The sequence below is a fragment of the Streptomyces sp. NPDC091292 genome, assembly GCF_044757265.1.
GTDB lineage: Bacteria > Actinomycetota > Actinomycetes > Streptomycetales > Streptomycetaceae > Streptomyces.
The window spans coordinates 168250-225245 of the sequence record NZ_JBIVUQ010000012.1; the positions used below are offsets into that span (position 1 = coordinate 168250).

A 56996-nucleotide genomic window follows, 5' to 3' on the forward strand; every position below is an offset into this window, starting at 1 on the left:
TCAAATCCGGCCAAAGAGCGCTCCTGCCCCAGGGGCACCAGCTTGTCCGTCCGGTCGAGAAACGCGATCAGTGGCGCGATCCCGGCCCGGAACACCGCCTGGTCGCTGCCCACCTGAAGCGTGATGAGGACCTCGCTGAGGAGGTCCTGGTCGCCGGGCGCGATGTGCACATCGCCGTCCCCGCAGGGTTCGGCGACCCCGTCGACCAGCAGTTCACGCCCGAACGTCCAGCTCACGGGCGCGTCTCCGGGCAGATGGAAGGTCAGCCGCACGGCATACGGATCGTCGCTCCTGTACCGCAGCTCGACGGGAATACGGAAGGTGAGTTCCTCGGAGACGAGAAAGCTCATCATGACCTCTGCGTGTACCGACTCACTCATCGCCTACCCCGTCGTGTGCTGTCGACTGGCCAGGAATCATCCCCCTGACGCTCATGGCATCTTGCTTAAAGTACACGACAGATCACAAGGAGTGAGTTTTCAGATGCTGATAGAGAAACCGAGTGTCTTTAGTAGCTTTCCCACCTCGACTTGGAGCAGGCCGATCGCCGGGAGCAACCGCTCCGCCTGATGTGCGGGCAGGGAGATCGCCATGGCCGCCACGGTGGAGCCCGCGGTGAGCGGAATCGCGGCACAGACCGTGCCGAGCGCGTACTCCTGATGCTCGACCACCGGCCGGGTCCGCTCCACCGCGGCGAGGCGCCGCAGCAGGGTCCGCTCGTCACGGACGGAGTACGGCGTGACATATCCCACGGGGTGCCGGTCGAGATGGTCGCGCCTGGCCTCTTCGTCGAGTTGGGACAGCAGACACTGCCCGATGGCGTGGGCATGCCCGGTTTCGCGGAAGTCGGCCCACTCCTGGACGGCCGGGTTGGCGGGGGTATCGGCGATCGCCACGACCTCGATCTCGCCCTCGCGGTAGACGGCGAAGTACACGGGCACACCGAGGGCGTCGCGCCAGTGCGCCAGCGCGTCGTTGATCATGCTGCGACGATTCTGCTGAGCGGCACCACCGCCCAGCCGCCGGGCCGCCTCGGCGAGCAGGAACACCCCTCGCTCACGGCGTACATAGCCTTCGTGGGCCAGGGTGCGCAGCAGGTGGTACGCGGTGGGGAGGGCGACCCCCGCCTCGCGCGCGAGTTGCTTCGCCGGCGCCCCGTCCGCGTGCGAGGCCGCGGCCTCCAGCAGGCGGAGGGCACGCTGCACCGACCCGATGAGGGTCGGGCGGCTGTCGTCGACCGTGGCCAAGGCGCACTCCGGAAGCGGGTGGGAATTCCGGACTGTAATGGTCCGCCCCGGACGATCAGGGCCGCCGGAGAAAACTTCCCCCGGGCGAGGGACTGTGCCTTGCGTCACGCGACGCCCGTGTCGTAGGGGCCCGTGGCGTGCGGTCCGTAGCATGCGGGCCGTGTCGGAGGCGTCGGCGAGCAGGGGCGTCGGCGGCTACCAGTCGCCGCGTGACGATGAACTCGACATGAACTTCCGTACCACGTAAACGAGTCCGGCGACCAGGGCCACGAACACCAGGACCTTGAAGAGCAGCCCCACCAGGAAGGAGAGGATGCCGACGATCAGCCCGCCGAACACGACCAGGGCGATGACCGGCACCGCGACCCACTTCACCCACCACGGCATGCCCGCGTAGATTTCTCGCACAGCCATCGTCCTGCCTCACTTCCGTACGTGCGCGGTGCCGCTTCCCACACCACCGCAGCCTTCGATTACCTGCCTTCGATGCTAGGTCGGCGCGGACGCCGGCGGATGCCGCCGATCCCTTGTCCTCCCCTGACCGTCCCCCTAGGGAACGCGGGAGCCGGCCCGGACGTTCCTGAACTGAGGGACGGTGGCTCGGTTGTCAGCCCTCGGGCGGCGAGAACATCACCAGGACCCGCAGATCCTCGGTGATGTGGTGGAACTTGTGCGCGACCCCCGCGGGCACATAGATCACACTGCCCCGCGCCACCTGGGTCGTCTCCATGCCGACCGTGATCGACGCCCGTCCGCTCACCACGAAGTACACCTCGTCCTGCGCGTGCGGCTGCTGGGGATCCTGGGTCCCGGCGTCCAGCGCGTACAGGCCGACCGACATGTTCCGTTCACGCAGAAACTGTAGGTACGCACCGTCGTTCGCGGCCCGTTCCGTCTCCAGCTCATCCAGTCGGAATGCCTTCATCGCCCTCTGTCCGCCCTTGTTCGCCGCGTTCAACATCCCGATCATGGGGCGTGCCACAGCCGCACGTCCAGGTACGGACGGTATCCATGGAGGAACCCTCATGCTGAACTTCGCAGTCAAGACGCTCGCCAACGCGGGCGCCCTGGCCGTCGCCATCTGGCTGCTCGACAAGATCACCCTCACCGGCGACAGCACCGGCAAGAAGGTGCTGACGCTGATCCTCGTGGCGCTGCTCTTCGGTCTGGTGAACTTCCTGGTCAAGCCGGTCGTCAAGGTGCTCACCTTCCCGCTGTTCATTCTGACCCTCGGGCTGATCACGCTCGTGGTCAACGCCCTGATGCTGCTGCTCACCTCCTGGCTCGCGGACAAGGTGAACCTCAGCTTCCATGTGGAGGGCTTCTGGACCGCGGTCCTCGGCGGCCTGATCATCTCCGTGGTGTCCTGGGCGCTGAACGTGGTCCTGCCCGACGACAAGGACTGAGCGCGTCCCATGACGTATCGCGTCTGCTTTGTCTGCACCGGCAACATCTGCCGGTCGCCCATGGCCGAGTCCGTGTTCCGCGCGCGGGTTGAGAAGGCCGGGCTCGGCGACCGTGTCGAGGTCGACAGCGCGGGCACCGACGGCTGGCACGAGGGCGACGGTGCCGACCCGCGCACGGTGTCCGTCCTGGAGGCCGCCGGGTACGGGAGCGACCACGAGGCCCGGCGGTTCCGGGCCTCGTGGTTCGACCGGCTCGACCTCGTGATCGCACTGGACGCCGGGCACCTGCGCGCGCTGCGCCGCCTCGCCCCCACTCCGGCCGACGCCGCGAAGGTCCGGTTGCTCCGCTCGTACGACCCCGACGCGGGCTCCGACCTGGACGTACCCGACCCTTACTACGGTGAGGTCGACGGGTTCGAGGAGTGCCTGGAGATGGTCGAGGCGACCAGTGAGGGCCTGCTCGACGCCGTACGCGAGGCAGTGGAAGGACAGGCGGCATGACGGACGTTCCGACGGGAGCGGGGGCAGTGGGGGCGGGCGGGCCGGGTGACGGTACGCGCGTGGTGCGGGCCGGGCTGCCCGAGCCGGTGAACCATGAACCGACCCTCCCCGGGCCTGTGTTCGCGGCACACTTCCACCTCTCGGGCGATGTCACGGGGCCCTACAAGTACGGGCGGGACGAGAACCCGACCTGGACCCATCTGGAACGGGCCATCAGCGAGTTGGAGGCACCGCACGGCCTGTCGGCCCCCGACGGCCAGGAGAGCGGCCCCGAAGGGAGCGCCGACAGCCACGGCGTCGAAACGCTCGTCTTCGCGTCCGGCATGGCCGCCATCTCCGCCGTCCTCTTCTCGCATCTCCGCGCGGGCGACACCGTGGTCCTCCCGAACGACGGCTACCAGGTCCTGCCCCTGGTCCGCGAGCAGCTCCAGGCGTACGGCATCGAGGTGCGTACCGCGCCCACCGGCGGCGACGGCCAGCTCGCTGTGCTCGACGGCGCCCGGCTGCTGTGGATCGAGACCCCGTCGAACCCCGGCCTCGACGTCTGCGACCTGCGCCGGCTCATCGACGCGGCGCACGCGCAGGGCACCCTCGTCGCCGTGGACAACACCCTCGCGACCCCGCTCGGCCAGCGCCCCCTGGACTTCGGCGCCGACTTCTCCGTGGCCAGCGGCACCAAGCAGCTGACCGGCCACGGCGACCTCCTCCTCGGCTACGTCACCTGCCGCGACGCCGAACGGGCCGCTGCCGTACGCCGCTGGCGGAAGATCGTCGGAGCGATCCCGGGCCCGATGGAGGCATGGCTCGCCCACCGCTCCCTGGCGACCCTGCACCTGCGCGCCGATCGGCAGAACGCCAACGCCCTCGCACTCGCCGAAGCCCTGCGCGACCGGCCCGAGGTGACGGACCTGCGCTACCCCGGACTCCCCGACGACCCCTCCCACCCGATCGCGTCACGCCAGATGCGGCGCTTCGGATGCGTGGTGTCGTTCACGCTCCCCACCCGCGCCCGCGCGGAACGCTTCCTGGAGGCCCTGACCCTCGTGGACGACGCCACGAGCTTCGGCGGCGTACGCTCCACGGCCGAGCGCCGCCGCCGCTGGGGCGGAGACAACGTACCGGAAGGCTTCATCCGCTTCTCAGCAGGCGCAGAGGACCCCCAGGACCTGATCCCGGACGTCCTGAACGCCTTGAATTCCACAGCGAACTGACCCAGCGGGCGAACGCCACCTCGGGCGGCTGTCTCGCGGACGGCCCGAACCTCCCCCCTCGTGGCTCGGGCCGTCCCGGTTCCTTTGGTGAAGAACCGCGCGAACAAGGCTAGTTGACTCTCTGTCAGTGTCCAATCACTCCAGCGACAGAGACCTATCGACATATTTATAGTTGGCGTGACAGGGGGAGGGTGGGGGTGAAGGCAAGGGCAGGGAGGAGGGGAGCGCCATGGATCTGGCCCTTCTGCGCACCTTTGTCACTGTGCACCGGGCCGGCTCCTTCACGCGGGCCGCCGCACTGCTCGGCCTCTCACAGCCCGCGGTGACGTCCCAGATCCGCACCCTGGAACGCCAGTTGGGCCGCCCCCTCTTCCTGCGCCAGGCCCGCGGGGTCACCCCCACGACGATCGGCGACGAACTCGCCCACAAGGCCGCGCCCCATCTCGACGCCCTCGTGGAGATCACGGAGACCGGTCTCGACGAGGACTCCTCGCTGCGCACCCTGCATCTCGCCGGTCCACCCGAGTTCACCGCCGAGCGCGCCCTACCCGCTCTCACCGCGCTGACCGGCCACGACGGCCAGGGCTTCGCGCTGCGCGCCTGGTTCGGCACCGCCGAGGAGACCTTGGAGGGGTTGGCCGCCGGACACCATGATCTGGCCATTTCCACGGCCCGGCCGCGTGGCGCCCTGCTCACCGCGACCCCCCTCTGCGACGAGGAGCACGTCCTGGTCGCCGCGCCCCACTGGGCGTCCCGGATCGGTCCGGGCAAGCTGCGCCGCAAGGGAGCGCCCGCGCTGGAGAACCTGCCGGTGGTCGAGGTGCATGAGTCGCTGCCGTTCGTGGCCCGCTACTGGGCGGCCGTCTTCGACTCCGTCCCCGCCGCGTCCGGCACGGTCGTCGTCCCCGATCTGCGCGCGGTCCTCTCCTGCGCCGTCGCGGGCGCCGGACTCGCCGTACTCCCGCACTATCTCTGTACGTCCGCCCTGGCGCGCGGCGATGTCGTCTCCCTGCTCGATCCCGCGGTGCCGCCCCTGCGGACGTACTTCCTCGTGGTCCGTACCGGGACGCTGGCGATGCCCCACATCGCACGAGCACATGAGTGGCTGCTGCGGGCCGGGGGCGCCTGGGGCTGAGGGAGGCCGCCGGACGTGCGGAATGTTTCACGTGGAACCAGCCGGGCCACATTTCTCCCATGACCGTTCGACCCGTGGTCAAACGCACCGCACGCGCCATCCTGCTCGACGGAGACGACCTGGTTCTGATCAAGCGGACCAAGCCCGGCGTAGATCCCTACTGGCTCACCCCGGGCGGTGGAGTGGAACCGGAGGACTCCACCGTCGTCGACGCCCTGCACCGCGAAGTCCACGAGGAACTCGGCGCCAAGATCACCGATGTGGTGCCCTGCTTCGTCGACACCGTCGAGCACATCGGCGAGGACAGCGCGTCGACCGGAGTGAAGGTCCAACACTTCTTCGTGTGCCGGCTGGAATCCCTGGACGAGACCCAACGGCACGGTCCCGAGATCGATGAACCCTGTGGCGAGTACGAGATCGTCCGGGTGCCCTTCACCCGGGTCGGTATCGCCTCGGTCCACCTGGTGCCGCTCTCCCTGCGCCACTACCTCGACGGCAACATCGAGGGCGTACGGGCGATGCACGCGCCGGATCTGGGCTGAGCCACCGAACCGCCCCCACCAAACCGCCCCCACCAAACCAGCGAGACACCGAGACATCGCCAGCAGCGCCCCCGTACTCCGACGCCAGTACGCGGGGTTACTCCCGCTGGCAGACGACCCCCCGGGCCGCGCACGGCACGGTGTTTCACGTGAAACTACGCCGCTCGGCCCGCAGGGCCTTCCTTGTCGCCCATGTGACCTTCTCCGTGAGCTGGCTCGGCCTCTCGCTGGGGCTGCTAGCGCTCGCCGTCACCGCGGCCACCACCGGATCGACGGGGGCCATGGAGGCCTCGTACCGCTCCATGAAGGTGTTCACCGACTGGCTGATCCTGCCGGTGGCGCTGATCACTCTGGGCACCGGGCTTGTCCTGTCGCTCGGTACCCGCTGGGGTCTGGCACAGCACCGCTGGGTCTACACCAAGTTCTGGCTCACCCTCGTCACCACCGCCGCGTCGGCCTTCGCCCTGCGGCCGGGCGTCAATGACGCAGCCGCGCAGGCCGTCGCCGGCGTACCGGTCGAGAGTGCGGCCCGTCTCATCGCGCCGCCCCTGGTCTCGCTCAGCGCCTACGCCTTCATGACGGCCGTCTCCGTCCTCAAGCCGTGGGGTCTCACTCGGCGTGGGCGAAAGGCACGGTCGAGTGCGCGCAAACCGGTGGACGCCGAGGGGCTGCGTCAGACAGCCTGACCAGCGTGTCGACACCTTCCCTCTCCGCACTGCCCATCCGCCGGCTGACCCCCCGCGACGTCACCGCCTGTACCGAACTCTCCCAGGATCGCGGCTGGCCCCCCGAGGACCACAAATGGGGTCTGCTGCTCGCCGCCGGTACGGGGTACGGCATCGACGCCCCCGACGGCCGGGGGCTGTTGAGCGCCACCGTAGTGACCGCCTATGGCCGACAGGACGACCCAGACCTTCTGGCGATCGGGATGGTGCTGGTCGCCCAGCGGTATGAGCGCCAGGGCGTCGGACGCCGGATGATGCGCCATGTTCTCGCGGAGGCGGGCACGACACCCCTCGCCCTCTATGCGACGCCGTACGGCCGCCCGCTCTATGAGGAGTTGGGCTTCAAGACCGTGGGCAGCGCCGAGATGGTGATCGGCACCTTCACCGCCGAGCCGACCGAAGCCGAGCCGACCGGAACCGGGGCATCGGCGTCGGCGTCGGTCGTGACGCGTCCCGCGACCGCCGAGGATCTGACCGCGATCCTCCGTCTGGACGGCGAGGTGTTCGGCCTCGACCGCACCCACATGATCACGCGCCTGCCGGCCTTCGCCGATCAGCTCCAGGTCGCCGTGGAGAACGGAGAGATCATCGGCTACGCCGCCGCCTGGCCCAACACGCACCACGAGGTCGTCGGACCCCTGGTCGCCCGGGACACGGAGACGGCCAAGGCACTCGTCACCTCGCTCGCCGCGCGGGCGGTACGACCGCTGCGCACGGACATCGACGTACGCCACGAGGAGCTGTTGACCTGGTTGAAGGAGCACGGTCTCGCGCCCGTCGCCTTCAACACGGTGATGGTGCACAGCGTCCCGGACCTGCCCGGCGACTGGAACCGGCGATTCGCCCCGATGACACTGGCGGCCAGCTGAGGAGCACCGGGCGCCGAGCGGGCGGGGTCAGTGGTGGTCGACCGTCGCCTGAGCGGCCTGGTCGGTGGCGGTCGCCTCTGCGGCCGTCGCCCCGCCGACTGCCACCCCTCCGGCGGCCTGGGCGCCCGTGACGATCCGGCCGACCCGCACGGAACGGCGTTCCAGGGTCGCCGACACCACGGCCAGTACGAGCGCTGCCGCCGCGAGCGCCGCGCCCACCCAGTTCGGCGCGGTGTAGCCGAGCCCGGCGGCGATGACGAGCCCTCCGAGCCAGGCCGACAGGGCGTTGCCGAGGTTGAAGGCGCCGATGTTCACGGCCGAGGCGAGCGTGGGCGCGCCCTTGGCCTGGTCGAGCACCCGCTTCTGGAGCGGCGGCACGGTCGCGAAGCCGAGGGCGCCGATGAGTGCGATGGTCACGGCTGCCGCGACCTTGTGGTGTGCGGTCACGGTGAACAGGGCGAGTACGACCGCGAGGGCGCCGAGGGCCACGTACAGCAGGGGCATCAGGGCGCGGTCGGCGAACTTACCGCCGACCAGGTTCCCGGCGACCATGCCGAGGCCGAACAGGACGAGAAGCCAGGTGACGGAGGTGTCGGCGAAGCCGGCGACGTGCGTCATCATCGGCGCGATGTAGGTGATGGCGGCGAAGACACCGCCGAAGCCCAGGACCGTCATCGCCATGGCGAGCAGGACCTGCACATTACGGAAGGCGGCCAGTTCATGGCGCAGCCGTACCCCTTCGGCCTTGGGCAGCTCCGGCACCAGTTTGGCGACACCGGCGAGGCCGATCACGCCGAGCGCTGCCACGGCGGCGAAGGTGATACGCCAGCCGGCGGTCTGCCCGAGCAACGTGCCCAGCGGTACGCCGACGACATTGGCGACGGTCAGACCGGTGAACATCATCGCGATGGCCCCGGCCTTCTTGTCCGGCGCCACCAGATCGGCCGCGACGACCGAGCCGATGCCGAAGAAGGCACCGTGCGCCAGTGAGGCGACGATGCGGCCGATGAGCATCACGCCGAAGGCAGGGGCGAGGGCGGACAGCAGGTTGCCGACGATGAACAGCCCCATCAGCACCATCAGCATCCGCTTGCGGGACACCTTGGTGCCGAGGGCGGTCATGATCGGCGCTCCGATCATGACCCCCAGGGCGTAGCCGGTCACGAGGAAGCCCGCGGTCGGGATCGACACGCCGAAGTCACCGGCGACCTCGGGCAGCAGACCCATGATCACGAACTCCGTGGTGCCGATGCCGAAGGCCCCGATCGCGAGGGCCAGAAGGGCGAGAGGCATGGGGAGAGACCTTCCCAGGTGATTGCAAGAGCGGTTAACTTGCGTACACAATAATTGCAGACGCTCGATACTTGCAAGCGCGGGCTATTGCGTTTGTGCCCTACTCTGGAGAAAGTCGCTCCGGGACGGAGGAACCACCGCCATGACAGCCACGGACCCCGCGCTCACCGCCCTTGCCCAGGGCTGGTGCGCCCTCTCCTCGCTCCACGGCAGGATCGAGACGCACATCGAGCGGGCCCTTCAGGCCGGCCACGATCTGAGCGTGCGGGAGTACTCCCTGCTGAACACCCTCAGCCGCCAGCACGACGGACCCGGCGGTCATCTCCAGATGAAGCAGGTCGCCGACGCGGTCGTGCTCAGTCAGAGCGCCACCACCCGGCTGGTGACACGGCTGGAGGACCGGGCCCTGCTCACGCGCTACCTCTGCCCCACGGACCGCCGCGGGATCTACACCAATGTCAGCGACGCCGGTCTGAAGCTCCTCGAAGAGGCGCGCCCCACCCATGACCGCGCCCTGCGCGAGGCTCTGGACGAGGGCGCGCGCGATCCGGAGCTGGCCCCCCTGGTCAGAGCGGTCGAAGCGGTACGAGTGCCTGCGTGAGGCGTTCGGCGTGAGGCGTTCCGGGTAAGGCGTTCGGGGTAAGGCGTTCACGCGGGCACTCGTAGGCTGCCCTCATGACAGATCTCGCCATGCGGCCGGCCACCGCCGAGGACATCCCGGCGATCGTGGCCATGCTGGCCGACGACCCGCTGGGCGCCCAGCGGGAGTCGCCCGACGACCTCACGCCGTACCGCACCGCGTACGAGCGGCTGGCCGACGACCCGCACCAGCATCTGGTCGTCGCCGTCCGCGACGAGCGTGTCGTCGGCACCCTGCAACTCACCGTCGTTCCGGGGCTGTCCCGCAAGGGCGCCACCCGCTCGATCATCGAGGGGGTCCGTATCCACGCCGACGAACGCGGCAGTGGACTGGGCACCCAGCTCATCGAGTGGGCGATCGACGTATCCCGGCGTGAGGGCTGCGAATTGGTGCAGCTCACGTCCGACACCTCACGGACCGACGCACACCGGTTCTACGAGCGACTTGGCTTCGAGGCGTCGCATGTGGGGTTCAAGCTGGCGCTTTGAAGGGCGAGAACGCGGAAGCGTCTTGTTTCACGTGAAACAAGACGCTTCGCCGCGCTGCCGGGACGGCGCTACCAGGGGCTGTGCCCGGAGGATTACCGAGGCAGTCCGCGCCAGCCTTCGGGGTCGACCCCGCCCGGTACCGCCGCCTCCGGGTCGTACGGCTGCCGTGTGAACACGAACGATCCCAGGTCGAGGTGGCTCACCGATCCGTCCGGGCGCCGCACGGCCCGCAGGGTCTCCCCCGCGTAATAGCCGTCGAGGCCGAGCCAGGTGCCGTCGCCCTGCGCCCGGAAACGGGAGGCGCGTCCCGCCCCGGACAGCGGTCCCAGCGTGACACCGCCGTCCGCGGTCAACCGCAGTGCGACCGCGCCCGTCCCCCAGTACCAGGGGCCCGCCAACTCCAGTACGGCCTGGTCGACCTCGGGCAGGGGCCGCCAGGGCTCCGGAATCGTCGGCTCGGCCTCGGCCACGATCTGTACGAGGTCACCCGCGAGGCCCCAGATGGGCAGTCCGGAGGTGCAGTTGGCGAGCGTGACGGCGGCGAGGCCGTCCTCCACGCTGATGGCGAGCCCCGCGAGGAATCCGGGCAGGGACCCCGAGTGGCCCACGATCATCCGCCCGCCCATGCGGTGGAGCTGCATCCCGAGCCCGTAGGCGGCCCCGTTGACCACGTCCGCGAGTTCGGACGGGGATGCGGGGGTGCGCATCTCCAGGACCGATGCGGCGCTGAGTACCCGGTCGTCGCCGTCGGCCAGGAAGACCGCGAAACGGGCCAAGTCGGCGGTGGTCGACCACAGTTGCCCGGCCGGGGCCATCCGGCCCAGGTCCTCGGCGGGTTCCGGAAGCAGCACATCGGCCCAGGGGTGCACCGCCCAGCCGCCCGCGTGGGGCGCCTGCGGCTGTCCGCTGGTCCGGTGCAGCCCGAGCGGCTCCAGGACTTCCTGGCGCAGCACGTCCTCCCAGGAGGCTCCGCGAAGCTCCTCCACGAGGGCGCCGAGGAGCGTGAAGCCCGGGTTGGAGTAGTGGTGCCGACGGCCGGTCGGATGCTTGAACGGCTGCTCGCCGAGCACGTCCGCGAGGTCGGGGCGCAGCGAGCCCGGGGTCCGCTCCCACCAGGGCGCGGGTGACTCGGCGGCCAGTCCGGCGCTGTGGGTGAGGAGTTCGGCGATGGTGACCTCGCCGACCCCGGTCCCCTTGAGGTGCTTCTCCAGGGGGTCTCCGAGGTCGAGCAGGCCCTCGTCGCGCAGCCGCATCACCAGTACGGCGGTGAAGGTCTTGGTGATGGAGCCGATGCGGTACTGCACGTCGTCGTCGGGTGCGTGTCCGGCCACGGAGGTCCTCGCCCCGTTCCAGACGACCTCTCCGTCCCGTACGACACAGGCGACCACCGAGGGCGCCCTTCCCTCCACCTGCGCCACGGCGATCCGCCGCACCAGGGCCCGCCGGGTGCTGTCCAACAAACCTTCAGAAGATGACGTCATCCCCACAGTCCACCCACTGCACCGCGAAACGTCGAGCGCATTTCCCCGAGCGTCGAGTGCATTTCCCTGGGCATCGAGCACTCCTCCCCGAGCGCCGAGTGCGCTTCCCCAAGCCGTGACGTGGCGAGCACGCTCCCGAACGTGTCCACGGCCGGCGTGGTGGCTCAGCGCACGGCGACCGCTTCGATTTCGACGAGAACGCCGGGCTGGGCCAGCCGCTCGACGCCGATCGCGGCACTGGTGGTCTTGATGCCGGCCGCGTCCAGGCGGTCGATGACCTTGTCGAAGTGCTTGAAGAACAGATCCTCGTCCGTCACCGAGTACCGCAGTTGTGTGATCTGGTTCGGCCGGTAGCCGGCGTCCTTGACGTACTTCTCCATCTGGTCGAAGACCCGGTCGATCTGCTTCCCCATGTCCCAGGGGTAGAGGTAGGTGTTGCCTTCCTTCGCCGTCTGACCGGCCACGAACAGGATGCCGCGCGGATCGCGCACCTCGTGGGTCTGGTAGAGCGCGGTTCTGCCGTTGTACTTCCACGGCTCGCCCAACTTCCGCCGCTTGTCCTGGACGTCCGCCGTGCTGGGGGACTTGGCCGGGTCTTGGGCGGTGCCGCTCGCGGACGTCTTTGTCTCGGGTATCGCGTGCTGTGCGTCCTCGGCGGCGCCCGCCTGGACGCCCGACGCCAGAGCGGCGAACGCCATCGCGCTGGCGAGGGCGACGGTCAGTGTCACCTTGCGGTTCGTCTCCATCACTTTGCCTCTTCCCGGCAGGTGCCGTCTCGTGGGTACGGATGCCAGTGAAGGCCACCACTCGCCCCGGAAGGCCCCGGCCGGGCTCCGGCGGCCCGGACGTGCAGGATTCCGCCGTCCAGGCCCTACGCGCCGTCGGATAATCGTCACCGCAGGCGCATCCGCCGCGAGCACGGGGACCCGGCCGGATCAGAGGCCGACCAGGTACCGATCAGGTGCGAACCAGGTGCCGACCAGGTGCCGACCAAGGGGCAATCCGGGGGGACGGAACGATGGATGAGACGGACCAGTTGGTGGTCTCGGCGCTTCTGGCCAATGGTCGCGCCTCCTGGACGACGATCGCCGAAGCCCTCGATCTCAGCGAAGGCACGGTCCGCAGACGAGGCAGCCGACTACTCGATTCCGGGCTCCTCGCGGTCACCGCCCTGGAAAACCCGTACCGCGCCTGGGGTGGCTGGCCGCTCGTCCTGATCCTGCGCACCCGCCCCGACCGGACCCTGCGCCTGGCCCACCATCTCGCCCGTATGTACGCGGTGAAGACCGTATGGGTGCTCGACACCAACGAGATCTTCGCCCTGGTCCACCCTCGCAACCGCGATGAGCGCAACGAACTGATGCTGAGCCACCTACCGCTCGCCGGTGACCTCCTCGATCTCCGGGCCCTGCCTGTTCTGCGCGCCTACACGCTGGCGGGACCGCCGCAGCCACCCCTGCTCACCGCCGCCCAGACCCGCGCCGTCCGTCACCCTTACGATGACCCGGGCCTTGAGCCGGGCCCGCGCCTCGACATGGACGAACACCACCTCGTCGAGGCCCTTGCCGTGGACGGCAGGATGAGCTTCGCCCGGCTGGCGGCGACCACGCACACCTCCGCCGCGACCGCCCAGCGTCGGCTTCACCGGCTGCGGCTCACCGGCGGGGCCGAGATCGCCACCGTCGTGGACCGCTGCCAGGTCGGCCTGGATGTCCAGGCGGTGTTCTTCCTCCAGACCGACCCCGCCGCCCTGCCCGACACCGTCAAACAGCTCACGGCCCGCACGCCGGTCCATCTCGCCGTCGCGGTGACCGGCCCGGACAGCCTCATCGCCGCCGTCGCCGTGTCGCACACCGACGACGTCTACCGGCTCCTGGCCGAGGAGTTCCCCTATCTCCCCGGCTACCGGCACGCCCGCGTCCACCTCGTCACCGCCTTCGTCAAGGAGAGCGGTATGAGCTTCCACGACGGCCGCTGGCAGCCCGTCGAACCCTGAATCCGGCGGTCGAACCCTGGATCCGGCGTAAGCCCGGTCCCCGCGCGGGCCCGCTCACCTTGAGATGCGGGCCTCGATGCCGTCGAGCAGGAAGTCGAGGCCGGTCCGGAAGGTCTGGTCGGCGTCCAGGTGGGCGGCATCACGTACCACCGTGGCCAGCGCGGGAAATCGGCCGGTGGCGAAACTCCGCTCCAGATAGGGCCCGAGCGCGGCCTGCCAACGCCGCTCGTCCATCCCGGTCGCCCGCTCGGCACGCCGCTCGGCGATCTCCCGACGCACCGCGCCGATCACATACGCGTCGACCGCGCCGACCACCGGCATGACGGCGTCCACATCCACACCGTCCAGCGCGGCCACCACGGCCTCCCCCCTGGCCAGCGCGTGCGGCCCGAGCTGCGGTCGTCCGCCGAGCAGATCGGCGAGCCATTCGTGCTGGTGGGCGGCGCTCCGGGTGGTTTCGGCAAGAGACCGCAGCACCTCCCGCCAGTTGTCTCCGACCGGCCGGATCTCGGCGTGGATCGCGTCGACCATCAGGTCGAGCAGCTCCTCCTTGCTGTCGATGTAGCCGTACAGCCGCATCGGCCCGACGCCCAGCGCGGTGGCCACCTTGCGCAGCGACACCGCCTCCAGGCCGTCCGCATCTGCCAACTGGATCGCCGCCCGCACGATCCGCTCCCGGTTCAACGAGGCCGGCACGGGTCGATTCGGTGGCTCCGGCCTCTCCCACACCAACATGACCGTAAAGATACATTGCATCGGCACGATACGGTGTATCGAGAGGTACGACGTATCGCGCCGGTACGCCGTAACGCTGTACCGCCGTACCGCCGTATCGAGCCCTGTTGAAGGAGAGGCATGACCATCGCCATCGTCGGAGCCGGCCTCGGCGGCCTGGCTCTCGCCCGTGTGCTGCACGTGAACGGCATGGATTCCGTCGTGTATGAACGTGAATCGTCACGCGGTGCGCGTGGCCAGGGCGGCATGCTCGACATCCACTCCGGCCAGCGGGCGCTGCGCGAGGCCGGTCTGATCGACCAGTTCCACGCGATTGCGCGGGGCGAGGGCCAGGACATGCGGCTTCTTGAGCCGGACGGCACCCTGCTGCTCCAGGAGGACACGCCCGACGACGCCCCGCTGGAGCGACCCGAGGTCGACCGCGCCGATCTGCGCGAGCTGCTGCTGGATTCCCTCCCCGAAGACACGGTGCGCTGGGGACACGTGTTCACATCCGCCGACAACGGCCTGCTGCACTTCGCCGACGGCAGCAGCGCGGCGTACGACCTACTGGTCGGCGCGGACGGCGCACGGTCCCGGGTCCGCGCGCTGCTCACCGACGCCCACCCGGCACATATCGGCCAGAACATCGTCGAGATCGGCATTCCCGACATCGACCGCACGCACCCCGACCTCGCGGCGATGGTCGGGCGCGGCACCTACTGGGTGCTCGGCAACGGCATATCCCTGGCGGCTCAGCGCAACGGCGACGGTCGCGTGCGCATCGGCGTGAGCTTCTACGACACCCCCGAGGACTGGTTCGCCACCAGCGGGATCCCGTTCGACGACCCGGCCGCCGTACGGGCGCGGCTGATCGACCTGCTCCCCGGCTGGGATCCACGGTTCACCGCGCTGATCGCGGCATGCGACGACATGGTCGTACCGCGGTCGATCACCACGTTGCCGACCGGCCTGACCTGGCCGTCGACGCCGGACGTCACGCTGCTCGGCGATGCCGCGCACCTGATGCCCCCGGTGGGAGAGGGCGCCAACATGGCGCTGCTCGACGGCGCCCTGCTCGCTCTCGCACTGGCCGCGCACTTGGACGACCTCCCCGCCGCCGTCAAGGAGTACGAACGCGAGATGTTCGAACGCACCAGCGCTGCCGCCCGCATGTCAGCCGACATGCACGAATTGCTGACATCGCCGGACGCCGCCCAGAAAATGCTCGCCTTCTTCCAACCCGGCTGAACGCGGCCGAAGATGACCGCACACCGAACACGAGGACTACAGGCGAACTCAGCTCGCACACCGATGAGTTTCCCGCGCCGCGCCGGTCTGTACGCGGGAGACCGACTCACAGAAGGCTGGTGCCATGCGGAAACTGATTTACGGCATGAACCTGACCCTGGACGGCTTCATCGCCGCGCCCGGCGACAACATCGGCTGGGGCGTGCCGAGCGACGAGCTGTTCCAGTTCTGGTCCGACCAGTTGCACGCGACCGATCTGTCGCTGTACGGGCGCAAGCTGTGGCAGACGATGAGTTCCCACTGGCCGACCGGCGACCAGCAGCCGGGCGCCACCCCGGCGGAGATCAAGTTCGCGCGCCGCTGGCGGGACATGTCGAAGGTGGTGTTCTCCTCGACGGTCGACAAGGTCGACTGGAACACCCGCCTGGTCACCGGCGACGCGATCGCCGAGATCACCCGGCTCAAGGCCGAGGACGGCGGCCCGATGGAGATCGGCGGCGCGACGCTCGCCGGAGCGGCCATGCGGGCCGGGCTGATCGACGAGTACGTGCTGGCCACCGCGCCGCTCCTGGTGGGCGGCGGCACACCGTTCTTCACCGCGCTGGACAACTGGGTGAACCTCAATCTGGTGGAGACGCGGACGTTTCCCGGCGGCGTGGTCCTGACCAGGTACGAGACGAGGCGCTGAGGAGTTTCCCAGGGAAGCCCACGTCGAAGCCTACGTCTGGGCCATGTCCACGAAGCGGGAGTAGTGGCCCTGGAACGCCACCGTGATCGTGGCCGTCGGACCGTTTCGGTGCTTGGCCACGATCAGGTCCGCCTCGCCCGCGCGGGGCGACTCCTTCTCGTACGCGTCCTCACGGTGCAGCAGGATCACCATGTCCGCGTCCTGCTCGATCGAGCCCGACTCACGCAGGTCCGACACCATCGGCTTCTTGTCGGTGCGCTGCTCGGGGCCACGGTTCAGCTGGGAGAGCGCAATGACCGGGAGTTCCAGCTCCTTGGCGAGGAGCTTGAGGTTACGGGACATGTCCGAGACCTCCTGCTGACGGCTCTCGGCCCGCTTGGAACCGCCGGACTGCATCAGCTGGAGGTAGTCGATGACGACCAGCTTCAGATCGTTGCGCTGCTTCAGCCGCCGGCACTTGGCGCGGATCTCCATCATCGACAGGTTGGGCGAGTCGTCGATGTAGAGCGGGGCGGCCGAGACATCGGGCATACGGCGGGCGAGCCGCGTCCAGTCCTCGTCCGTCATCGTCCCGGAGCGCATGTGGTGCAGCGCCACCCGGGCCTCGGCGGACAGCAGGCGCATCGCGATCTCGTTGCGCCCCATTTCCAGGGAGAAGATCACGCTGGGCAGATTGTTCTTGATCGAGGCGGCGCGCGCGAAGTCCAGGGCCAGCGTGGACTTACCCATGGCGGGCCGGGCCGCGATGACGATCATCTGGCCGGGGTGCAGACCGTTCGTCAGCGAGTCGAAGTCGGTGAACCCCGTGGGCACACCGGTCATCTCGCCGCTGCGCGACCCGATGGCCTCGATCTCGTCGAGCGCGCCCTCCATGATGTCACCGAGCGGCAGATAGTCCTCGCTGGTGCGCTGCTCGGTGACCGCGTAGATCTCGGCCTGGGCGCTGTTGACGATCTCGTCGACGTCGCCGTCCGCCGCGTATCCCATCTGGGTGATGCGGGTGCCGGCCTCGACCAGGCGGCGCAGGACGGCCCGCTCGTGGACGATCTCCGCGTAGTACTCGGCGTTCGCCGCCGTCGGGACCGTCTGCACCACGGTGTGCAGATACGACGCGCCGCCGACCTTGGTGATCTCGCCCCGCTTGGTCAGCTCCGCGGCGACCGTGATTGGGTCGGCGGGCTCACCCTTCGCATAGAGATCGAGGATCGCCTGATAGATCGTCTCGTGCGCGGGCCGGTAGAAGTCGTGGCCCTTGATGACCTCGACGACATCGGCGATGGCGTCCTTGGAGAGCAACATGCCGCCGAGTACGGACTGTTCGGCGTCGAGATCCTGCGGCGGCACCCGCTCGAACGAGGACGGGCCGCCGTCCCAGGAACCGCCCTCGCGACCCCGTTCGTGCTGCTCTTCACGGCCCCGGCCACCGTCGCCGCGCCGGCGGGAGGCGGGCAGACGGTCACTGGGACCGCTGTCGGCCCAGGGGTCGTCCAAGGGCTCGGAAATACTCACCGGGCCACCTCCTCCCGTCCGCCACGCGGACCTCGCCGTGCCCCTCATTCCTACGGCACGACACTGACAAATCAGGAACCCGACTCCGGTTGCGACGCGTCGGTTTTGTGAGGTTTCCGAGGCCGGGGGACAGGGCGGGCGGCGACCCACGTTAGGCCCGTGGGCACCGTCAGCCAATCTGGTTATCCACAGGCGTTGTGGACAACTCCCCCTACGCTGTGGAGAACCCCGCGAAACCTGTGCACGACACGGTGGACAGCGCTGTGAACAAGCCCTCGAACACCCCGACCAACCGGTTCTGACCTGCGCTTTTCCCATCCACCGGCTGTGCAGAAGAAAAACTTTCCCAGTCGGCGCAAGATCCCCCGGAGCCGCGCGGCACCCCGTGCCGAACCCCCACAAAAGTAAGGGTCCAAAGGGCATTGCATCTCTTACCTGTGGAAGATTAGATTGGCGCCCATGACCCAGGCTCCCGCAGCGACCAAGGCTGCCCGGCGCCGGCACGACCGAGAGATCGTCGCGCTGGCCGTCCCCGCCTTCGGCGCACTCGTCGCCGAGCCTCTTTTCGTGATGGCCGACAGCGCGATCGTCGGCCATCTGGGCACCGCCCAACTCGCCGGACTCGGCGTCGCCTCGGCCCTTCTGATGACGGCCGTGAGTGTCTTCGTCTTCCTCGCCTACGCCACCACGGCCGCCGTGTCCCGCCGGGTCGGCGCCGGTGACCTCCAGGCCGCCATCCGCCAGGGCATGGACGGCATCTGGCTCGCCCTGCTGCTCGGCGCCGCCGTGATCGCCGTCGCCCTGCCCACCGCCCCGGCCCTGGTGGACCTCTTCGGCGCCTCCGACACGGCCGCGCCCTACGCCCTCACCTATCTCCGGATCTCGTCCCTCGGCATCCCCGCCATGCTCGTCGTGCTCGCCGCCACCGGAGTGCTGCGCGGCCTCCAGGACACCCGCACCCCGCTGTACGTCGCCATCGGCGGCTTCGTCGCCAACGCCCTGCTCAATGTCGGCCTCGTCTACGGCGCCGGCCTCGGTATCGCGGGCTCCGCCTGGGGCACCGTCATCGCCCAGTGGGCCATGGCCGCGGTCTACCTCTTCGTCGTCGTACGCGGTGCCCGGCGGCACGGCGCATCGCTGCTCCCCGACCTCGCCGGGATAAGGGCCTCGGCCCAAGCGGGCGCACCCCTCCTGGTCCGCACGCTCTCCCTGCGCGCGATCCTCATGATCGCCACCGCGGTCGCCGCCCGCATGGGGGACGAGGACATCGCCGCCCACCAGATCATCCTGTCGCTGTGGAGTCTGCTGGCCTTCGCCCTCGACGCCATCGCCATAGCGGGACAGGCGATCATCGGGCGCTATCTCGGCGCGAACGACCCCGAGGGCGCCCGCGCCGCATGTCGGCGGATGGTGCAGTGGGGGATCGTCGCCGGAATCGTCCTCGGCCTGCTGGTCGTCCTCACCCGGCCTCTGTTCATCCCGCTGTTCACGGGCGACCAGCTCGTCCAGGACACCGCACTGCCCGCGCTGGTCGTGGTCGCGCTGTCCCAGCCGATCTGCGGCATCGTCTTCGTTCTCGACGGTGTGCTGATGGGAGCCGGGGACGGTCCCTATCTGGCCTGGGCGATGATCGCGACCCTGGCCGTCTTCACCCCCGTGGCCCTGCTCGTCCCCGCACTCGGCGGCGGCCTCACGGCACTGTGGGGCGCGATGACCCTGATGATGACGGTACGGATGCTGACCCTGTGGCTACGGTCCCGCTCGGGCCGCTGGATCGTCACGGGCGCCACGCGATAGGGCATGTTTCACGTGAAACACCCCCTTCACCCCGAGCACCCGGCAAGCGTGTGGGCCGCACCCCGAAGGATGCGGCCCCACAGTACTGAGTCAGCAGAGAACTGATTCAGCACAGAGCTGTGTCAGCTCGGCCCGGCGCGGAGCGCTCAGGCAGCGACGACCTCGATGTTGACCTTGGCGGCCACCTCGGGGTGCAGACGCACGGACGTCGCGTGGGCGCCCAGCGTCTTGATGGGCGTGCCCAGCTCGATACGGCGCTTGTCGACGTCGGGACCACCGGCGGCCTTGATCGCCGAGGCGATGTCGGCCGGGGTGACGGAACCGAAGAGCCGACCGGCGTCGCCGGAACGGACGGCCAGACGGACCCTGACGCCCTCAAGGCGCGCCTTGATCTCGTTGGCCTGCTCGATCGTCGCGATCTCGTGGATCTTGCGAGCGCGACGGATCTGCGCGACGTCCTTCTCGCCACCCTTGGTCCAACGGATCGCGAAGTTCCGCGGGATCAGGTAGTTGCGAGCGTAACCGTCCTTGACGTCGACGACGTCGCCCGCGGCACCGAGGCCGGAGACCTCGTGGGTGAGGATGATCTTCATATGTCGGTCACCCTTCCCTTATCGCGCGGTGGAGGTGTAGGGCAGCAGCGCCATCTCACGGCTGTTCTTGACAGCCGTGGCGACGTCACGCTGGTGCTGCGTGCAGTTGCCGGTCACGCGGCGGGCACGGATCTTGCCGCGGTCGGAAATGAACTTCCGCAGCATGTTCGTGTCCTTGTAGTCCACGTACGTGACCTTGTCCTTGCAGAATGCGCAGACCTTCTTCTTAGGCTTGCGCACAGGCGGCTTCGCCATGCTGTTTCTCCTGTGTGATCAAGAAGTGTGGGTACGGGCCCGCCCTAGAAGGGGGGCTCGTCCGAGTAGCCGCCACCATTGCCGCCGCCGGAGCCGCCGCCCCAGTTGCCGCCGCCGCCCTGCTGGCCACCGCCGGCCGGTGCGCTGGTCGCCCACGGGTCGTCGGCGGGAGCCCCGCCGCCACCCTGCTGGCCGCCACCGGGGCCGCCGCCCCAGCCGCCGCCCTGCTGGCCGCCACCGCCACCGCCGCCGTAACCACCCTGGCCGCTTCGGCCGCCACCGGAAGTCTTGGTGACCTTCGCCGTGGCACTGCGCAGACTCGCGCCGACCTCGTCGACATCGAGTTCGTAGACCGTGCGCTTGACGCCCTCACGGTCCTCGTAGGACCGCTGCTTCAGCCGGCCCTGCACGATCACGCGCATGCCTCGCTGGAGCGACTCGGCGACGTTCTCCGCCGCCTGACGCCAGACCGAGCAGGTCAGGAACAGGCTCTCGCCGTCCTTCCACTCATTGGTCTGACGGTCGAAGGTGCGGGGTGTGGACGCGACACGGAACTTCGCGACCGCCGCACCGGAAGGGGTGAAGCGCAGCTCGGGGTCGTCGACAAGATTGCCGACAACCGTGATGACGGTCTCGCCTGCCATTGGGGGAACCTCTCGGCGGGTTTGCTGCTGGCTGCTGGTGCTGCTACTCGAATCCCGGGATCAGCTGAGCGGGATGCTCAGTGGGTCTCGGGACGGAGGACCTTGGTCCGGAGGACCGACTCGTTCAGGTTCATCTGCCGGTCGAGCTCCTTGACGACCGCAGGCTCGGCCTGGAGGTCGATGACCGAGTAGATGCCCTCGGGCTTCTTCTTGATCTCGTACGAGAGACGACGACGGCCCCAGGTGTCGACCTTCTCGACCTTTCCGTTGCCCTCGCGGACGACGGAGAGGAAGTTCTCGATCAGCGGGGAGACAGCGCGCTCCTCAAGATCGGGGTCGAGGATGACCATCACCTCGTAATGACGCATGTGGAACCCACCTCCTTTGGACTCAGCGGCCACGGTCGATCCGTGGCAGGAGGGTTGTGATGCGTTGGTGCAACAGTGATGCCAGTAAAACAGCCGCCACTGACAATCGGGGCCCGTGAGGGTATTCCGGGTCGTGGCCTGGGCAGACACTGGTGCAGACGGTACAGACTACCCGCACAGCGGCTTCCGGTTGAAATCCGGTGGTCCTGGCCCGCAATCTGTACACATCGGGTGTCTATGGCGCTACGATGCGCCGCCCTTCCGCAGGAGGTGCCCCATGGCACAGGCAATGCGACCGAACTCCGCGACCTCCCTACTCGCCACGGACGGCAAGGCCCATCCCCTTCAGGACGCGCTGGTCGCGGTGACCCTGGTACTCGGGCTCACCGCCGCGATCTCCTCGATCTTCTCCGGACTCCACCTCCTCAGTTCCTGGACGGGTCTGGTGGGGATCCTCGCGGGCGGGTACGGGCAGTTCATCTCGGTGACGACGCGCGAGCGCTTCGGTCTGATCCTGGGCCTGGGGGCATCGGCTGTCGGCTTCTTCATCGGAATGGCCCATGGAGGGCTCTTCGGCGGCCTGATCGGCTGACGCCGCGACGGGACCTCCGGGACAACCCCCGGAACCCCCGGGGCGCCGGGGGTCCCGCACCGGTCACCGGGAGCAGAGTGACGTGCCGGCCGTGACCTGGCCGACGCGAAGGTGCCGCACGGCCAGCCGAGGGGAAGGCAGGGCGCAGTAGGCTTCGGCGCGAGAGCCGGAGCCCCTGTAACCATGGGGACACCCCAGCCCGAGGAGCGCCCCGAATGAGCCTGACCCTGAGGACCATCAGCCGCGAGCAGCATCTGGCGTACCTCCAGAGTCTGCCCGCCGCCAGTCACATGCAGGTCCCGGCGTGGGCCGATGTGAAGGCGGAGTGGCGCTCCGAGAACCTCGGGTGGTTCGACGACAGGTCGGGCGAGATCGTCGGGGCCGGTCTGGTGCTCTACCGCCAACTCCCCAAGATCAAGCGCTATCTCGCCTATATGCCCGAGGGCCCGGTCATCAACTGGTTCGCGCCGAACCTCGACGAGTGGATGCGGCCGATGCTGGCGCATCTGAAGCAGCAGGGCGCCTTCTCCGTGAAGATGGGCCCGCCGGTCATCATCCGCCGGTGGGAGGCCGCCTCCATCAAGCAGGGCATCCAGAACCCTGACGTGAAGCGGCTGCGCGACATCGAGGCGGACTTCATCGAGCCGCGCGCCTTCGAGGTCGCCGACAAGCTGCGCCGGATGGGCTGGCAGCAGGGCGAGGACGGCGGCGCGGGCTTCGGCGACGTCCAGCCGCGCTATGTCTTCCAGGTCCCGCTCGCCAACCGCTCCCTGGAGGACGTCCACAAGGGCTTCAACCAGCTGTGGCGGCGCAACATCAAGAAGGCCGAGAAGGCGGGCGTGGAGGTCGTCCAGGGCGGCTACGACGACCTGGCGGAGTGGCAGCGGCTGTACGAGATCACCGCGGTGCGCGACCACTTCCGGCCGCGCCCGCTGGCGTACTTCCAGCGCATGTGGACGGCCCTCAACACCGAGGACCCCAACCGGATGCGGCTCTACTTCGCGCGGCACAACGGCGTGAACCTGTCCGCCGCGACGATGCTCGTGGTGGGTGGGCACGTCTGGTACTCCTACGGCGCCTCGGACAACATCGGGCGTGAGTTCCGGCCGTCGAACGCGATGCAGTGGCGGATGCTCCGTGACTCCTACGCGCTCGGCGCCACGGTCTACGACCTGCGGGGCATCTCCGACTCGCTCGACGAGTCGGACCATCTCTTCGGGCTGATCCAGTTCAAGGTGGGCACCGGTGGGCAGGCGGCCGAATACCTCGGCGAGTGGGACTTCCCGCTCAACAAACTGCTCCACAAGGCGCTCGACATCTACATGTCGCGCCGCTGAGCCCGGATTGCCCGAACCCCGCGCGCACCGCTTCCGGTGCGTCGGTTGACTGGCGGACCCGGCAGAATTTCCGTACATATCTCTGATACACCGCAACCACGAGAAAGGTTCCGGGACCGGCCATGGCGCTCACGCTCTATGTCGACACCGCGCGCTGGCGGGCACATCACAAGCACGTGCTTGAGCAGTTTCCGGGCATAGTCCCGGTCTGCAAGGGCAACGGCTACGGCTTCGGTCATGAACGGCTCGCCGAGGAGGCCACGCGCTTCGGCTCCGACATCCTCGCCATCGGCACGACCTACGAGGCCGCCCGGATCAAGGACTGGTTCAGTGGTGACCTGCTCGTGCTGACGCCGTTCCGCCGGGGTGAGGAGCCCGTGCCCCTGCCCGACCGCGTCATCCGCTCCGTCTCCTCGATCGACGGGGTGCACGGCCTCGTCGGTGCCCGCGTCGTCATCGAGGTGATGTCCTCGATGAAGCGGCACGGGGTGAGCGAGCACGATCTGCCCCAGCTGCACGCGGCCATCGAGGACGTGCGGCTGGAAGGGTTCGCGATCCATCTGCCGCTGGATCGCACCGACGGCTCCGACGCCGTCGAGGAGGTCATCGGCTGGATGGACCGGCTGCGCGCGGCCCGGCTGCCGCTGCACACGATGTTCGTCAGCCATCTGAAGTCCGACGAACTCGTCCGGCTCCAGCAGCAGTTCCCGCAGACCCGCTTCCGCGCCCGTATCGGTACGCGGCTGTGGCTGGGGGACCACGAGGCGACCGAGTACCGCGGTGCCGTCCTCGACGTCACGCGTGTCTCCAAGGGCGACCGTTTCGGCTACCGGCAGCAGAAGGCGGCCTCGGACGGCTATCTGGTGGTCGTCGCGGGCGGTACGTCCCACGGGGTGGGCCTGGAGGCGCCCAAGGCGCTGCACGGCGTCATGCCGCGCGCCAAGGGCGTCGCCCGCGCGGGCCTGGCGACCGTGAACCGCAACCTCGCGCCGTTCGTGTGGTCGGGCAAGCAGCGCTGGTTCGCGGAGCCGCCGCACATGCAGGTGTCGATCCTCTTCGTCCCGTCGGACGCGCCCGAGCCGAAGGTCGGCGAGGAGCTGGTGGCCCATCTGCGGCACACCACCACCCAGTTCGACCGGATCGTCGACCGCTGACGGGCCACGAGGGACGGGCCACGAGGGACGGGCCACGACTGACGGGTCGCTGCTGACAGATCACGGCTGACGGTCACGCATGAGGGCGGTACACGGTCCGATCGACCATGTACCGCCCTCAGCCGTCTGCCCCGGAGCCCCTGTTCGCTCAGAGCGAACGCCCCTCCGGCCGGATTTCCTCGTGACCGTCGCCGGGGCCCCTGTTCCCGCTGACCTGGCTGCCGTCGACCTGATTCCTGTCGACCTGATCGCTGTCGAACCGGTCCGCGTCGACCTCGTACCGGCCCTCTGCGTGCTCGGTGCCCCACTTCACATACGGGCCCTCGAAGTACCCGGCGTGCTGTGGTGGGTAGGCCGCCCTGCCGAGCACGAAGACGTCCGGTGCGCCGTCCAGGACGCCGCCCGAGGGGTCGTCGTCCCCGGCCCGGCGTACCACGTCCCGCTCCGGCATCAGGATGTCGCGTACGACGACGGCGCACAGGTAGAGCGTGCCCAGCAGGTGCAGCACGATGGCGAGGTGGTAGCCGTCCGTCGGGAGGCCCTTGTGGGCGTCTCCGCTGGTCGTGTACGCGAGATACATCCAGATCCCCAGGAAGTACGCGACCTCGCAGGCCTGCCAGATCAGGAAGTCCCGCCAGCGCGGTCGGGCCAGCGCGGCGAGCGGGATCAGCCACAGCACGTACTGCGGTGAGTAGACCTTGTTGGTGAGGATGAACGCGGCGATGATCAGGAACGCCAGTTGCGCGAAGCGGGGGCGCCGGGGGGCGGTCAGGACCAGTACGGCCATGCCGCCGCAGACGAGCATCATCAGCAGCATCGCGTAGGTGTTGGCCTGCTCCGGCGTGATCTGGATGCTCGTGCGCTGCGTGATCATCAACCAGATGGAGCCGAAGTCGACTCCGCGCTCCTGGCTGAACGTGTAGAACTTCGCCCAGCCTTCCGGGGCGAGCAGCATCACGGGCAGGTTCACGGCGAGCCAGGCCGCGACCGCTCCGCCCAGTGCCCGGCCGAAGTCTCGCCAGCGGCCGGCCCGCCAGCACAGCAGGAGGAGCGGTCCGAGCAGCAGGAACGGGTAGAACTTGGCGGCCGTGGCGAGCCCCAGGAGCACACCGAAAGCGACGGCACGGCCCCGCGACCACATCAGCATGGCGGCGGCCAGCATGGCGACCGCGAGCAGATCCCAGTTGATGGTGGCGGTGAGCGCGAAAGCGGGCGCCAGAGCGACCAGAAGGCCGTCCCAGGGGCGCCGGCGGTGGGTGCGCGCGACACAGACCGCGATGATCGCCGCGCACACCATCAGCATGCCGGCGTTGACCATCCAGTAGATCTGCTCCTGGTGCTGGATGCTGCCGCTGCCCGGCGTGAGCCACGCGGCGACCTCCATGAACACACCGGTCAGCACCGGGTATTCGAGGTAGTCCATGTCGCCGGACAGCCGGTCGAAGTAGGGGACCAGCCCGTCGGCGAATCCGCGCCCCTGATAGAGGTGCGGGATGTCCGAGTAGCAGGCGTGGGTGTACTGCGAACTGGCGCCGAAGAACCAGGCACCGTCGTAGCAGGGGAACTTCTGCACCATGCCGAGCGCGAACATGCCGATCATCACCAGCGCGATGACCCGTACGGGGGTCCACCAGGACGTCCCGAGCAGGGCGCGGCGGCCGAGCGGCCCGCCGAACAGCTCACTGCCGGCAGCGGCGACCTTGTCCTCCTTGGTCGGCTGTACCGGTTCGGGCCTGGGCACATCGGTGCGCGTCGTCTCTGCACGGGGCATGCCGCACATCCTGCCGTACGCGGCTGAGAACGGGGCCAGGGCCGCCGCACCGGTGGGTGCGGCGGCCCTGGTTTCACGTGAAACATCGACCACGCTCAGTGACGAGGCGGCTCAGAACTTGGTGGAGCACTTCAGCGGATACTCATTACCCACGAACTTCACACACACCCGGTAGTAGTACGAAGTGCCACCGAGCATGTTCGACCAGTCGCTTCCACTGCTGGGAAAAGCGACCGAGAGAGATTTCAGGAGAGTTCCCGAGGAATTGTATTTCTCGATGTATCCGTAAGCGGGATACACGGGATTGCTGGAATTCTGGACGACCCGCACCCAGGCGGCCCCACAGCCGAAAGACCATCTGAGTTCGGCAACACGGTTTTCGTTGTTCACCGTGCGCTGCGTGGCCACGTCCGCGCTGTCACACCCCGTGGCCACGGGACCCTTGTTGTCGCACGCCGCCCCGGAGCACGTGGCCGCGTAGGACGTGCCGGCCAGCGGAATCAGTGTCATCGTCAGCGCTGCCGCGGAAATCGTGGCGGCGCGGGTAAGGACTTTCTTCATGGTTCCCCCCTGCACTCGGAATCTACGATTCAGATACCTCTTCCGACACCAGTCGACCTCAATCCCCGATGCTGGAGATTGAGGTCGAACGGCGCTTCAGGGACTGACCCTAACCCGGTGATCCACAGGGAACAATGATGCGATCAAGCCATCCCCGCGGCCGAAACGGCTATCCTGTGCCTCCGAATAGCCCGCCATTACCATTGCCGTTATTTCCACCGTTCGTGCCCGGTGACGCAGTGGAACTGTTCGTGGGCGAGGGTCCCCCGGTGGATCCCCCGTTGCCACTCCCGCCGTTGCCGGTCCCGCCGGTGTCCGTTCCACCGTTGCCGGTCCCGCCGTTGCCGCAGTTCCAGTCGAACGTGCCGCAGGAGTTGGTCGGCGTCGGCGAATTGGGCGGTTCGGGCGCGCTCGACGACTCGCTCGGCTCCTCCGACGGCTCCTCGCTCGGGGTCTCCGAGGGGGTCGGCGACGGCGACGGCTCGCCGTTGATGATCTCCCCCAGCTCCTCGGCCTTGGGGAAGGACCCGTGCTCCTCGCCCTTCAGCGCCTCGGACATGTAGTCCTTCCACACCTGCGCCGGGATGTCACCACCATGAATGGAGGAGACACCGCCGGTGCCGTTCATGGACAGCAGCTTCCCCTCCTTGGGGTCGGTCCGGAACAGCGTGACGGCCGTGGACAGCTCCGGGGTGTACCCGACGAACCAGGCGGACTTGTTCTTGTCGGTCGTACCGGTCTTGCCGGCCACCGGGAACCCGATGTCCTTGATCTTCTCGGCCGTACCGTTCTGGACCACGTTCTCCAGGACGTCCGTCACGTTGTTCGCGACATTCGCGTCCATCGCGTCCTGCTCCTTGGGAGCCACGAACTCGGGAAGCGGCTTGCTTTTCTTGACCACCTTGGTGACCGAGTAAGGCTCGTAGTGCTTGCCCGAGGCGGCGAAGGTCCCGTACGCGTCGGCCATGCGGATGGCGCTCGGCGTCGACGTGCCGAGGGAGAACGAGGCGTTTCGCAGGTTCCCCGTGTCGAAGCTGTCCTCAAGGATGCCGACGGACTTCGCCACATCCCGCGTCTTGTCCAGGCCCACATCGATGCCGAGCTGGACGAACGGGGTGTTGATGGACTGTTCCATGGCCTTCCTCAGCGTCACATCGCCCCAGGCCTTGGTGCCCTCGTTCTTCTGCCGGAACGGCTGCCCCTTGGCGTCCCGGATCGGCTCGCCGTTCTGGTCATTGATGACGATGAGGTCGTTGCCGTTGTACTTGCTCATCGGCGACAGCGGTTCGTGGTCACTCTTGGGAGTGCCGTACTCCATCGCCGCCGCCAGGACGAACGGCTTCCACGTCGATCCGACCGGCACACCGCGCGTGTTGGCGTTGTTCGTGTAGTGCCCCTCGTCGAAACCCTCGCCCCCGTAGAGGGCGACGATCGCGCCGCTCAGGGGATCCACCGACGCGGCGCCGAACTGGACGTACTTGTCCAGCTCGGGGCGCTCCTTGGTGTCGAGGAAGTCCTTCTGCGTGGCCTTGACCGCCTTCTCCATGGCCTGGACCTTCTTCTTGTCGAAGGTCGTGTAGACGCGGTAGCCGCCCTGCTCCAGGTCCTCGACCGTGAGGCCGGTCTTCTTGACCACGTAGTCCTTGGCGACGTCGACCAGATAGCCGGTCTGCCCGGAGAGGGACGAGGTCTGCTTCTTGAGCCTGGGGAACTCCTTCACCTCGCCCCGCTCGGCCTGGGTCATGTTGCCCAGCTCGACCTCACGGTTCAGGATCCAGTTCCACCGCGTCTTGGCCCGCTCGGTGTTGGCCTCGGGCGTGGCCGCGGCACCCACACCCCCGTCGGGGTTGAAGAGGTTCGGCCCCTTGAGTACGGAGGCCAGGAACACGCACTGCTCCGTGGTGAGCTTCTTGGAGTCGACCCCGAAGTACGCCTGTGCCGCCGCCTGGATGCCGTAGGCGTTGCGGCCGTAGTAGGCGGTGTTCAGGTACCCCTCAAGGATCTCGTCCTTGTCGTACTTCGCGTTGACCTTGATGGAGATGAACAGTTCCTTGACCTTGCGCGACAGCGTCTGGCTCTGGTCGAGGTAGTTGTTCTTCACGTACTGCTGGGTGATCGTGGAGCCGCCCTGGGTGTCCCCGCCCTTGGCCATGTTCACGAACGCCCGCCCGATACCGACGGGGTCGACACCCTTGTCCTTGTAGAACGAGGCGTTCTCGGCGGACACGACGGCGACCTGCATCGCCTTGGGGATCTCGTCGAGATTCACGTTCTGCCGGTTCGTCTCACCACCGGTGGACGCCATCTGCGTACCGTCGGCCCAGTAGAAGACATTGCTCTCGGCCTTGGCCGCCTTGTTCTGGTCCGGGACTCCCACCATGGCGTAGGCGATGCCCGCGGCCGTCATCATGCCGCCGAGGAATCCGACGAAGAGCCCCGTCACCAGGCGCCACGAGGGAACCCAACGGCGCCATCCGACCTTGCCGAAGCGCGGATAGTCGATCATCCGCCTCTTGGTGGGCACCCGGCCACGACCGCGTCCGGGCCCGTGCGGACCCCCCGGCCCGCCGGGCCCGCCGCCGCGGCGGCCACCGCCCCCACTGCCGCCGCCGCGGCCGTCGCCGTCCGCGGCTCTGCGGCGGCCACCGCCGCCCCGCTGGGCGGCGCGGCGGGCCTCGGCCCTGCCGCTGTACGGACGGTCGTCGGCGCCGGGATCAGGGCCGTGGGAAGCGGACGGAGACACAGTGGTCTCGCGCGGGGCGGCGCGGCGACCCGATGACGATCCGGACGTGCCACGTCGTGCCGCGGCACGTCCGCCACCCTGTGGCTGCGGCGTTTTGCGACGGTGCTCGCTCATCGAACGACTACTCCTAGGGCAGGCACTCTCGCGCCTGGAAACGGCGGCTGGTTTCCGGTTCCCCCCGATATACGGATGAGGCCCCTCCCGGGGTTCACCCGCAACGCAGCCGGGACCGCGACGCCGGCTCGCGTCACGCGGGTCACGTTGGTCTGCATGGCGCACAGACTACGCACCGTCAAAACCCGCCTAGGGCCGAAGTTCACCCCAAATCAGGCAACTTGCTTCCTACGAATCAGTGATGTGACGCCGTTCACCGTGCCCCCTCTTGTCCCATGCCTCAGCTCGTTCTATCGTCGTGATGTATCGAGTCGATACATCAGCTCGACATAAAGACCGTGACAGCGGACCAGGACAGGGAGGAGGCGACGATGAGCCGGAGATCCGGCATCCTTGAGTTCGCCGTACTCGGCCTGCTTCGCGAGTCCCCCATGCACGGCTATGAGCTGCGCAAACGCCTCAATACTTCACTTGGGGTGTTCCGCGCCTTCAGCTACGGGTCGCTCTACCCCTGCCTCAAGACTCTCGTCGCCAGCGGATGGTTGATCGAGGAGCCAGGGAGCACCCCGGAGGAAGCTCTCGCCGCACCACTGTCGGGACGCCGCGCCAAGATCGTCTATCGATTGACGGCAGAAGGTAAGGAACATTTCGAGGACCTGCTCTCACAGACCGGCCCGGACGCGTACGAGGACGAGCACTTCGCGGCTCGCTTCGCCTTCTTCGGGCAGACGTCGAGGGATGTGCGTATGCGCGTCCTCGAAGGGCGCCGCAGCCGGCTGGAGGAGCGTCTGGAGAAGATGCGCGCCTCCCTGGTCCGCACCCGGGAGCGCCTCGACGACTACACCCTCGAACTTCAGCGCCACGGAATGGAGTCCGTGGAGCGCGAAGTGCGCTGGCTGAACGAGCTGATCGAGAGCGAGCGGGCGGGCCGGGACCAGCGCCCCGCCGACCCGGCCTCTTCGGGGGACGCGGCTCGGCAGGACACACCAGGCCGGCAGGGAACAGATCAGCAGGACACATCAGGGAAGACGGGCGGCCTGCCCCGGCACCGGGACAACACCGGGCCGGATCCGTCCGACGACACCGCCACGTGAAGCCCACTCAGGGCTTCACCGAGTACACACAGGGAGCAACCGGAATGGGTTCGGTTCGCGTAGCCATCGTCGGCGTGGGCAACTGCGCCGCCTCGCTGGTGCAGGGCGTCGAGTACTACAAGGACGCCGACTCGGGAGCCAAGGTCCCGGGCCTCATGCACGTCCAGTTCGGCGATTACCACGTCCGTGACGTGGAATTCGTCGCCGCCTTCGACGTGGACCAGAAGAAGGTCGGCCTCGACCTCGCGGACGCCATCGGGGCCAGCGAGAACAACACCATCAAGATCTGCGACGTCCCGTCCAGCGGCGTGAAGGTCCAGCGCGGCCACACCCTCGACGGTCTCGGCAAGTACTACCGCGAGACCATCGAGGAGTCGCCCGAGGCCCCGGTCGACGTCGTCAAGGTCCTCAAGGACCAGCAGGTCGACGTCCTCGTCTGCTACCTGCCCGTGGGCTCCGAGGACGCGGCGAAGTTCTACGCCCAGTGCGCCATCGACGCCAAGGTCGCCTTCGTCAACGCCCTCCCGGTCTTCATCGCCGGCACCAAGGAGTGGGCCGACAAGTTCACCGAGGCCGGTGTCCCGATCGTCGGCGACGACATCAAGTCGCAGGTCGGCGCCACGATCACGCACCGCGTGATGGCGAAGCTCTTCGAGGACCGCGGTGTGCTCCTGGAGCGCACCATGCAGCTGAACGTCGGCGGCAACATGGACTTCAAGAACATGTTGGAGCGCGAGCGCCTGGAGTCCAAGAAGATCTCCAAGACGCAGGCCGTCACCTCGCAGATCCCCGACCGCGAGCTGGGCTCGAAGAACGTCCACATCGGCCCGTCGGACTACGTCCAGTGGCTCGACGACCGCAAGTGGGCGTACGTCCGCCTGGAGGGTCGCGCGTTCGGCGACGTCCCGCTGAACCTGGAGTACAAGCTGGAGGTCTGGGACTCCCCGAACTCCGCCGGTGTCATCATCGACGCCCTGCGCGCCGCGAAGATCGCCAAGGACCGCGGTATCGGCGGCCCGATCCTGTCCGCGTCGAGCTACTTCATGAAGTCGCCGCCGGTGCAGTACTTCGACGACGAGGCCCGTGCGAACGTCGAGAAGTTCATCCGCGGCGAGGTCGAGCGCTGACGAGCGGCGCACACGCGCCGAGGCCCTGATTCCACAGGGCTGTTGAGGGTCCCCGGGTCGCTCGCCCGGGGACCCCTCGCGTATGTGAGGCTGTGCCCATGGCTGTCGTACGTGACCTGCGGGTACTCCTGCGCTTCCAGGGGTTCCGCCGCCTGCTCGCCGTACGGCTGCTCTCACAGGGTGCCGACGGCGTGTACCAGGTCGCGCTCGCCACCTACGTCGTGTTCTCACCGGAGAAGCAGACGTCCCCGGCCGCCATCGCCTCCGCCATGGCGGTCCTGCTGCTTCCCTACTCGCTGGTCGGGCCGTTCGCGGGTGTCCTCCTCGACCGCTGGCCGCGGCGGCAGGTGTTCCTCTACGGCAATCTGCTGCGCGCCGTGCTCGCCACCGTGACGGCCGTCCTGATCCTGACCGATGTCCCGGACTGGCTGTTCTACGCCTCCGCCCTCTGCGTCACCGCCGTCAACCGCTTCGTCCTCGCCGGGCTCTCGGCCGCCCTGCCGCGCGTGGTCGACGCCGACCGGCTGGTGATGGCCAACTCCCTTTCCCCCACTGCCGGGACGCTCGCCGCCACCGCCGGCGGCGGGATCGCCTTCCTCGTCCGCCTGGTCGTCGCGGACTCCGACGCCGCCGTCGTCGTCGTGGGCGCCGCGCTCTACCTCTGCGCGGGGCTCGCGTCCCTGCGGATCGCCCGCAACACCCTCGGACCGGATCTGACCGCGCCCCGGCAGGGCCTCGGCGCCTATCTCACCGACACCGCACGCGGACTGGCCGCCGGGGTACGGCATCTGCTGGAGCCACCGCGCCGGAACGCGGCCTGGGCGCTGGGCGCGATGACCCTGATGCGCTTCTGCTACGGCGCCCTCACAGTCATGGTGCTGATGCTGTGCCGGTACGCCTGGTCGTCCGCGGGCACCTCCGGCACCGGACCGAACCGGGGGCTGGCGTTGCTCGGGCTCGCGGTGGCGATCTCGGGGGCCGGCTTCTTCGTCGCGGCCGTCGTGACACCCTCGGCCGTGGGGAAGCTCCGCCCCATCGGCTGGATCACCGCGTGCGCGGGGTCGGCGGCCCTGCTGACGCCGGCGCTCTGTCTGCCCTTCGCCCCGGCTCCGATTCTCGTCGCGGCCTTCGTCCTCGGCCTCATCACCCAGGGCGCGAAGATCGCCACGGACACGGTCGTGCAGTCCACGGTCGACGACGGCTTCCGGGGCCGGATCTTCTCCGTGTACGACGTCCTCTTCAACGTCGCGTTCGTCGGCGCCGCAGCCATGGCCGCCGTGATGCTGCCGGCAGACGGACGCTCCGTCTCCCTCATCGTCACCGTGGCCGCCATCTACGCGGCGATTGCTCTGGCTATGGCCCGATTTGGATCCCGCTCAGTGTCACATCAATGACACAGACCCCCTTGGGACTACTGCGTTGTCAGTCCCTGCGGATAACTTACGTGCGTCTTATTCCACCGATGTACCGGCGCCTATCCGCCATGTTCGAGGGGGACTCTCAGTGACCACGCCGCCGCCCCAGGGCCAGAACCCATTTGCCCAGGGCCAGCAGCCCCAGGGCCAGAACCCGTACGCCCAGGGCCAGCAGCCGACGATGCCGCAGCAGCCCGGTCAGCCCGGCCAGCCCGGCATTCCGCAGCAGCCTTCGCCCTACTTCAACCAGGGCGGCCCTGTTCCGCCGCAGCCGCAGCGCCGCAACTTCAAGACCTGGATCCGCGTCGGCGTGGTCGTCGTCGGCCTGGTCGTGGTCGCGGGCGCGTGGCTCGCCAGCCGGGATGACGCCAGCACCGCCAAGGTCGGCGACTGCATGAGCATCAGCAACCCGGACAGCTCCACCGACCCGGGGCTTGAGGTCGTGGAGTGCAGCAACTCCAAGGCCAAGTACAAGGTCGAGGAGAAGAAGGACGACAACTCCGGCTGCGACCGCACCAAGTACTCGGAGTACACGGAGACCGGCGGCAGCAAGGACTTCACGCTCTGCCTGTCGGACTACAAGCCGTAACCGGGGGCCAGACGCACGAGGGGCGGTGTTTCACGTGAAACATCGCCCCTCGGCGCATCCGGGGGCAGGAAGGGCGGGGCGGGAAGGACGGGTCGGGAACAGGTTCGGGGCGATGTTTCACGTGAAACATCGCCCCGAACTCACATCGGCTCACCCAGGAGGAGTCAGCCCTTCGACTCCTTGGCCCACCACTCCTTGAGCGCCGCCTCCGCGGCATCCCGCTCCATCGGGCCGTTCTCCAGCCGAAGCTCCAGCAGGAAGCTGTACGCCTCGCCGATCACCGGACCAGGACCGACACCGAGGACCTCCATGATCTCGTTGCCGTTGAGGTCCGGCCGGATCGCGTCCAGCTCCTCCTGCTCCTGGAGCTGGGAGATGCGCTCCTCCAGACCGTCGTACGCGCGGGACAGTGCCGTTGCCTTCCGCTTGTTCCGCGTGGTGCAGTCCGACCGGGTCAGCTTGTGCAGCCGGTCGAGCAGCGGACCCGCGTCCCGCACATAGCGGCGCACCGCGGAGTCCGTCCACTCGCCCGTGCCGTATCCGTGGAACCGCAGATGCAGCTCCACAAGGCGCGAGACGTCCTTCACGAGATCGTTCGGGTACTTCAGTGCCGTCAGCCGCTTCTTGGTCATCTTGGCGCCGACGACCTCGTGGTGATGGAAGGAGACCCGGCCGTCGCTCTCGAACCGCCGTGTCCGGGGCTTGCCGATGTCGTGCAGCAGCGCCGCGATCCGCAGCGTCAGATCGGGTCCGTCCGTCTCCAGGGCCATCGCCTGCTCCAGGACGATCAGCGAGTGCTCGTAGACGTCCTTGTGGCGGTGGTGCTCGTCCCGCTCCAGACGCAGCGCCGGCAGCTCGGGCAGCATCCGTTCGGCAAGCCCGGTGTCGACGAGCAGCGTCAGCCCCTTGCGCGGGTGAGCGGAGAGGATCAGCTTGGTCAGCTCGTCCCGTACCCGCTCGGCGGAGACGATGTCGATCCGCTCGGCCATCGCGTTCATCGCCGCGACGACGTCCGGCGCCACCTCGAAGTCGAGCTGCGCGGCGAAGCGCGCGGCCCGCATCATCCGCAGCGGATCGTCCGAGAAGGAGTCCTCCGGGGTACCCGGGGTGCGCAGGACGCGCTCCGCCAGATCACGGAGCCCGCCGTGCGGGTCGATGAACTCCTTCTCGGGCAGCGACACGGCCATCGCGTTCACCGTGAAGTCACGGCGCACGAGGTCTTCCTCGATCGAGTCGCCGTACGACACCTCCGGCTTACGGGATGTGCGGTCGTACGCCTCCGAGCGGTAGGTCGTGATCTCGATCTGGAAACGCTGCTCGACAGCGGGGCCGCCGGGCCGGTCGGGGTCCTCGATGCGCGCGTCCTTCTGGCAGCCGACGGTGCCGAAGGCGATGCCCACCTCCCAGACGGCGTCTGCCCACGGCCGGACGATCTTCAGTACGTCCTCGGGACGGGCGTCCGTCGTGAAGTCGAGGTCATTGCCGAGCCGGCCGAGGAGCGCGTCCCGGACCGAGCCGCCGACCAGGGCGAGAGAGAACCCGGCCTCCTGGAATCGGCGGGCAAGGTCGTCCGCGACAGGGGACACCCGCAGCAGTTCACTGACCGCGCGGCGCTGCACCTGACTCAGGGCACTGAGATTGTCTTCGTTGGCGTTCGGCACAACAGGAAAGGGTACGGGGCCCCGGACCGGGTCGGCGCCCGGATTATGGGCGGCCGGGAAGCGCCCTCAGCCATGAGGCAGGGGGAAGCACGGAGAAGGAGACGGGGAAGGACACCGGGAAGCAAAAGGGAAGCACCCCTATTAATAGGCGCATGGTCGGAAACAGGCGTTCTGCGGCGCTCCCTGATGTCGTTCGGCACACATTTCAGACTGTGATCAACGCCCGGAACCCTTGTCCCCCAAGGGTCGTCCCGTCATGTGGAGGACTCCGCGGCACTTAGACACAGTCCGCATCGTTACCATGCGTGGACGCACATCCGACGACCACTGACGACGAGGGACGGGCGAGCGCGTGGCCGAGGCGGCAGACTTCCAGGGGACCCTTCCCTCAGCTGCCCGCAGGTGGCTGAGGCGCACAGGGGCGCTTGTCGCGGCGGTCCCCCTGCTCGCCGGTGTCGTACAGCTCCCGGCCGGTCCCGCCGCCGCACAGACGGCCGCCCAGGCACCCGTACGGTCGCCCCAGGCCGACGCCACGGGTTCACGGACCGTGGATGTGTCCCTGGACTCCCTGAGCCCCGCAGCGCCCGTCGACGGGGACACCCTGACCGTCTCCGGCACGCTCACCAACGAGGGCAAGCAGGCGATCACGGACGCCCAGGTCGATCTGAGGGTCGGCCCCCGTCTGGACACCCGTAGCGCCATCGACGCCGCCGCGCAGCGCAGCGGCTATCAGCAGGGCGCCGACGGACTCACGGTGGGCGGCAAGTACGTCCAGAAGTTCGCCAAGATCGCCCCCGGCCTCACCCAGAGCTTCAGCATCTCGGTGCCGATGAAGGACCTGAACCTCACGTCCGACGGGATCTATCAGCTCGGGGTCTCCCTCACAGGCGACACGGCCGCACAGCCGTACCCGAGCGTCCTCGGCATAGAGCGGACCTTCCTCCCCTGGCAGACCGAGACATCGGACGCCAGGACGAAGACGACGTTCCTGTGGCCGCTGATCTCCACCACGCATCTGACGGCGGAGACCGGCTCGGACGAGCAGCAGACCCGCGTCTTCGAGGACGACGAGCTGGCCAAGGAGATCGGCCCCGGCGGCCGGCTCCAGCAGATGCTGTCCCTGGGTTCGTCGCTCGACGTCACCTGGGTCGTCGACCCGGATCTGCTGGCGTCCGTCGACGCCATGACGAGGAACTACTGGATCAAGAGCAAGGACACCCTGGTCGCCGGCAGGAACCAGGCGGTCGCCAACCAGTGGCTGAACGAGCTGGAGAAGGCCGTCCAGGGCAAGAAGGTCGTGGCCCTGCCGTTCGCCGACCCGGACCTGGCGTCCCTCGCGCACAACGGCAAGAACGTCTCCGGCTCGCTCAGCCACCTCAAGGCCGCCACCGACGTGGCCACCGACACCGTCGAGACGGTCCTCCATGTGACGCCGACCACCGAGTTCGCGTGGCCGGTGAACGGCGCGATCGACCCGTCCGTCGTGGACGTCGCCACCTCCGCGGGCGCCGACACCGTCATCGCCCGCAGCGACAGCATGCGCGAGTCCTCGGCCCTGCCCTACACGCCCAGCGCCGCCCGGCCCATCGGCGGCGGCACCCGCGCCGTCGTCGCCGACGCGCGGCTGTCCACCGCCTTCCAGGGCGACATGACCCGCGCCGAGGACTCCACGCTCGCCGTACAGGAGTTCCTCGCCCAGAGCCTGATGATCACGCTCCAGGACCCGGGCGAGCAGCGGAGCGTCGTCGTCGCCCCGCAGCGCATGCCCACGGCGAGCCAGGCCCAGGCCATGGCACAGGCGATCAGGACCCTCTCGGACGGGCGCTGGACCCAGGCCCAGGACCTCACGGCCGCCGCCAGGACGAAACCGGACTCCCAGGCCACCACGCAGGTGCCGTCCGCCCGCTCCTACCCGGCGTCGCTGCGCAAGCAGGAGCTGACCGTCGCCGCGTTCGAGAAGGTCAAGGAGACCCAGGCCAAGCTCGACAGCTTCAAGGTGATCCTGACCCTCCCGGACCGTGTGGTGACGCCGTTCGGCCGGGCGATCGACCGCAGCATGTCCACGTCCTGGCGCGGCCACGCGGCCGAGGGCTACGCCTTCCGGACGAGCGTCACGACCCACCTCACGAGCCTCACGCAGAGCGTCCAGCTCATCGACAAGTCCGACGCCCAGCTCTCCGGGCGCAGCGCGGTCATCCCGGTGACCGTGAAGAACGGCCTGCTCCAGGGCGTCGACCATCTGACCCTGCGGCTCACCTCGAAGAAGCCCAGCCGCTTCAAGATCGGCGACGGCGTCTACCAGGAGCTGCCGGTCAAGGTCTCGGGCGGACACAGCCAGTCCTTCAAGTTCGAGACGACGGCCAACGTCAACGGCCTCGCCGACGTCGTCGCCCAGCTCTACACGGAGGACGGCACGCCGTACGGCCGCGAAATGCCGTTCCAGGTGCAGGTCAACGAGGTGACGCCCACGGTGATGCTGGTCATCGCCGGCGGGATGCTGCTGCTCGTGCTCGCCGGGTTCCGGATGTACCAGCAGCGCAAGCGCGCGGCGGCCCGGCAGGCGGAGCAGGACGCCGAGGACGAAGCCGCCGACGGTTCCGAGGACGCGGCGGACCCCGCGGCCGGCGCCCCGGGTGCCCCCGGCCGACCCGGGGACGACATCAGCACATCGGACCGCCATCAGGGGGAGTCGGGCACCGGGTCGGGGGAACACGATCCTGAGCAGCCGAGTGACCCGACACCGGACACCGTTGCGGAAAGCGCCGACCCGTCCGGAACGGGTGAGAGAGTGGACCGTTGAGCGATGTCGTGGCCCGTGGGCCCGGGGACGATGAGGTGGGGTAACAACCATGAACGCGCCGTACGACGGTGACCGTGGCCAGGGCTCGGGCGGCTCCACACCCGCCGGAGGCCCCTACCCCGGCACGCCCGATCCCGGCCAGCTGCCGCCTCAGCACGCGTCGGAGCTGTACTTCCAGGACGCGTACGACCAGGACCCGTACCGGGCGCAGGACCTCTCCGCGCAGGACCCGGTGGCCGAGGCGCTCTACGACCGTGCCGCGCACCCCCCGCCGCCGCCCGGCACCTATCAGGACCCGCAGCAGCTCTACGCCCCGCCGCCCACCGCGCAGTACGCGCCCGACCCGCGGGTCTGGGCGCAGACCCCGGCGCCCGAGCCGGAGGGCCCGACCCAGCACCTTCCGTACGGCGACGACGTCCGCACCACGCAGTTCGTCGGCGTGGACGACCTGGTCACCCAGGCCGGTGAGGAGCGTCACGAGCCGGACGCCTTCGCCCATCTCTTCCGCGACCAGCAGCACCCCGCCGGACGGCCGCCGATGGACGGCTCGGCCGCCTTCGCGGGTGCGGCGGGCGCCGCGGTCCCCGCACCGGCCCCGGAACCGATGCCCGTGCTCGCCGCGCCCGCGCCGGCGAAGACGGGCGGACGCGCCTCCGGGCTGCTGAAGTCGAGCGCGGTGATGGCCGCCGGCACGATGGTGTCCCGGCTCACCGGCTTCGTCCGCACCATGGTGATCACGGCGGCCCTGGGCGCGGCGACCCTCGGTGACGCGTTCACCGTGGCGTACACCCTGCCGACGATGATCTACATCCTCACTGTGGGCGGCGGCCTCAACTCGGTGTTCGTGCCGCAGCTCGTGCGGTCGATGAAGAACGACGAGGACGGCGGCGAGGCCTACGCCAACCGGCTGCTGACGCTCGTCATGGTCGCGCTCGGCGTCATCGTCGCGCTCGCGGTCTTCGGGGCCCCGCTGCTCATCCGGCTGATGTCGAACCCGATCGCCGACGACCCCGCCGCCAACAACGTCGCGGTCACCTTCGCCCGTTACTGCCTGCCCACGATCTTCTTCATGGGTGTGCACGTGGTGATGGGGCAGATCCTCAACGCCCGCGGCAAGTTCGGCGCGATGATGTGGACGCCGGTCCTCAACAACATCGTCATGATCAGCACGTTCGGCCTGTTCATCTGGGTCTACGGCAGCGCCGCCGACTCACAGATGCAGGTCAGCACCATCCCGCCGGAGGGCGTACGGCTGCTGGGCATGGGCACCCTGCTCGGCCTCGTCGTGCAGGCGCTGGCGATGATCCCGTATCTGCGTGAGACCGGCTTCCGCTTCCGCCCCCGCTTCGACTGGAAGGGCCACGGTCTCGGCAAGGCGGTCAAGCTCGCCAAGTGGACCGTGCTGTTCGTCCTCGCCAACCAGGCCGGTGTCCTCGTCGTCACCCAGTTGGCCACGGCGGCGGGCAAGGCGTCCGGCAAGGACGGCACGGGCATCATGGCCTACTCCAACGCCCAGCTGATCTGGGGCATGCCGCAGGCCATCATCACGGTGTCCGTCATGGCGGCGATGCTGCCCCGTATCTCACGCGCCGCCCACGACGGCGACCCGGGAGCGGTCCGCGACGACATCTCCGGCGGGCTGCGCACCTCGGCCGTGGCGATCGTCCCGGTGGCCTTCGCGTTCCTCGCGCTGGGCGTACCGATGTGCACCCTGCTGTTCGCGTCCGCCGGCACCCAGGCCGCCGAGTCCATGGGCTTCGTCCTCATGGCCTTCGCCCTGGGCCTCATCCCGTACTCCGTGCAGTACGTCGTGCTGCGCGGCTTCTACGCGTACGAGGACACCCGGACGCCCTTCTACAACACGGTCATCGTGGCCGCCGTCAACGCCGCCGCCTCGGTCGTCTGCTACCTCCTGCTGCCGGCCCAGTGGGCGGTCGTCGGCATGGCGGGCGCCTACGGTCTGGCCTACGCGGTCGGTGTCGGTGTCGCCTGGCGGCGGCTGCGCACCCGGCTCGGCGGCGACCTCGACGGCGCCCAGGTGGTGCGGACGTACGCCCGTCTCAGCCTGGCGGCGGTCCCGGCGGCCCTGGTCGGCGGCGGCATCGGCTTCGTGGTCATGGAGGCGCTGGGGCAGGGCGTGCCCGGTTCGATCGCGGCGCTCGTCGGGGGTGGATTCGCTCTGCTGGCCGTCTTCTATGTCGCGGCCAGGAAAATGCGGATCGAGGAGCTGAACTCGTTGGTCGGCATGGTGCGCGGACGTCTCGGACGCTGAACACCGGGTAGCCGCACAACCATCGGGGACCACCGTGTGTCGTGCATAGCGCCGGACTGTGGGCACAATTGGCTTTGTCGTCGGACAGAGCGCAATGGATGGGGAGGCAGGGACGACGGTGGCGGAACGGAGCACGGCTGCCGTCGACGTGGCAGACAACAGCGGTGACGAGCCGCTGCCCGCCAAGGCGGAGCAGGCCACGGCCGACGGGGTGGCCAAGACCGGGGAGCAGGACACGAGCAGCGTGGACGCGGAAGAGACCGGCACCAAGCACGAGTCCGTCAGGTCCACACCGCCCGAGCTGCACAGCGGGCACAAACTCGCCAGACGTTACCGGCTGGAGGAGTGCGTCACCCGTCTGGACGGTTTCAGCAGTTGGCGCGCGGTCGACGAGAAGCTGCGGCGGGCCGTCGGCGTCCATCTGCTGCCCGCGGACCATACGCGGGCCCGATCCGTCCTGGCGGCGGCCCGTTCGTCGGCTCTCCTGGGCGACCCGCGCTTCGTGCAGGTGCTGGACGCGGTCGAGGAGAACGACCTCGTCTACGTGGTGCACGAATGGCTGCCCGACGCGACGGAGCTGACGGCTCTTCTGGCGGCGGGCCCGCTGGAGGTGCACGATGCCTACCAGATGGTTCATCAGGTCGCGCAGGCCATGGCAGCCGCCCATCGTGAGGGCCTGGCCCATCTGCGGCTCACCCCGAGCGCCGTCCTGCGGACGTCGTCCGGCCAGTGGCGCATCCGCGGCCTCGCGGTCAACGCCGCCCTGCGCGGCATCCGTTCGGACACCCCGCAGCGCACCGACACCGAGGCCATCGGCGCCCTCCTGTACGCGTCCCTGACACAGCGCTGGCCGTACGAGGACGACGCCTACGGTCTCTCCGGGCTGCCCAAGGGCGTCGGACTGATCGCACCGGACCAGGTACGGGCAGGCGTGCACCGCGGCCTGTCGGAACTGGCGATGCGGGCCCTCGTCAACGAGGGTGCGACCGCGTCACGTCAGGAACCTCCGTGCATCACTCCGGAGGACCTGGTGAAGGCGATCGGTGAGTTGCCCCGCATCCCTCCGCCGGAGCCCGCGTACACGGCGCCTCCGGAGTACCAGCGCACGACGTACCAGCAGGGCTCCTACGCGCGCACCACCACCATGCCCATGGGCGCGTCCACGGTGCCCGCGCAGCCGCCGGCGCCGCTCCAGGGCCGCACCGGCAAGGCGCTCAAGTGGGCCGTGTCGGCGCTGCTGATCGCCGCCCTGGGCCTCGGTAGCTGGCAGCTCGCCGACGCCCTCATGGAGCGCGACAACTCCAGCGGCACCAGCAACACGGACACCTCCGACACCGACAAGAAGAGCAACGAGAAGAAGCCCGCCAAGCCGATCGCCATCCAGGGCGCCCAGGAGTACTACCCGGACGGCAAGGCGCAGCACGCGGCGGACGTCGGCCTGACGTACGACGGGGACCCCTCGACCTACTGGCGGACTTACTCCTTCAAGGGCGGACCTGAGCTGGCCCCCTTCAAGAAGGGGGTCGGCATCGTCTACGATCTCGGCTCCGCGCGGAATGTGTCGGCCGCCTCGATAGGGCTGCACTACGGCGGCGACCACACGACGGTCTCCCTGTACGCGGCGGACTCGCTGTCCTCGTCCGCACCGATCGAATCGATGTCGAGGATCGCCAAGGCCACCACCAACGGCCAGGAACTGAAGATCTCCGCCGACAAGCCCGTCAAGACGCGCTACGTCCTGGTGTGGCTCACTGCGGCTCCCTACGCGGACAGAGACCAGTTCAGCGGGGCCGGATACAAGCAGGCGATCACGGACCTGAAGTTCACCGGCTGACAGCTCACCGACGGGTCCGGGGGAGGGTGGTTTCGACCGTGGCCGACGCCGTGTACGACGGTATGCGCGACCAGGATCTCCTGGCGCGCCACGTCGACGGGGACAAGGACGCCTTCGGCGAGCTTGTCCGGCGCCACCGCGACCGGCTGTGGGCCGTGGCCCTGCGCACCCTGGGAGACCGCGAGGAAGCCGCGGACGCCGTCCAGGACGCTCTCGTCTCCGCCTACCGCGCCGCCCACACCTTCCGCGGCCAGTCCGCCGTCACCACCTGGCTGCACCGCATCACCGTGAACGCCTGCCTGGACCGCGCCCGGAAGGCCGCGTCGCGCAGGACGGCGCCCGTGGACGACACGGAGCGCCTGGAGCAGCTTCTGGAGCCGCACGAGTCGGCCTACGCACCCGCCGAGCGCAAGGATCTGCACCGCGAACTGCTCGCCGCCCTGGGCACCCTGCCCCCGGACCAGCGCGCCGCACTCGTCCTGGTCGACATGCAGGGCTACCCCGTCGCGGAGGCCGCCCGGGTGCTCGACGTCCCCACGGGCACCGTGAAGAGCCGGTGCGCCCGAGGCAGAGCAAGACTGCTCCCGCTGCTGTCCCATCTACGGACGCAGAGAAGCGACCCCGACGGCGGAGACGGCCGAAGCGGTGGAAGCGGTGGAAGCGGTGGGAACGCAGCCGGAGACGGCGGTACGAAGGCGGGCGAGGAAGGGAACCAGTCCACGGGGACATCCGTCCCACCCGCAGGAGAAGACCCGGAGACGGGCCCGAGCGATTCAGCGGCAGTGAAGGGCGGAGGTGGACGAGCGTGACATCGACGACCGACGCGGCCGGGCACCCGGACGTCGACGAGATCTCCGATCTCACCGAGGGCCTCCTCCCCCCGAGCCGTAGCGAGGACGTCCAGCGGCACGTCGACTCCTGCGAGCTGTGTGCCGACGTCCATTCCTCCCTCGAAGAGATCCGCGGACTACTCGGCTCCCTGCCGGGTCAGACCCGGATGCCCGTCGATGTGGCCGAGCGGATCGATGCCGCACTCGCCGCCGAAGCGCTTCTCTCGTCCACCGTCCCACCCCAGACCACCTCGCCCGAGGACGCCGCCGAGTCCGGGGAAGGGGAGAGCGACACCTCGGCCGTCGATGTTTCACGTGAAACATCGACGGCCGCACCGACGGCCGCATCACCGACCAGCGCCCCCACCGCACCGGCCGACCGCCCCGCGGGCCATCCGCGAGGGAAGACCGGACCCGGCCGGGGCTCCCGAGGGCGGGCCGGACGGCGCAGGACCATCACGCTGGGCGCCGTCTTCACGGCCGCGGCAATCGGGATCGGCTCCCTGCTGATCCAGTCCCTCGGTGGCGCCGACGAGCCCGGCAAGGCGACCCAGCAGCCTTCTGACAGCGTCCTCGCCTTCTCCGAGGGAAAGCTGGAGGGGCAGGTGACGGACCTCCTGAGTCAGCGCGCCGTGCCGCAGTCGTCCCCGAGCACGATGTCGTCCTTCGATGTGCGGTCCAGCCCGGACACTCCCCGGTCGAACGCTCCCCTTCGGGAGGAGACGAACGTGGGGGTCACAGTGCCCGAGTGCATAAAGAAGGGCATCGGCCGCTTCGACGCTCCACTGGCGGCCGAGCAGGGCACCTACGAAGGCACGGACGCCTACCTCGTCGTCCTCCCGCATGAGACGGACACGACGCAGGTCTCCGCCTATGTCGTCGACGCCGCCTGTGCCCGGCAGCAGACCGGCCCCGCAGGCAAGGTTCTGCTCACCCACTCCTACGCTCGGCACTGAGCCGAGGCATCTGTCCACACCCCCGCGCCACGGGGTGTGGACACGCGTGCGTGTGCGCCCGGACACGTCGGGAATGCGGGCCCCGTAGGATCCGTTGGGTGGTGTGAGAGTCCCGAGTGAGGCGCTCCCGCCAGCAGTACGCAGCAGTCTCCAGAGACGAGGAATGAAGCCGTGAGCGACGTCCGAAACGTGATCATCATCGGCTCCGGGCCCGCCGGCTATACGGCGGCGCTTTACACCGCGCGCGCGTCGCTGAAGCCGTTGGTCTTCGAGGGCGCTGTCACCGCAGGCGGTGCGCTGATGAACACCACCGAGGTGGAGAACTTCCCGGGCTTCCAGGACGGCATCATGGGTCCCGAGCTGATGGACAACATGCGCGCCCAGTCGGAGCGCTTCGGCGCCGAGCTGGTCCCGGACGACATCGTCAATGTCGACCTCAGCGGTGAGATCAAGACTGTCACCGACACCGCGGGCACCGTACACAAGGCGAAGGCCGTCATCGTGGCGACCGGCTCCCAGCACCGCAAGCTCGGCCTGCCGAACGAGGACGCCCTCTCCGGACGGGGTGTCTCCTGGTGTGCGACCTGTGACGGGTTCTTCTTCAAGGACCAGGACATCGCCGTGATCGGCGGCGGGGACACCGCGATGGAGGAGGCGACCTTCCTGTCGCGCTTCGCCAAGTCGGTGACGATCGTGCACCGCCGGGACTCGCTGCGTGCCTCCAAGGCCATGCAGGACCGTGCCTTCGCCGACCCCAAGATCAAGTTCATCTGGGACAGCGAGGTCGCGGAGATCCACGGGGACCCGAAGCTCGCCGGGCTGACCCTGCGCAACCTCAAGACGGGCGAGACCTCGGAGCTGCCGGTGACGGGGCTGTTCATCGCGATCGGGCATGACCCGCGCACCGAGCTGTTCAAGGGCCAGCTGGACCTGGACGACGAGGGCTACCTCAAGGTGGAGGCCCCCTCCACCCGGACGAACCTCACCGGTGTCTTCGGCGCGGGCGATGTCGTCGACCACACCTATCGGCAGGCGATCACCGCGGCGGGCACCGGTTGCTCCGCGGCCCTGGACGCCGAGCGCTACCTCGCCGCACTCGCCGACAGCGAGACCGCAGCGGCCACCGTCTGATCCCCCTATCCGCCTCACCGCACCATCGAGTTAAGGAGCCCGCCGTGGCCGGCACCCTGAAGAACGTGACCGACGACTCCTTCGAGCAGGACGTGCTCAAGAGCGACAAGCCCGTACTGGTGGACTTCTGGGCCGCCTGGTGCGGTCCGTGCCGCCAGATCGCGCCGTCCCTCGAAGCGATCGCGGCTGAGTACGGCGACAAGATCGAGGTCGTCAAGCTGAACATTGACGAGAACCCGGATACGGCCGCCAAGTACGGCGTCATGTCCATCCCGACCCTGAACGTGTACCAGGGTGGCGAGGTCGCCAAGACCATCGTCGGTGCCAAGCCGAAGGCAGCCATCGAGCGCGACCTGGCGGACTTCATCGCCGAGTAGTCGGTGGCGATGTTTCACGTGAAACACGAATGGGTCAGCCCGGTCGGGTTGGCCCATTCGTGCGTCACAGGGGTCGGAGTACGGGTTCCTTCTGGACCGCTCCGAGCAGACGGTCGAGTGCCATCTCGACGTCCTCCTTCCAGGAGAGCGTCGTACGCAGCTCCAGTCGGAGCCGTGGATGGGCGTGGTGCGGCCGGACGGTCTTGAACCCCACGGCGAGCAGATGGTCCGCCGGGAGCACACACGCCGGCTCCTTCCAGCGGGCGTCCCCGAACGCCTCGATCGCCTTGAAGCCCCGGCGCAGCAGATCCTTCGCCACGGTCTGCACCATGACCCGACCCAACCCCTGCCCCTGGTATCCCGGTGTGATCCACGCCGTCATCAGCAGCACGGCGTCAGGGGAGACCGGGCTCGTCGGGAAGGCGGTGGCGCGGGGGACATACGCGGGAGGCGCGTAGAGCACAAAGCCGACCGGGACATCGTCCACGTAGACGACCCGCCCGCACGAGCCCCACTCCAGAAGGACGGCGGAGATCCACGCCTCCTTCTCCAGCTCGGATCTGCCTGCCTTTACCGCGGCCTGCCCACTGACCGGATCCAACTCCCAGAAGACGCAGGACCGACAGCGCTCGGGGAGATCCGGAAGGTTGTCCAGCGTGAGCGGTACGAGCCGACGCCCCATGAAGGCCGTTCCTCACTTCCTTCGCCCGCCACCCCGCGGGCTGCTGCCAGAGCGCTCCGTTCCCTGAGGAAACCGCCGACGAACCCGCCGACCGCTCCGAACCCCAAACCTGCGGTCAGTAGACCGGTGCGGCTCACCGTTCGCATGGCCCTCGCCTCCCCGAAGAGGTCCCGCCAGGTGGATGCGCCTACTCCTTCGCATCGTATCCACGAAGCGATTGCATCGATACCGACTGAAAGCAAAGAGCGGGTCGTTTTCCGGTACACACCGGACACGACCCGCTCTCACGGTATTCAGCCCCACAGGGCCGGCTGAGCCCCCTTCTCCGGGCTCAGTCCTCCTCGCCCTCAGGACCCTCGGTGAGACCCTTCTGCAGGACCGGGCCCTCGCCGGGCGCCAGGGACCCGAGGATGCGCTCCAGGTCGTCCATCGAGGCGAACTCGACGACGATCTTGCCCTTCTTCTGCCCCAGGTCGACCTTCACCCGGGTTTCGAACCGGTCCGAGAGACGCGTCGCCAGCTCGGTCAGCGCGGGAGAGAGCCGAGCACCGGCCCGAGGTCCCTTGGCCCTGGTCGGGGCCTGCGGACGCGACCCCATGAGGGTGACAATCTCCTCGACGGCACGCACCGAGAGCCCTTCGGCCACGATGCGGTGGGCGAGGCGGTCCTGCTCCTCCGGGTCCTCCACGGACAGCAGCGCACGGGCGTGGCCCGCGGACAGTACACCGGCGGCGACCCGCCGTTGGACGGCCGGCGGGAGCCGGAGCAGCCGCAGGGTGTTGGAGACCTGAGGCCGCGACCGGCCGATGCGATCGGCGAGCTGGTCGTGCGTGCAGTTGAAGTCCTTGAGGAGCTGGTCATAGGCGAAGGCCTCTTCCAGCGGGTTCAACTGCGCGCGGTGCAGGTTCTCCAGGAGGGCGTCCAGGAGCATCTTGTCGTCGTCCGTGGCACGGACGATCGCCGGGATCTGCTCCAGTTCCGCCTTGCGGCAGGCCCGCAGGCGCCGCTCACCCATGATCAGCTCATAGCGCCCGGGGCCCAACTGTCGTACGACGATGGGCTGGAGGAGGCCGACCTCCTTGATGGAGGTGACGAGTTCGGCGAGGGCGTCGTCGTCGAACTCCTTGCGCGGCTGCCGCGGGTTGGGTGTGATGGAGTCCAGCGGCAGCTCCGCGAAGTGCGCCCCCGCCGGGTTGTCCAGGACCTCTTCCGGAGCCCCCATCGACTCCATGATCTCCGGCGATGCCGTGCCCTGCGGCAGCATGGTCACCTTGGCCGCTGCCACACCGCGTTCCGCGGTGAGGACAGGGCCGACGCCTGGCGAGGCTCCGTTGGCCGGGCCCGACGGCGCCGATTTCTCGGGCGTCGGCGCCGCCGGGATCAAGGCGCCCAGGCCACGGCCCAGACCCCTACGTCGCTCACTCACTGGATCCCCTCCGCCATACTCTGCTGATCGTTCTGAGCGCCCAGATGGGCAGCGTGCTGGGCGTCGTACTGCATGCCCACCCCCCGCAGCGCGATCTCACGCGCCGCCTCAAGGTAGGACAGTGCACCACTTGAACCCGGGTCATACGTCAAGACCGTCTGGCCGTAGCTCGGTGCCTCGGAGATCCGGACCGAGCGCGGGATGCTCGTTCTGAGGACCTCCTCACCGAAGTGGGTGCGCACCTCGTCGGCCACCTGGGAGGCCAGCCGGGTGCGGCCGTCGTACATGGTGAGCAGAATCGTCGACACGTGCAGCGAGGGGTTCAGATGACCCCGGACCAGATCGACGTTCCGCAGGAGCTGGCCCAGCCCTTCCAGGGCGTAGTACTCGCACTGGATCGGGATGAGGACCTCGGCTCCGGCCACCATGGCGTTCACCGTCAGCAGGCCCAGCGACGGCGGGCAGTCGATCAGGATGTAGTCCAGCGGCTGCTCGTACGCCTTGATGGCTCGCTCCAGCCGGCTCTCCCTGGCAACCAGGGAGACCAACTCGATCTCGGCACCGGCCAGATCGATGGTGGCGGGGGCGCAGAAGAGACCTTCGACGTCGGCTACCGGCTGGACCACATCGGAGAGCGGCTTGCTCTCGACCAACACGTCGTAGATAGAAGGGACTTCGGCGTGATGGTCGATACCCAGTGCTGTCGACGCATTGCCCTGGGGGTCGAGGTCGACCACCAGTACTCGGCCGCCGTGCAGGGCGAGCGACGCGGCAAGGTTGACCGTCGTGGTCGTCTTGCCGACGCCGCCCTTCTGGTTGGCGACCACCATGACGCGGGTCTGCTCCGGGCGGGGCAGACCTTCGCCGGCACGGCCCAGAGCTTCCATCGCCAGTTGGGCAGCACGACCGATGGGGGTGTCGTCCATCGGGGGCGGTGTTTCACGTGAAACATCCTCCCCCGTCGACTCGGTACGGGGACCGGGGACCGGATCGGCCATCGGTCCCGCGATGTTGGCGTTGGACCGCAAGGATTCACTCTCCTCGACTTCAGACTCGCAATGAACAGAGCCTGCCATGTCTTTGGGGTCGCGAACCAGCGAGGCCCGGTCTTCTGTGGAGAAATCCACCTCTGTGGACAACTCCGTGCCCCCTGCGGGGGGCTCCAGGCGGCCCAGAGGTCGGCGATCGCGGGGTTCGGCCGCAGCCCGGCCGCGACTGATGATGCCTTGCAGCAGTGAGCGACGTTTCACGTGAAACACGATGCCTAGCCGCCACCGCCGTTTCGGCGTGACACTCCGGGATGCGTACGTTTGCCAGCTTCTGTGGAGTACGGCTCGTCGTCAGGACGGCTGAGCGCTCCGCCGCGAACCGCACCCCGCCCCACCACCTCAGCCCCGAACCGCACTCCGCCCCACCACCCTCACCCGGGGGCCACGCTCGGCCGGGCCACCACCGGTACCGCCCGCCTCAGCGGCGTCGGCGCGCTCGTCCCGTGCTCGCGGCCTTGGCGCGCTTCGCCGCGAAGCGCACTCCCCCCGGGCTCTCCCCGACCTCGACCCGTACGACCGTCGCCAGCGGGTCGACGATGTCCTCGCCGACATGGAGGACGGAGGTCCGTACCGCGCCGAGCTTGCTGAGGGCGGCCTTCGCCGCCTTGACCTCTTCCTCGGCCGTGTCGCCCTTGAGCGCCAGCATCTCTCCGTACGGGCGCAGCAGGGGGACGCCCCAGGCGGCGAGCCGGTCCAGCGGCGCCACGGCGCGGGCCGTCACCACATGGACCGGGGTCAGCGTGCCGAGGACTTCCTCCGCCCGCCCACGGACCACCGTCACATGGTCGAGGCCCAGCAGCTCCACCACCTCGTTGAGGAAGTTGGTGCGCCGCAGGAGCGGTTCCAGGAGGGTGATCTTCAGGTCGGGGCGGACCAGGGCGAGCGGGATTCCGGGGAGTCCTGCGCCCGACCCGACATCGCAGACGGTGACGCCTTCGGGCACGACGTCCGAGAGCACCGCACAGTTCAGCAGATGCCGCTCCCAGAGGCGGGGTACTTCTCGGGGGCCGATCAGACCGCGCCGGACGCCCGCGTCGGCCAGCAGCTCCGCGTACCGGACGGCGTCGCCGAAGCGATCACCGAATACCTCCCGGGCCTCTTCCGGCGCCGGGGGGAGTTCCGCTGCCTCCGTCACGGGGACCGTCCTTCCGTACCGCACCTCACACGGGGTGCTGACTATCAGGCTGACAAAGACCGGCCCCGTCTGCGAACAGACGGGGCCGGGACATCTCGGGTGGGTCAGGCGGGCAGTACGACGACGAAGCGCTCCGGCTCCTCGCCCTCGGACTCGCTCCGCAGCCCGGCGGCCTTGACCGCGTCGTGCACGACCTTGCGCTCGAAGGGTGTCATGGGCTGGAGCTTCACGGGCTCGCCGGTGTTCTTCACATCGGCGGCTGCCTTGACGCCCAGCTCCGACAGCTCTTCACGCTTCTTGGCGCGGTAGCCGGCGATGTCGAGCATCAGCCGGCTGCGGTCGCCGGTCTCGCGGTGCACGGCGAGCCGGGTCAGCTCCTGGAGCGCCTCCAGGACCTCGCCGTCCCGGCCCACGAGCTTCTGGAGGTCGCGGCCACCCGAGTCGCTGATGATCGACACGGCGGCGCGGTCGGCCTCGACGTCCATGTCGATGTCGCCGTCCAGGTCGGCGATGTCCAGCAGGCCCTCAAGGTAGTCCGCCGCGATCTCGCCCTCCTGCTCCAGGCGGCTCAGGGTGTCGCTGCCCTCGGCTGAGGCGGAGGTGGTGCCTTCCGTCACGGGATGGGCTCCTTCTTTACTTCTTGGACGGGTGCTTGGGGCGCTGCTGGCCCTTGCGCTGCCCGGTCTTGGCTTGGCTGCGGGTACCGCTGGACGCCGGCTTCGCGCCCGCCGGCTTGGCCGTGGGCGGGGCGTCCTCCGGCTCGTCGGACTTGGACAGGGACGTCTTCCCCGACGAGGCGGCGGAGCGGGCGGGTGCGGGGCCTTCGGGCGTCTTGCCGGTCGGCGGCGCGGCCTGGCGCTGGGACTTCGACTGCCGCTTGGGCTGCTGGCGCTTGGGTGCGGCACCGCCACCGGAGCCCGGCGTGCCGTCCTCGGTATCGGTGGCCACGGCGCTCTCCCCGACCGCCACGCTGCCGTCGGTCTGGGCGGCGAGGCCCGCCTTGCCGAGACCGTTGATGAACTTGCGCTCGAACTCGTTGCGGTCGCGGCCCTTGGCGACGATGGCCTTGATCGCGGCGCGCTGGCTGCGCTTGCGGACCTTCTTGCTGTGCGCGACGTGCTTCAGCAGCCGGTCCAGGAACGCGGCCTGCGCCTTGCTGCCCGGCGTCGGGTTCTGGTGGATCACGTACATCTGCTGGCCCATGGTCCACACGTTGGTGGTCAGCCAGTAGACGAGGACACCGACGGGGAAGTTGATGCCGAAGACGGCGAAGATGACGGGGAAGACGTACATCAGCATCTTCTGCTGCTGCATGAACGGCGTCTTGACCGTGGTGTCGACGTTCTTCGTCATCAGCTGGCGCTGCGTGTAGAACTGCGAGAACGACATCAGGACGATCATGATCGCGGTGACCACGCGGACGTCCATGAGCGTGGCGCCCAGGGCGGCGACCTTGTCCTGGCTGTCCATGAACTTCGCGGCGAGCGGGGCGCCGAAGATGTGCGCCTTCTGCGCGCTCTCCAGGAGCGGCTGGTCGATGACGCCGATCGTCTTGCCCGAGGCGATGCCGCTGAGCACGTGGTACAGGGCGAAGAAGAACGGGGACTGCGCCAGGATGGGAAGGCACGAGGAGAGCGGGTTGGTGCCCGACTCCTTGTACAGCTTCATCATCTCTTCGGACTGACGCTGTTTGTCGTTCTTGTAGCGCTCCTGGATCTTCTTCATCTCGGGCTGGAGCGTCTGCATCGCCCGCGTCGCCTTGATCTGCTTCACGAAGAGCGGGATCAGACAGATACGGATCAGGATCACCAGGGACACGATGGACAGGCCCCAGGCCCACCCCGTGTCAGGGCCGAAGACCGCACCGAACAGCGAGTGGAACTGGACGATGACCCATGAGACGGGTGTGGTGATGAAGCTGAACAGACTGGCAATCGTGTCCACTAATCAGGCTCCTTGGGCATGGGACGGGGTCTCGGCTGCAGGGCTCGCGGGGTCAGGAAGGCTGTCCCCGGAGGGAGCGCCGGCGGCGGTAGGCCCGCCCTTGCGGTCGCGCCAGGCACCACGCAGCATTTCGTGCCACCTCGGACGCTTGCGCGGCGGAACATGGTCGACTCCGCCGAGCGACCACGGGTTGCACCGCAGAATGCGCCAGGCGGTCAGCGCGGTGCCCTTGACCGCGCCATGCCGGTCGATGGCCTGGTATCCGTAGTGGGAGCACGACGGGTAGTACTTGCACACCGGCCCGAGCAGCGGACTGATCGTCCACTGGTAGAGCTTGATCAGTGCCAGCAGGGGGTACTTCATCGTGCGCCACCTCCCAGCAGCCGCTTCAGGGCGGCGTCCAGGTCTTGGGCCAGTTGTGCGTGGTCGGCACCACCCGCTTGGGGTAGCGCTCGTACGACTACCAGGCTACCGGGGGGCAGCAGGGCGATCCGGTCCCGCATCAGATGGCGAAGCCTGCGCTTCACCTTGTTGCGGACGACGGCTCCGCCCACCGCCTTGCTCACGACGAAACCCGCACGCGACGGGGGAACGCTCTCCCCAGGCGCGTGCGGGTCGGTGGCACCGTTACGTAGATGGACGACGAGGAGCGGGCGTCCGGCCCGGCGCCCCCGACGTACCGCGGTCGCGAAGTCCTCGCGCCGCCTCAGCCGATGCTCGGTAGGCAGCACGACGACATGACCTGACGGCGATCAGGCGGACAGACGGGCGCGACCCTTGCCACGGCGGGACGCGAGAATCGCGCGGCCGGCACGGGTACGCATACGCAGCCGGAAGCCGTGGGTCTTGGCGCGGCGACGGTTGTTCGGCTGGAAGGTGCGCTTGCTCACTCGGGGGCTCCAGAAATGAATTGGTGGGTGGCGGGGTGCCGCCTGGCTGTCACCGTGCGCCCACGAGTAGCTCGCATTACGCCCGAGTGCACCGCTTTCCCGATCACTCCGGGTGATCAAAGCACTCAGTGTGATCTATGCCCATCGGAGGCAGGCGGCAGCAGCCATCGACAACTCGACCTGGTCACGGTACGCGGGGCTACGCCATCCGGTCAAACCAGCGATCCCCGGCAGCGAGTAGGAGACACTGTGCACAGCCTGTGGACAACAACTTGAACCGCACCCGTCGCCCTGACTACCGTGGCTGAACTCCGATTCGTTCCCTTACCGCCGCAGCACCCGATCCGTTCCCCGGACACTTCGAAAGTTTTTCCGACCCCGTCCCAAGAACCACACCTTCGCGGGACCTGCGAGAGAGCGTGCCCTGTGGCTGACGTACCTGCCGATCTTGCCGCAGTGTGGCCACGAGTACTGGAGCAGCTTCTCGGTGAAGGCCGCGGACAGGGCGTCGAGGCGAAGGACGAACACTGGATCAAGCGCTGCCAGCCGCTGGCGCTGGTCGCGGACACGGCCCTGCTCGCCGTGCCGAACGAATTCGCCAAGGGAGTCCTGGAGGGCCGGCTCGCGCCGATCGTCAGCGAGTCGCTGACCCGTGAGTGCGGGCGCCCGATCCGGATCGCGATCACCGTCGACGACTCGGCGGGCGCGGAGCCCGGCCCGGCCCCCGCGCCGCTCCCGCAGCAGCGTTACGAGGAGCCGGAGCTGCCGCCCGCCTCCGGCCAGGGGCGCGACACCCGTGACGGCCGTGACACACGTGACGGCCGCGACGCCCGTGACACGTACGACGGTTACGGCCGCCGTCCCACCGACGAGCACCCGGGCGGACGCGGCGACCAGTTGCCGACCGCGCGCCCGGCGTACCCCGACTACCAGCGCGCGGAGCCCGGTGCCTGGCCGCGCGCACAGGACGAGTACAGCTGGCAGCAGCCACGCCTCGGCTTCCCCGAGCGGGATCCGTACGCGAACCCGGGCCAGCAGGGCCGGCGCGACTACCGCTCGCCGTCCCCGGACCGCTCCGGCTACGACTCGGAGCGGTCGCCGTACGACGCGGAGCGGGGGGCGTACGAGTCCGAGCGCGCGCCGTACGAGTCCGAGCGACCGCCGTACGAAGGGGAGCGCCCGGCCTACGAGGGGGAGCGCACACCGTACGAACAGGCACGTGCGGAGTACGAGCAGCGGACCGAGCGACGCGATCTGAACGAGCGGCGGGACCTCGGGGACCGGCGTGAGCTGTCCGACCCGCAGTCCGGGCCCGGCGGGCGCGGCTCCCACGGTCCCGGTTCGCACGGCGGTGGGGGTCCGCGCGGTCCCCATGGTGTGCACGGTGGCCCCCCGGGGTCCGTACAGCCCTCGTCGAGCGGTGCTCCCGGTCCGCTGGCCGCCCAGCCCGCGCCCGCGACCCGGCCCGGTGAGCCCACCGCCCGGCTGAACCCCAAATACCTGTTCGACACGTTCGTCATCGGCGCGTCGAACCGCTTCGCGCACGCCGCCGCGGTCGCCGTCGCCGAGGCGCCGGCCAAGGCGTACAACCCGCTCTTCATCTACGGGGAGTCGGGGCTCGGGAAGACGCATCTCCTGCACGCGATCGGGCACTACGCGCGCAGCCTGTACCCGGGCACCCGCGTGCGGTACGTCAGCTCCGAGGAGTTCACCAACGAGTTCATCAACTCCATCCGTGACGGCAAGGGCGACAACTTCCGCAAGCGTTACCGCGAGATGGACATCCTGTTGGTCGACGACATCCAGTTCCTGGCGGACAAGGAGTCGACGCAGGAGGAGTTCTTCCACACGTTCAATACGCTCCACAACGCGAACAAGCAGATCGTGCTGTCCTCGGACCGGCCGCCGAAGCAGTTGGTCACGCTGGAGGACCGGCTGCGCAACCGGTTCGAGTGGGGCCTGATCACCGATGTGCAGCCGCCCGAGCTGGAGACGCGTATCGCGATTCTCCGCAAAAAGGCGGTGCAGGAGCAGCTCAACGCACCGCCGGAGGTGCTGGAGTTCATCGCGTCCCGTATCTCGCGCAACATCCGGGAGCTGGAGGGCGCGCTGATCCGGGTGACGGCCTTCGCCTCGCTGAACCGGCAGCCGGTGGACCTGGGCCTGACGGAGATCGTCCTCAAGGACCTGATCCCGGGCGGCGAGGACTCGGCGCCCGAGATCACGGCGGCGGCGATCATGGCCGCGACCTCGGACTACTTCGGGCAGACGGTGGACGACCTGTGCGGGTCCTCGCGCAGCCGGGTGCTGGTGACAGCGCGGCAGATCGCGATGTATCTGTGCCGTGAGCTGACGGATCTCTCCCTGCCGAAGATCGGCGCGCAGTTCGGCGGGCGCGACCACACGACCGTGATGCACGCGGACCGCAAGATCCGGGCGCTGATGGCCGAGCGGCGCTCCATCTACAACCAGGTCACCGAGCTGACCAACCGCATCAAGAACGGCTGACACCGCCGAGACAGCCGAAACGGCAGCCGAAGGGCGCCCCGGGAGACCACCTCCCGAGGCGCCCTTCGTCGTGCGCGCGTCACCCGCTGTTCGATTACCTGTCCCGATGTGCCCGTTCTCCACAGATCTGCGGACTTTCTCGCGTCCACACCCTGGGGACCGGGAAGTTGTCCAGACCGCGTCCACAGGCGGAGCGGCCGGGGAGTGGTCGGCGCAGGTCAGGTGGCTGTGGATTCGTGGACAACCCCTCTCCACAGACTGTGGACGACGCGGCCGTCCACAGGGCGCCCCGGACGTTGTCCACCGCCCGCCCACAGGCAGCGGCCGGTTGTCCCCAGCTTCGGACGGCTTCTCCACACCTCTGTCCACTGTTCGGCAACGCAACGCGCTCTCTCACCGAGTCGAGTGAAAGGCGTCACACCAAGGTGTCGGGTTGGCCTGTGGGGAACGTGGGTAAAGCTGGGGACGGCCCTGGGGAGAAGTGGCCCCTGCCTGTGCATCGGGTGTGCAGAACTTTTCCCCGTCCACAGAGATGCCGGGTTGTCCACCGCCTCCACCCACAGGACCGGTGGACAAAAAACCGCCTCTGACCTGGGAAAACTAGGTTATCCACGGTATCCACAGCCCCTACTACTACTCCCAACTGGAGAGAAGGGGAGATTGGTTTCGAAGTGGGGGCTGTGCACAACTCGCGGTCCGGAGCGACAGGACCGGTCGGCACGACTTGACCCCGAGGGGCACCTACTGTCAGTGGCGTACGTCAGACTGTTCCCCGGTGTCCTTCCCATCCGTGGGTCCGGCGACACCGAGTCAGACGACGAAGCAGGCAGGGCGAGAGCAGCCAGCAACTGCAGGAGGCGGGCTTACGGTGAAGATCCGGGTGGAACGCGACGTACTCGCGGAGGCAGTGGCCTGGGCTGCGCGCAGCCTCCCGGCCCGTCCGCCGGCGCCAGTCCTCGCGGGCCTGCTGCTGAAGGCCGAGGACGGCGCGCTGAGCCTGTCCAGCTTCGACTACGAGGTCTCCGCGCGCGTGTCCGTCGAGGCGGAGGTCGAGGAGGACGGCACCGTCCTCGTCTCCGGCCGCCTCCTCGCCGACATCTGCCGCGCCCTCCCCAACCGGCCGGTGGAGATTTCCACAGACGGTGTACGGGCGACCGTGGTCTGCGGCTCCTCGCGGTTCACGCTCCACACACTTCCTGTGGAGGAGTACCCCGCGCTGCCGCAGATGCCGTCCGCGACGGGCACCGTCCCGGGCGAGGTCTTCGCATCGGCCGCCGCCCAGGTCGCCATCGCCGCCGGGCGCGACGACACCCTGCCGGTGCTCACCGGTGTGCGGATCGAGATCGAGGGCGACACCGTCACGCTGGCGTCCACCGACCGCTACCGCTTCGCGGTCCGCGAGTTCCTGTGGAAGCCCGAGGTCCCGGACTCCTCCGCGGTCGCCCTGGTGCCCGCCAAGACGCTCCTGGACACCGCCAAGGCCCTGACGAGCGGTGACAGCGTCACCATCGCCCTGTCGGGCTCCGGTGCCGGTGAGGGGCTGATCGGCTTCGAGGGCGCCGGACGGCGGACGACGACGCGGCTGCTCGAAGGCGACCTGCCGAAGTACCGCACGCTGTTCCCGACGGAGTTCAACTCGGTCGCGGTCATC

56 protein-coding genes (2 of these 56 only partly in view) are annotated in these 56996 nt (G+C 68.7%); 30 read left to right on the plus strand and 26 right to left on the minus strand.

The features are described from left to right. The 4 genes from ACIQNU_RS28535 to ACIQNU_RS28550 form a co-directional block, all read right to left on the minus strand. Positions 1–380: the 5' portion of an SsgA family sporulation/cell division regulator gene (locus ACIQNU_RS28535; protein ID WP_401371914.1), read on the minus strand. It extends 58 nt beyond the left edge of the window; only the first 380 of its 438 coding nucleotides appear in the window; its start codon is at positions 378–380; its stop codon lies off the left edge, out of view. Between the two features lie 99 nt (positions 381–479). Beyond that, positions 480–1247, minus strand: a complete 768-nt coding sequence (locus tag ACIQNU_RS28540; protein ID WP_401371916.1) for an IclR family transcriptional regulator — start codon at positions 1245–1247, stop codon at positions 480–482. 195 nt (positions 1248–1442) lie between these two features. Then, on the minus strand, positions 1443–1655 hold the full coding sequence (locus tag ACIQNU_RS28545) for a DUF5326 family protein (protein ID WP_401372077.1): 213 nt from the start codon (positions 1653–1655) through the stop codon (positions 1443–1445). Between the two features lie 199 nt (positions 1656–1854). Further along, the gene (locus ACIQNU_RS28550) at positions 1855–2172 is read right to left on the minus strand and encodes a cupin domain-containing protein (protein ID WP_401371918.1); all 318 of its coding nucleotides are present in this window, start codon (positions 2170–2172) and stop codon (positions 1855–1857) included. A 100-nt stretch (positions 2173–2272) separates the two neighbouring features. On the opposite strand from ACIQNU_RS28550, the gene ACIQNU_RS28555 reads away from it, so the two are divergent. The 7 genes from ACIQNU_RS28555 to ACIQNU_RS28585 all read left to right on the plus strand — a co-directional run bounded on the left by ACIQNU_RS28555 (position 2273) and on the right by ACIQNU_RS28585 (position 7636). Then, positions 2273–2653, plus strand: a complete 381-nt coding sequence (locus ACIQNU_RS28555; protein WP_401371920.1) for a phage holin family protein — start codon at positions 2273–2275, stop codon at positions 2651–2653. Positions 2654–2662: 9 nt separating this feature from the next. Further along, entirely contained in the window at positions 2663–3154 is a 492-nt protein-coding gene (locus tag ACIQNU_RS28560) for a low molecular weight protein-tyrosine-phosphatase (RefSeq protein ID WP_401371922.1), read from the plus strand. Beyond that, positions 3151–4365 carry a cystathionine gamma-lyase gene (locus ACIQNU_RS28565; RefSeq protein ID WP_401371924.1) on the plus strand — a complete coding sequence of 405 codons (1215 nt, stop codon included), beginning with the start codon at positions 3151–3153 and terminating at the stop codon, positions 4363–4365. Before ACIQNU_RS28560 ends, ACIQNU_RS28565 begins: the two co-directional genes overlap by 4 nt. Before the next feature lie 229 nt (positions 4366–4594). Further along, entirely contained in the window at positions 4595–5500 is a 906-nt protein-coding gene (locus ACIQNU_RS28570) for a LysR family transcriptional regulator (RefSeq protein ID WP_401371926.1), read from the plus strand. 59 nt (positions 5501–5559) lie between these two features. Then, positions 5560–6042 (plus strand): NUDIX domain-containing protein, encoded by a 483-nt coding sequence (locus tag ACIQNU_RS28575; protein WP_401371927.1) that lies wholly within the window; start codon positions 5560–5562, stop codon positions 6040–6042. A gap of 149 nt (positions 6043–6191) precedes the next feature. Beyond that, complete coding sequence (locus ACIQNU_RS28580) at positions 6192–6728, plus strand: DUF2269 domain-containing protein (RefSeq protein WP_401371928.1); 537 nt, start codon at positions 6192–6194, stop codon at positions 6726–6728. Positions 6729–6733: 5 nt separating this feature from the next. After that, entirely contained in the window at positions 6734–7636 is a 903-nt protein-coding gene (locus tag ACIQNU_RS28585) for a GNAT family N-acetyltransferase (protein WP_401371930.1), read from the plus strand. Positions 7637–7663: 27 nt separating this feature from the next. Here the strand turns inward: ACIQNU_RS28585 and ACIQNU_RS28590 are convergent, their stop codons facing one another. Beyond that, positions 7664–8929: an MFS transporter gene (locus ACIQNU_RS28590; protein ID WP_401371932.1), complete on the minus strand. Its 1266-nt coding sequence runs from the start codon at positions 8927–8929 to the stop codon at positions 7664–7666. A 142-nt stretch (positions 8930–9071) separates the two neighbouring features. Between ACIQNU_RS28590 and ACIQNU_RS28595 the strand changes: the two genes are divergently transcribed. Next, a complete protein-coding gene (locus ACIQNU_RS28595) occupies positions 9072–9530 on the plus strand; it encodes a MarR family winged helix-turn-helix transcriptional regulator (protein WP_401371934.1) in 459 nt (152 codons plus the stop codon). 74 nt (positions 9531–9604) lie between these two features. Beyond that, positions 9605–10057 (plus strand): GNAT family N-acetyltransferase, encoded by a 453-nt coding sequence (locus tag ACIQNU_RS28600; RefSeq protein ID WP_401371936.1) that lies wholly within the window; start codon positions 9605–9607, stop codon positions 10055–10057. A 92-nt stretch (positions 10058–10149) separates the two neighbouring features. On the opposite strand, the gene ACIQNU_RS28605 is transcribed toward ACIQNU_RS28600, so the two are convergent. Together ACIQNU_RS28605 and ACIQNU_RS28610 are read right to left on the minus strand one after the other, a co-directional pair. Next, positions 10150–11538, minus strand: a complete 1389-nt coding sequence (locus ACIQNU_RS28605; RefSeq protein WP_401371938.1) for a serine hydrolase domain-containing protein — start codon at positions 11536–11538, stop codon at positions 10150–10152. Between the two features lie 164 nt (positions 11539–11702). Continuing rightward, positions 11703–12284 carry a RidA family protein gene (locus tag ACIQNU_RS28610; RefSeq protein WP_401371940.1) on the minus strand — a complete coding sequence of 194 codons (582 nt, stop codon included), beginning with the start codon at positions 12282–12284 and terminating at the stop codon, positions 11703–11705. Positions 12285–12556: 272 nt separating this feature from the next. On the opposite strand from ACIQNU_RS28610, the gene ACIQNU_RS28615 reads away from it, so the two are divergent. Beyond that, positions 12557–13534, plus strand: coding sequence for an Lrp/AsnC family transcriptional regulator (locus ACIQNU_RS28615; protein ID WP_401371942.1), 978 nt, complete (start codon positions 12557–12559; stop codon positions 13532–13534). 54 nt (positions 13535–13588) lie between these two features. On the opposite strand, the gene ACIQNU_RS28620 is transcribed toward ACIQNU_RS28615, so the two are convergent. Further along, positions 13589–14269 (minus strand): TetR/AcrR family transcriptional regulator, encoded by a 681-nt coding sequence (locus tag ACIQNU_RS28620; protein WP_401371944.1) that lies wholly within the window; start codon positions 14267–14269, stop codon positions 13589–13591. A gap of 120 nt (positions 14270–14389) precedes the next feature. Between ACIQNU_RS28620 and ACIQNU_RS28625 the strand changes: the two genes are divergently transcribed. Beyond that, positions 14390–15499 (plus strand): FAD-dependent oxidoreductase, encoded by a 1110-nt coding sequence (locus tag ACIQNU_RS28625; RefSeq protein ID WP_401371946.1) that lies wholly within the window; start codon positions 14390–14392, stop codon positions 15497–15499. A gap of 124 nt (positions 15500–15623) precedes the next feature. Next, on the plus strand, positions 15624–16187 hold the full coding sequence (locus ACIQNU_RS28630; RefSeq protein ID WP_401371948.1) for a dihydrofolate reductase family protein: 564 nt from the start codon (positions 15624–15626) through the stop codon (positions 16185–16187). Between the two features lie 30 nt (positions 16188–16217). Here ACIQNU_RS28630 and dnaB read toward each other — a convergent pair whose 3' ends face one another. Beyond that, positions 16218–17696, minus strand: a complete 1479-nt coding sequence (gene dnaB, locus ACIQNU_RS28635) for a replicative DNA helicase (protein WP_401371950.1) — start codon at positions 17694–17696, stop codon at positions 16218–16220. Positions 17697–18155: 459 nt separating this feature from the next. On the opposite strand from dnaB, the gene ACIQNU_RS28640 reads away from it, so the two are divergent. Then, complete coding sequence (locus ACIQNU_RS28640; RefSeq protein WP_401371951.1) at positions 18156–19493, plus strand: MATE family efflux transporter; 1338 nt, start codon at positions 18156–18158, stop codon at positions 19491–19493. Positions 19494–19639: 146 nt separating this feature from the next. Here ACIQNU_RS28640 and rplI read toward each other — a convergent pair whose 3' ends face one another. The 4 genes from rplI to rpsF form a co-directional block, all read right to left on the minus strand. Continuing rightward, the gene (gene rplI / locus ACIQNU_RS28645; RefSeq protein ID WP_389893269.1) at positions 19640–20086 is read right to left on the minus strand and encodes a 50S ribosomal protein L9; all 447 of its coding nucleotides are present in this window, start codon (positions 20084–20086) and stop codon (positions 19640–19642) included. Positions 20087–20104: 18 nt separating this feature from the next. After that, on the minus strand, positions 20105–20341 hold the full coding sequence (gene rpsR / locus ACIQNU_RS28650) for a 30S ribosomal protein S18 (protein WP_003949403.1): 237 nt from the start codon (positions 20339–20341) through the stop codon (positions 20105–20107). Between the two features lie 44 nt (positions 20342–20385). Continuing rightward, positions 20386–20985, minus strand: coding sequence for a single-stranded DNA-binding protein (locus ACIQNU_RS28655; protein WP_401371954.1), 600 nt, complete (start codon positions 20983–20985; stop codon positions 20386–20388). Between the two features lie 77 nt (positions 20986–21062). Continuing rightward, the gene (rpsF, locus tag ACIQNU_RS28660; RefSeq protein ID WP_006604399.1) at positions 21063–21353 is read right to left on the minus strand and encodes a 30S ribosomal protein S6; all 291 of its coding nucleotides are present in this window, start codon (positions 21351–21353) and stop codon (positions 21063–21065) included. 277 nt (positions 21354–21630) lie between these two features. Here rpsF and ACIQNU_RS28665 point away from each other — a divergent pair, with 277 nt between their 5' ends. The 3 genes from ACIQNU_RS28665 to ACIQNU_RS28675 all read left to right on the plus strand — a co-directional run bounded on the left by ACIQNU_RS28665 (position 21631) and on the right by ACIQNU_RS28675 (position 24436). Then, positions 21631–21945, plus strand: coding sequence for a hypothetical protein (locus ACIQNU_RS28665; protein WP_401371955.1), 315 nt, complete (start codon positions 21631–21633; stop codon positions 21943–21945). Positions 21946–22160: 215 nt separating this feature from the next. Next, entirely contained in the window at positions 22161–23282 is a 1122-nt protein-coding gene (gene femX, locus ACIQNU_RS28670; protein ID WP_401371957.1) for a peptidoglycan bridge formation glycyltransferase FemX, read from the plus strand. A 122-nt stretch (positions 23283–23404) separates the two neighbouring features. Continuing rightward, on the plus strand, positions 23405–24436 hold the full coding sequence (locus ACIQNU_RS28675) for an alanine racemase (RefSeq protein ID WP_401371959.1): 1032 nt from the start codon (positions 23405–23407) through the stop codon (positions 24434–24436). 148 nt (positions 24437–24584) lie between these two features. On the opposite strand, the gene ACIQNU_RS28680 is transcribed toward ACIQNU_RS28675, so the two are convergent. The 3 genes from ACIQNU_RS28680 to ACIQNU_RS28690 form a co-directional block, all read right to left on the minus strand. After that, entirely contained in the window at positions 24585–26216 is a 1632-nt protein-coding gene (locus tag ACIQNU_RS28680; RefSeq protein ID WP_401372078.1) for a glycosyltransferase family 87 protein, read from the minus strand. A gap of 102 nt (positions 26217–26318) precedes the next feature. Continuing rightward, positions 26319–26768 (minus strand): DUF2690 domain-containing protein, encoded by a 450-nt coding sequence (locus tag ACIQNU_RS28685; RefSeq protein WP_401371961.1) that lies wholly within the window; start codon positions 26766–26768, stop codon positions 26319–26321. Positions 26769–26937: 169 nt separating this feature from the next. Further along, the gene (locus tag ACIQNU_RS28690; protein ID WP_401371962.1) at positions 26938–29274 is read right to left on the minus strand and encodes a transglycosylase domain-containing protein; all 2337 of its coding nucleotides are present in this window, start codon (positions 29272–29274) and stop codon (positions 26938–26940) included. Positions 29275–29316: 42 nt separating this feature from the next. On the opposite strand from ACIQNU_RS28690, the gene ACIQNU_RS28695 reads away from it, so the two are divergent. The 5 genes from ACIQNU_RS28695 (at position 29317) to ACIQNU_RS28715 (ending at position 33850) form a co-directional block, all read left to right on the plus strand. Then, the gene (locus tag ACIQNU_RS28695; protein WP_401371964.1) at positions 29317–29547 is read left to right on the plus strand and encodes a hypothetical protein; all 231 of its coding nucleotides are present in this window, start codon (positions 29317–29319) and stop codon (positions 29545–29547) included. Between the two features lie 449 nt (positions 29548–29996). After that, on the plus strand, positions 29997–30719 hold the full coding sequence (locus ACIQNU_RS28700; RefSeq protein WP_401371966.1) for a PadR family transcriptional regulator: 723 nt from the start codon (positions 29997–29999) through the stop codon (positions 30717–30719). 44 nt (positions 30720–30763) lie between these two features. Further along, positions 30764–31846, plus strand: a complete 1083-nt coding sequence (locus ACIQNU_RS28705; RefSeq protein WP_401371967.1) for an inositol-3-phosphate synthase — start codon at positions 30764–30766, stop codon at positions 31844–31846. Positions 31847–31944: 98 nt separating this feature from the next. After that, the gene (locus ACIQNU_RS28710; RefSeq protein ID WP_401371969.1) at positions 31945–33240 is read left to right on the plus strand and encodes an MFS transporter; all 1296 of its coding nucleotides are present in this window, start codon (positions 31945–31947) and stop codon (positions 33238–33240) included. A 109-nt stretch (positions 33241–33349) separates the two neighbouring features. Further along, positions 33350–33850: a hypothetical protein gene (locus ACIQNU_RS28715; protein WP_401371971.1), complete on the plus strand. Its 501-nt coding sequence runs from the start codon at positions 33350–33352 to the stop codon at positions 33848–33850. Between the two features lie 164 nt (positions 33851–34014). Here the strand turns inward: ACIQNU_RS28715 and ACIQNU_RS28720 are convergent, their stop codons facing one another. After that, positions 34015–35511 (minus strand): CCA tRNA nucleotidyltransferase, encoded by a 1497-nt coding sequence (locus ACIQNU_RS28720; protein ID WP_401371973.1) that lies wholly within the window; start codon positions 35509–35511, stop codon positions 34015–34017. Positions 35512–35863: 352 nt separating this feature from the next. On the opposite strand from ACIQNU_RS28720, the gene ACIQNU_RS28725 reads away from it, so the two are divergent. The 7 genes from ACIQNU_RS28725 to trxA all read left to right on the plus strand — a co-directional run bounded on the left by ACIQNU_RS28725 (position 35864) and on the right by trxA (position 45711). Next, on the plus strand, positions 35864–38311 hold the full coding sequence (locus ACIQNU_RS28725; protein WP_401371975.1) for a DUF6049 family protein: 2448 nt from the start codon (positions 35864–35866) through the stop codon (positions 38309–38311). Between the two features lie 49 nt (positions 38312–38360). After that, positions 38361–40583 (plus strand): murein biosynthesis integral membrane protein MurJ, encoded by a 2223-nt coding sequence (murJ, locus tag ACIQNU_RS28730; protein ID WP_401371976.1) that lies wholly within the window; start codon positions 38361–38363, stop codon positions 40581–40583. 118 nt (positions 40584–40701) lie between these two features. Then, complete coding sequence (locus ACIQNU_RS28735; protein WP_401371978.1) at positions 40702–42417, plus strand: protein kinase family protein; 1716 nt, start codon at positions 40702–40704, stop codon at positions 42415–42417. A 62-nt stretch (positions 42418–42479) separates the two neighbouring features. Beyond that, positions 42480–43226, plus strand: coding sequence for an RNA polymerase sigma factor SigM (gene sigM / locus ACIQNU_RS28740; protein ID WP_401372080.1), 747 nt, complete (start codon positions 42480–42482; stop codon positions 43224–43226). Next, positions 43223–44203 carry a hypothetical protein gene (locus tag ACIQNU_RS28745; RefSeq protein ID WP_401371980.1) on the plus strand — a complete coding sequence of 327 codons (981 nt, stop codon included), beginning with the start codon at positions 43223–43225 and terminating at the stop codon, positions 44201–44203. Before sigM ends, ACIQNU_RS28745 begins: the two co-directional genes overlap by 4 nt. A 171-nt stretch (positions 44204–44374) precedes the next feature. After that, positions 44375–45334 (plus strand): thioredoxin-disulfide reductase, encoded by a 960-nt coding sequence (gene trxB, locus ACIQNU_RS28750; protein ID WP_401371982.1) that lies wholly within the window; start codon positions 44375–44377, stop codon positions 45332–45334. Between the two features lie 44 nt (positions 45335–45378). Further along, the gene (gene trxA / locus ACIQNU_RS28755) at positions 45379–45711 is read left to right on the plus strand and encodes a thioredoxin (RefSeq protein ID WP_401371984.1); all 333 of its coding nucleotides are present in this window, start codon (positions 45379–45381) and stop codon (positions 45709–45711) included. Positions 45712–45775: 64 nt separating this feature from the next. Here trxA and ACIQNU_RS28760 read toward each other — a convergent pair whose 3' ends face one another. The 9 genes from ACIQNU_RS28760 to rpmH all read right to left on the minus strand — a co-directional run bounded on the left by ACIQNU_RS28760 (position 45776) and on the right by rpmH (position 52837). Then, positions 45776–46393 carry a GNAT family N-acetyltransferase gene (locus tag ACIQNU_RS28760; RefSeq protein ID WP_401371986.1) on the minus strand — a complete coding sequence of 206 codons (618 nt, stop codon included), beginning with the start codon at positions 46391–46393 and terminating at the stop codon, positions 45776–45778. Positions 46394–46724: 331 nt separating this feature from the next. After that, entirely contained in the window at positions 46725–47819 is a 1095-nt protein-coding gene (locus ACIQNU_RS28765; RefSeq protein ID WP_401371988.1) for a ParB/RepB/Spo0J family partition protein, read from the minus strand. After that, positions 47816–48895: a ParA family protein gene (locus ACIQNU_RS28770; RefSeq protein ID WP_401372082.1), complete on the minus strand. Its 1080-nt coding sequence runs from the start codon at positions 48893–48895 to the stop codon at positions 47816–47818. Before ACIQNU_RS28770 ends, ACIQNU_RS28765 begins: the two co-directional genes overlap by 4 nt. Before the next feature lie 391 nt (positions 48896–49286). Beyond that, a complete protein-coding gene (rsmG, locus tag ACIQNU_RS28775) occupies positions 49287–50003 on the minus strand; it encodes a 16S rRNA (guanine(527)-N(7))-methyltransferase RsmG (protein WP_401371990.1) in 717 nt (238 codons plus the stop codon). Positions 50004–50107: 104 nt separating this feature from the next. Continuing rightward, positions 50108–50620 (minus strand): protein jag, encoded by a 513-nt coding sequence (locus ACIQNU_RS28780; protein ID WP_401371992.1) that lies wholly within the window; start codon positions 50618–50620, stop codon positions 50108–50110. A gap of 16 nt (positions 50621–50636) precedes the next feature. Beyond that, the gene (yidC, locus tag ACIQNU_RS28785) at positions 50637–51947 is read right to left on the minus strand and encodes a membrane protein insertase YidC (protein WP_401371994.1); all 1311 of its coding nucleotides are present in this window, start codon (positions 51945–51947) and stop codon (positions 50637–50639) included. Positions 51948–51950: 3 nt separating this feature from the next. Continuing rightward, on the minus strand, positions 51951–52310 hold the full coding sequence (gene yidD / locus ACIQNU_RS28790) for a membrane protein insertion efficiency factor YidD (RefSeq protein ID WP_401371996.1): 360 nt from the start codon (positions 52308–52310) through the stop codon (positions 51951–51953). Next, entirely contained in the window at positions 52307–52678 is a 372-nt protein-coding gene (gene rnpA, locus ACIQNU_RS28795; RefSeq protein WP_401371998.1) for a ribonuclease P protein component, read from the minus strand. The genes yidD and rnpA overlap by 4 nt, the downstream gene beginning before the upstream one ends. A 21-nt stretch (positions 52679–52699) precedes the next feature. Beyond that, positions 52700–52837, minus strand: a complete 138-nt coding sequence (gene rpmH, locus ACIQNU_RS28800) for a 50S ribosomal protein L34 (protein ID WP_003949374.1) — start codon at positions 52835–52837, stop codon at positions 52700–52702. A 426-nt stretch (positions 52838–53263) separates the two neighbouring features. On the opposite strand from rpmH, the gene dnaA reads away from it, so the two are divergent. Both dnaA and dnaN read left to right on the plus strand, forming a co-directional pair. Further along, the gene (dnaA, locus tag ACIQNU_RS28805; protein WP_401372000.1) at positions 53264–55345 is read left to right on the plus strand and encodes a chromosomal replication initiator protein DnaA; all 2082 of its coding nucleotides are present in this window, start codon (positions 53264–53266) and stop codon (positions 55343–55345) included. 868 nt (positions 55346–56213) lie between these two features. Then, a protein-coding gene (gene dnaN / locus ACIQNU_RS28810; protein WP_401372001.1) for a DNA polymerase III subunit beta crosses the window boundary here: on the plus strand, positions 56214–56996 show its 5' portion. 348 nt of this gene lie beyond the right edge of the window; only the first 783 of its 1131 coding nucleotides appear in the window; the start codon lies at positions 56214–56216; its stop codon lies off the right edge, out of view.

What these genes read in the sequence shown, in the direction of transcription:
- ACIQNU_RS28550 (WP_401371918.1), bottom strand. Translation starts at nt 2,172, where the DNA reads ATGAAGGCATTCCGACTGGATGAGCTGGAGACGGAACGGGCCGCGAAC.
- ACIQNU_RS28555 (WP_401371920.1), top strand. Translation starts at nt 2,273, where the DNA reads ATGCTGAACTTCGCAGTCAAGACGCTCGCCAACGCGGGCGCCCTGGCC.
- ACIQNU_RS28560 (WP_401371922.1), top strand. Translation starts at nt 2,663, where the DNA reads ATGACGTATCGCGTCTGCTTTGTCTGCACCGGCAACATCTGCCGGTCG.
- ACIQNU_RS28565 (WP_401371924.1), top strand. Translation starts at nt 3,151, where the DNA reads ATGACGGACGTTCCGACGGGAGCGGGGGCAGTGGGGGCGGGCGGGCCG.
- ACIQNU_RS28570 (WP_401371926.1), top strand. Translation starts at nt 4,595, where the DNA reads ATGGATCTGGCCCTTCTGCGCACCTTTGTCACTGTGCACCGGGCCGGC.
- ACIQNU_RS28575 (WP_401371927.1), top strand. Translation starts at nt 5,560, where the DNA reads ATGACCGTTCGACCCGTGGTCAAACGCACCGCACGCGCCATCCTGCTC.
- ACIQNU_RS28590 (WP_401371932.1), bottom strand. Translation starts at nt 8,929, where the DNA reads ATGCCTCTCGCCCTTCTGGCCCTCGCGATCGGGGCCTTCGGCATCGGC.
- ACIQNU_RS28595 (WP_401371934.1), top strand. Translation starts at nt 9,072, where the DNA reads ATGACAGCCACGGACCCCGCGCTCACCGCCCTTGCCCAGGGCTGGTGC.
- ACIQNU_RS28600 (WP_401371936.1), top strand. Translation starts at nt 9,605, where the DNA reads ATGACAGATCTCGCCATGCGGCCGGCCACCGCCGAGGACATCCCGGCG.
- ACIQNU_RS28605 (WP_401371938.1), bottom strand. Translation starts at nt 11,538, where the DNA reads ATGACGTCATCTTCTGAAGGTTTGTTGGACAGCACCCGGCGGGCCCTG.
- ACIQNU_RS28610 (WP_401371940.1), bottom strand. Translation starts at nt 12,284, where the DNA reads ATGGAGACGAACCGCAAGGTGACACTGACCGTCGCCCTCGCCAGCGCG.
- ACIQNU_RS28615 (WP_401371942.1), top strand. Translation starts at nt 12,557, where the DNA reads ATGGATGAGACGGACCAGTTGGTGGTCTCGGCGCTTCTGGCCAATGGT.
- ACIQNU_RS28620 (WP_401371944.1), bottom strand. Translation starts at nt 14,269, where the DNA reads ATGTTGGTGTGGGAGAGGCCGGAGCCACCGAATCGACCCGTGCCGGCC.
- ACIQNU_RS28625 (WP_401371946.1), top strand. Translation starts at nt 14,390, where the DNA reads ATGACCATCGCCATCGTCGGAGCCGGCCTCGGCGGCCTGGCTCTCGCC.
- ACIQNU_RS28630 (WP_401371948.1), top strand. Translation starts at nt 15,624, where the DNA reads ATGCGGAAACTGATTTACGGCATGAACCTGACCCTGGACGGCTTCATC.
- ACIQNU_RS28640 (WP_401371951.1), top strand. Translation starts at nt 18,156, where the DNA reads ATGACCCAGGCTCCCGCAGCGACCAAGGCTGCCCGGCGCCGGCACGAC.
- rplI (WP_389893269.1), bottom strand. Translation starts at nt 20,086, where the DNA reads ATGAAGATCATCCTCACCCACGAGGTCTCCGGCCTCGGTGCCGCGGGC.
- rpsR (WP_003949403.1), bottom strand. Translation starts at nt 20,341, where the DNA reads ATGGCGAAGCCGCCTGTGCGCAAGCCTAAGAAGAAGGTCTGCGCATTC.
- ACIQNU_RS28655 (WP_401371954.1), bottom strand. Translation starts at nt 20,985, where the DNA reads ATGGCAGGCGAGACCGTCATCACGGTTGTCGGCAATCTTGTCGACGAC.
- rpsF (WP_006604399.1), bottom strand. Translation starts at nt 21,353, where the DNA reads ATGCGTCATTACGAGGTGATGGTCATCCTCGACCCCGATCTTGAGGAG.
- ACIQNU_RS28665 (WP_401371955.1), top strand. Translation starts at nt 21,631, where the DNA reads ATGGCACAGGCAATGCGACCGAACTCCGCGACCTCCCTACTCGCCACG.
- femX (WP_401371957.1), top strand. Translation starts at nt 22,161, where the DNA reads ATGAGCCTGACCCTGAGGACCATCAGCCGCGAGCAGCATCTGGCGTAC.
- ACIQNU_RS28675 (WP_401371959.1), top strand. Translation starts at nt 23,405, where the DNA reads ATGGCGCTCACGCTCTATGTCGACACCGCGCGCTGGCGGGCACATCAC.
- ACIQNU_RS28680 (WP_401372078.1), bottom strand. Translation starts at nt 26,216, where the DNA reads ATGTGCGGCATGCCCCGTGCAGAGACGACGCGCACCGATGTGCCCAGG.
- ACIQNU_RS28685 (WP_401371961.1), bottom strand. Translation starts at nt 26,768, where the DNA reads ATGAAGAAAGTCCTTACCCGCGCCGCCACGATTTCCGCGGCAGCGCTG.
- ACIQNU_RS28690 (WP_401371962.1), bottom strand. Translation starts at nt 29,274, where the DNA reads ATGATCGACTATCCGCGCTTCGGCAAGGTCGGATGGCGCCGTTGGGTT.
- ACIQNU_RS28700 (WP_401371966.1), top strand. Translation starts at nt 29,997, where the DNA reads ATGAGCCGGAGATCCGGCATCCTTGAGTTCGCCGTACTCGGCCTGCTT.
- ACIQNU_RS28705 (WP_401371967.1), top strand. Translation starts at nt 30,764, where the DNA reads ATGGGTTCGGTTCGCGTAGCCATCGTCGGCGTGGGCAACTGCGCCGCC.
- ACIQNU_RS28710 (WP_401371969.1), top strand. Translation starts at nt 31,945, where the DNA reads ATGGCTGTCGTACGTGACCTGCGGGTACTCCTGCGCTTCCAGGGGTTC.
- murJ (WP_401371976.1), top strand. Translation starts at nt 38,361, where the DNA reads ATGAACGCGCCGTACGACGGTGACCGTGGCCAGGGCTCGGGCGGCTCC.
- sigM (WP_401372080.1), top strand. Translation starts at nt 42,480, where the DNA reads ATGCGCGACCAGGATCTCCTGGCGCGCCACGTCGACGGGGACAAGGAC.
- ACIQNU_RS28760 (WP_401371986.1), bottom strand. Translation starts at nt 46,393, where the DNA reads ATGGGGCGTCGGCTCGTACCGCTCACGCTGGACAACCTTCCGGATCTC.
- ACIQNU_RS28770 (WP_401372082.1), bottom strand. Translation starts at nt 48,895, where the DNA reads ATGGCAGGCTCTGTTCATTGCGAGTCTGAAGTCGAGGAGAGTGAATCC.
- yidD (WP_401371996.1), bottom strand. Translation starts at nt 52,310, where the DNA reads ATGAAGTACCCCCTGCTGGCACTGATCAAGCTCTACCAGTGGACGATC.